The sequence below is a fragment of the uncultured Pseudomonas sp. genome (genome assembly GCF_943846705.1).
Classification (GTDB): Bacteria; Pseudomonadota; Gammaproteobacteria; order Pseudomonadales; family Pseudomonadaceae; genus Aquipseudomonas.
The window spans coordinates 1-56,611 of the sequence record NZ_OX044366.1 but is presented as its reverse complement, the minus strand read 5'-3'; the positions used below and the strand labels follow the sequence as shown (position 1 = coordinate 56,611).

The 56,611-nt window shown below is 59.2% G+C and carries 51 protein-coding genes, 6 tRNA genes and 1 pseudogene (1 of these 58 cut by a window edge); 42 read left to right on the top strand and 16 right to left on the bottom strand.

The annotated features are described in order from the left end of the window. The 16 genes from Q0V31_RS00290 to Q0V31_RS00215 all read left to right on the top strand — a co-directional run. Positions 1-598, top strand: partial view of a patatin-like phospholipase family protein gene (locus tag Q0V31_RS00290; RefSeq protein WP_298182851.1) — the final stretch only. 605 nt of this gene lie to the left of the window's left edge; only the last 598 of its 1,203 coding nucleotides appear in the window; the start codon falls outside the window, past its left edge; it ends in the stop codon at positions 596-598. 239 nt (positions 599-837) lie between these two features. Next, positions 838-2,058 carry an aspartate aminotransferase family protein gene (locus Q0V31_RS00285; protein ID WP_298182848.1) on the top strand — a complete coding sequence of 407 codons (1,221 nt, stop codon included), beginning with the start codon at positions 838-840 and terminating at the stop codon, positions 2,056-2,058. A gap of 175 nt (positions 2,059-2,233) precedes the next feature. After that, entirely contained in the window at positions 2,234-3,262 is a 1,029-nt protein-coding gene (gene aruF / locus Q0V31_RS00280) for an arginine/ornithine succinyltransferase subunit alpha (RefSeq protein WP_298182843.1), read from the top strand. Positions 3,263-3,273: 11 nt separating this feature from the next. After that, the gene (astA, locus tag Q0V31_RS00275; protein ID WP_298182840.1) at positions 3,274-4,290 is read left to right on the top strand and encodes an arginine N-succinyltransferase; all 1,017 of its coding nucleotides are present in this window, start codon (positions 3,274-3,276) and stop codon (positions 4,288-4,290) included. A gap of 78 nt (positions 4,291-4,368) precedes the next feature. Then, the gene (astD, locus tag Q0V31_RS00270) at positions 4,369-5,832 is read left to right on the top strand and encodes a succinylglutamate-semialdehyde dehydrogenase (RefSeq protein WP_298182838.1); all 1,464 of its coding nucleotides are present in this window, start codon (positions 4,369-4,371) and stop codon (positions 5,830-5,832) included. Beyond that, positions 5,829-7,193 carry an N-succinylarginine dihydrolase gene (gene astB, locus Q0V31_RS00265; protein ID WP_298182835.1) on the top strand — a complete coding sequence of 455 codons (1,365 nt, stop codon included), beginning with the start codon at positions 5,829-5,831 and terminating at the stop codon, positions 7,191-7,193. Before astD ends, astB begins: the two co-directional genes overlap by 4 nt. A gap of 16 nt (positions 7,194-7,209) precedes the next feature. After that, a complete protein-coding gene (locus tag Q0V31_RS00260; protein ID WP_298182832.1) occupies positions 7,210-7,497 on the top strand; it encodes a topoisomerase II in 288 nt (95 codons plus the stop codon). A gap of 10 nt (positions 7,498-7,507) precedes the next feature. After that, complete coding sequence (gene astE, locus Q0V31_RS00255; RefSeq protein WP_298182829.1) at positions 7,508-8,518, top strand: succinylglutamate desuccinylase; 1,011 nt, start codon at positions 7,508-7,510, stop codon at positions 8,516-8,518. A gap of 143 nt (positions 8,519-8,661) precedes the next feature. Continuing rightward, complete coding sequence (gene ltaE, locus Q0V31_RS00250; RefSeq protein ID WP_298182826.1) at positions 8,662-9,666, top strand: low-specificity L-threonine aldolase; 1,005 nt, start codon at positions 8,662-8,664, stop codon at positions 9,664-9,666. A 121-nt stretch (positions 9,667-9,787) separates the two neighbouring features. Continuing rightward, a complete protein-coding gene (gene alaS / locus Q0V31_RS00245) occupies positions 9,788-12,412 on the top strand; it encodes an alanine--tRNA ligase (RefSeq protein ID WP_298182823.1) in 2,625 nt (874 codons plus the stop codon). A gap of 111 nt (positions 12,413-12,523) precedes the next feature. Next, entirely contained in the window at positions 12,524-13,762 is a 1,239-nt protein-coding gene (locus tag Q0V31_RS00240) for an aspartate kinase (RefSeq protein WP_298182820.1), read from the top strand. A gap of 187 nt (positions 13,763-13,949) precedes the next feature. After that, the gene (csrA, locus tag Q0V31_RS00235) at positions 13,950-14,135 is read left to right on the top strand and encodes a carbon storage regulator CsrA (protein WP_025165378.1); all 186 of its coding nucleotides are present in this window, start codon (positions 13,950-13,952) and stop codon (positions 14,133-14,135) included. A gap of 62 nt (positions 14,136-14,197) precedes the next feature. Next, positions 14,198-14,288, top strand: a tRNA-Ser gene (locus Q0V31_RS00230). A 54-nt stretch (positions 14,289-14,342) separates the two neighbouring features. Then, positions 14,343-14,419 (top strand) — tRNA-Arg (locus Q0V31_RS00225). A 71-nt stretch (positions 14,420-14,490) separates the two neighbouring features. Further along, positions 14,491-14,567, top strand: a tRNA-Arg gene (locus Q0V31_RS00220). Positions 14,568-14,639: 72 nt separating this feature from the next. Beyond that, positions 14,640-14,716, top strand: a tRNA-Arg gene (locus Q0V31_RS00215). A gap of 119 nt (positions 14,717-14,835) precedes the next feature. On the opposite strand, the gene Q0V31_RS00210 is transcribed toward Q0V31_RS00215, so the two are convergent. Next, positions 14,836-15,333, bottom strand: a complete 498-nt coding sequence (locus Q0V31_RS00210) for a DUF4124 domain-containing protein (protein WP_298182812.1) — start codon at positions 15,331-15,333, stop codon at positions 14,836-14,838. A 258-nt stretch (positions 15,334-15,591) separates the two neighbouring features. On the opposite strand from Q0V31_RS00210, the gene mgtE reads away from it, so the two are divergent. The 4 genes from mgtE to Q0V31_RS00190 all read left to right on the top strand — a co-directional run bounded on the left by mgtE (position 15,592) and on the right by Q0V31_RS00190 (position 20,415). Beyond that, entirely contained in the window at positions 15,592-17,034 is a 1,443-nt protein-coding gene (mgtE, locus tag Q0V31_RS00205) for a magnesium transporter (RefSeq protein WP_298182809.1), read from the top strand. A gap of 176 nt (positions 17,035-17,210) precedes the next feature. Then, positions 17,211-17,462 (top strand): OadG family transporter subunit, encoded by a 252-nt coding sequence (locus tag Q0V31_RS00200; RefSeq protein ID WP_298182804.1) that lies wholly within the window; start codon positions 17,211-17,213, stop codon positions 17,460-17,462. A 25-nt stretch (positions 17,463-17,487) separates the two neighbouring features. After that, positions 17,488-19,266: a sodium-extruding oxaloacetate decarboxylase subunit alpha gene (oadA, locus tag Q0V31_RS00195; protein ID WP_298182800.1), complete on the top strand. Its 1,779-nt coding sequence runs from the start codon at positions 17,488-17,490 to the stop codon at positions 19,264-19,266. Between the two features lie 12 nt (positions 19,267-19,278). After that, positions 19,279-20,415 (top strand): sodium ion-translocating decarboxylase subunit beta, encoded by a 1,137-nt coding sequence (locus Q0V31_RS00190; protein ID WP_298182797.1) that lies wholly within the window; start codon positions 19,279-19,281, stop codon positions 20,413-20,415. 122 nt (positions 20,416-20,537) lie between these two features. Here Q0V31_RS00190 and Q0V31_RS00185 read toward each other — a convergent pair whose 3' ends face one another. Beyond that, positions 20,538-20,855, bottom strand: coding sequence for an Arc family DNA-binding protein (locus Q0V31_RS00185; protein WP_298182795.1), 318 nt, complete (start codon positions 20,853-20,855; stop codon positions 20,538-20,540). 390 nt (positions 20,856-21,245) lie between these two features. Here Q0V31_RS00185 and phnC point away from each other — a divergent pair. The 12 genes and pseudogenes from phnC to phnP form a co-directional block, all read left to right on the top strand. Continuing rightward, positions 21,246-22,001 (top strand): annotated as a pseudogene (gene phnC / locus Q0V31_RS00180) (phosphonate ABC transporter ATP-binding protein); the annotation flags it as partial. 138 nt (positions 22,002-22,139) lie between these two features. Continuing rightward, complete coding sequence (gene phnD, locus Q0V31_RS00175; RefSeq protein WP_298182792.1) at positions 22,140-23,144, top strand: phosphonate ABC transporter substrate-binding protein; 1,005 nt, start codon at positions 22,140-22,142, stop codon at positions 23,142-23,144. Positions 23,145-23,207: 63 nt separating this feature from the next. Next, positions 23,208-24,002: a phosphonate ABC transporter, permease protein PhnE gene (gene phnE, locus Q0V31_RS00170; protein ID WP_298182789.1), complete on the top strand. Its 795-nt coding sequence runs from the start codon at positions 23,208-23,210 to the stop codon at positions 24,000-24,002. Positions 24,003-24,203: 201 nt separating this feature from the next. After that, the gene (gene phnG, locus Q0V31_RS00165) at positions 24,204-24,650 is read left to right on the top strand and encodes a phosphonate C-P lyase system protein PhnG (protein WP_298190826.1); all 447 of its coding nucleotides are present in this window, start codon (positions 24,204-24,206) and stop codon (positions 24,648-24,650) included. Next, positions 24,650-25,261, top strand: coding sequence for a phosphonate C-P lyase system protein PhnH (gene phnH, locus Q0V31_RS00160; RefSeq protein ID WP_298182786.1), 612 nt, complete (start codon positions 24,650-24,652; stop codon positions 25,259-25,261). Before phnG ends, phnH begins: the two co-directional genes overlap by 1 nt. Further along, entirely contained in the window at positions 25,261-26,352 is a 1,092-nt protein-coding gene (locus Q0V31_RS00155; RefSeq protein ID WP_298182784.1) for a carbon-phosphorus lyase complex subunit PhnI, read from the top strand. Before phnH ends, Q0V31_RS00155 begins: the two co-directional genes overlap by 1 nt. After that, positions 26,349-27,236, top strand: coding sequence for an alpha-D-ribose 1-methylphosphonate 5-phosphate C-P-lyase PhnJ (locus Q0V31_RS00150; RefSeq protein ID WP_298182781.1), 888 nt, complete (start codon positions 26,349-26,351; stop codon positions 27,234-27,236). Before Q0V31_RS00155 ends, Q0V31_RS00150 begins: the two co-directional genes overlap by 4 nt. Further along, complete coding sequence (gene phnK / locus Q0V31_RS00145) at positions 27,233-28,042, top strand: phosphonate C-P lyase system protein PhnK (protein WP_298182779.1); 810 nt, start codon at positions 27,233-27,235, stop codon at positions 28,040-28,042. The genes Q0V31_RS00150 and phnK overlap by 4 nt, the downstream gene beginning before the upstream one ends. A gap of 83 nt (positions 28,043-28,125) precedes the next feature. Continuing rightward, positions 28,126-28,845: a phosphonate C-P lyase system protein PhnL gene (phnL, locus tag Q0V31_RS00140; RefSeq protein ID WP_298182776.1), complete on the top strand. Its 720-nt coding sequence runs from the start codon at positions 28,126-28,128 to the stop codon at positions 28,843-28,845. Next, positions 28,835-29,980 carry an alpha-D-ribose 1-methylphosphonate 5-triphosphate diphosphatase gene (locus tag Q0V31_RS00135; protein ID WP_298182773.1) on the top strand — a complete coding sequence of 382 codons (1,146 nt, stop codon included), beginning with the start codon at positions 28,835-28,837 and terminating at the stop codon, positions 29,978-29,980. The genes phnL and Q0V31_RS00135 overlap by 11 nt, the downstream gene beginning before the upstream one ends. Beyond that, a complete protein-coding gene (gene phnN, locus Q0V31_RS00130; RefSeq protein ID WP_298182770.1) occupies positions 29,980-30,543 on the top strand; it encodes a phosphonate metabolism protein/1,5-bisphosphokinase (PRPP-forming) PhnN in 564 nt (187 codons plus the stop codon). The genes Q0V31_RS00135 and phnN overlap by 1 nt, the downstream gene beginning before the upstream one ends. Then, the gene (phnP, locus tag Q0V31_RS00125; RefSeq protein ID WP_298182767.1) at positions 30,534-31,298 is read left to right on the top strand and encodes a phosphonate metabolism protein PhnP; all 765 of its coding nucleotides are present in this window, start codon (positions 30,534-30,536) and stop codon (positions 31,296-31,298) included. The genes phnN and phnP overlap by 10 nt, the downstream gene beginning before the upstream one ends. A 138-nt stretch (positions 31,299-31,436) precedes the next feature. Here phnP and Q0V31_RS00120 read toward each other — a convergent pair whose 3' ends face one another. Continuing rightward, positions 31,437-31,904, bottom strand: coding sequence for an Lrp/AsnC family transcriptional regulator (locus Q0V31_RS00120; RefSeq protein WP_069517010.1), 468 nt, complete (start codon positions 31,902-31,904; stop codon positions 31,437-31,439). A gap of 201 nt (positions 31,905-32,105) precedes the next feature. On the opposite strand from Q0V31_RS00120, the gene Q0V31_RS00115 reads away from it, so the two are divergent. The 7 genes from Q0V31_RS00115 (at position 32,106) to Q0V31_RS00085 (ending at position 40,585) form a co-directional block, all read left to right on the top strand. After that, positions 32,106-35,573: an indolepyruvate ferredoxin oxidoreductase family protein gene (locus tag Q0V31_RS00115; protein WP_298182758.1), complete on the top strand. Its 3,468-nt coding sequence runs from the start codon at positions 32,106-32,108 to the stop codon at positions 35,571-35,573. A gap of 78 nt (positions 35,574-35,651) precedes the next feature. Beyond that, positions 35,652-36,704 carry a Glu/Leu/Phe/Val dehydrogenase dimerization domain-containing protein gene (locus tag Q0V31_RS00110; protein WP_298182755.1) on the top strand — a complete coding sequence of 351 codons (1,053 nt, stop codon included), beginning with the start codon at positions 35,652-35,654 and terminating at the stop codon, positions 36,702-36,704. A gap of 155 nt (positions 36,705-36,859) precedes the next feature. Next, positions 36,860-36,934 (top strand) — tRNA-Arg (locus Q0V31_RS00105). Positions 36,935-37,278: 344 nt separating this feature from the next. Next, on the top strand, positions 37,279-38,616 hold the full coding sequence (gene gdhA / locus Q0V31_RS00100; RefSeq protein WP_298182752.1) for an NADP-specific glutamate dehydrogenase: 1,338 nt from the start codon (positions 37,279-37,281) through the stop codon (positions 38,614-38,616). Positions 38,617-38,953: 337 nt separating this feature from the next. Then, positions 38,954-39,337 (top strand): hypothetical protein, encoded by a 384-nt coding sequence (locus tag Q0V31_RS00095; RefSeq protein WP_298182749.1) that lies wholly within the window; start codon positions 38,954-38,956, stop codon positions 39,335-39,337. Between the two features lie 405 nt (positions 39,338-39,742). Beyond that, entirely contained in the window at positions 39,743-40,159 is a 417-nt protein-coding gene (locus Q0V31_RS00090; protein WP_298182747.1) for a GFA family protein, read from the top strand. A gap of 108 nt (positions 40,160-40,267) precedes the next feature. Then, positions 40,268-40,585: a chorismate mutase gene (locus tag Q0V31_RS00085; protein ID WP_298182744.1), complete on the top strand. Its 318-nt coding sequence runs from the start codon at positions 40,268-40,270 to the stop codon at positions 40,583-40,585. A 104-nt stretch (positions 40,586-40,689) separates the two neighbouring features. On the opposite strand, the gene Q0V31_RS00080 is transcribed toward Q0V31_RS00085, so the two are convergent. Both Q0V31_RS00080 and Q0V31_RS00075 read right to left on the bottom strand, forming a co-directional pair. Then, a tRNA-Gly gene (locus Q0V31_RS00080) sits at positions 40,690-40,763 on the bottom strand. Positions 40,764-40,858: 95 nt separating this feature from the next. After that, complete coding sequence (locus Q0V31_RS00075; RefSeq protein WP_298182741.1) at positions 40,859-41,743, bottom strand: alpha/beta hydrolase; 885 nt, start codon at positions 41,741-41,743, stop codon at positions 40,859-40,861. Between Q0V31_RS00075 and Q0V31_RS00070 the strand changes: the two genes are divergently transcribed. After that, a complete protein-coding gene (locus tag Q0V31_RS00070) occupies positions 41,711-41,947 on the top strand; it encodes a hypothetical protein (protein ID WP_298182738.1) in 237 nt (78 codons plus the stop codon). The two genes, Q0V31_RS00075 and Q0V31_RS00070, sit on opposite strands and share 33 nt — an antisense overlap. A gap of 171 nt (positions 41,948-42,118) precedes the next feature. Here Q0V31_RS00070 and Q0V31_RS00065 read toward each other — a convergent pair whose 3' ends face one another. From Q0V31_RS00065 to Q0V31_RS00055, 3 genes are read right to left on the bottom strand one after another with little or no spacing between them, the layout of a single operon-like run. Continuing rightward, positions 42,119-42,811 (bottom strand): 16S rRNA pseudouridine(516) synthase, encoded by a 693-nt coding sequence (locus tag Q0V31_RS00065; protein WP_298182735.1) that lies wholly within the window; start codon positions 42,809-42,811, stop codon positions 42,119-42,121. A gap of 2 nt (positions 42,812-42,813) precedes the next feature. Beyond that, positions 42,814-43,029, bottom strand: coding sequence for a cysteine-rich CWC family protein (locus tag Q0V31_RS00060; RefSeq protein ID WP_298182733.1), 216 nt, complete (start codon positions 43,027-43,029; stop codon positions 42,814-42,816). Beyond that, positions 43,026-44,498, bottom strand: coding sequence for a sensor domain-containing diguanylate cyclase (locus Q0V31_RS00055; RefSeq protein WP_298182729.1), 1,473 nt, complete (start codon positions 44,496-44,498; stop codon positions 43,026-43,028). Before Q0V31_RS00055 ends, Q0V31_RS00060 begins: the two co-directional genes overlap by 4 nt. Positions 44,499-44,843: 345 nt before the next feature. On the opposite strand from Q0V31_RS00055, the gene Q0V31_RS00050 reads away from it, so the two are divergent. Then, positions 44,844-46,175 (top strand): sigma-54 dependent transcriptional regulator, encoded by a 1,332-nt coding sequence (locus Q0V31_RS00050; protein ID WP_298182726.1) that lies wholly within the window; start codon positions 44,844-44,846, stop codon positions 46,173-46,175. Between the two features lie 107 nt (positions 46,176-46,282). On the opposite strand, the gene Q0V31_RS00045 is transcribed toward Q0V31_RS00050, so the two are convergent. From Q0V31_RS00045 to Q0V31_RS00020, 6 genes are all read right to left on the bottom strand, one after another. After that, positions 46,283-47,524, bottom strand: a complete 1,242-nt coding sequence (locus Q0V31_RS00045) for a hypothetical protein (protein WP_298182723.1) — start codon at positions 47,522-47,524, stop codon at positions 46,283-46,285. 144 nt (positions 47,525-47,668) lie between these two features. Continuing rightward, complete coding sequence (locus tag Q0V31_RS00040) at positions 47,669-48,397, bottom strand: hypothetical protein (protein WP_298182720.1); 729 nt, start codon at positions 48,395-48,397, stop codon at positions 47,669-47,671. A 39-nt stretch (positions 48,398-48,436) separates the two neighbouring features. Continuing rightward, complete coding sequence (locus Q0V31_RS00035; RefSeq protein ID WP_298190824.1) at positions 48,437-49,057, bottom strand: C39 family peptidase; 621 nt, start codon at positions 49,055-49,057, stop codon at positions 48,437-48,439. Positions 49,058-49,214: 157 nt separating this feature from the next. Next, the gene (locus tag Q0V31_RS00030) at positions 49,215-50,204 is read right to left on the bottom strand and encodes a hypothetical protein (RefSeq protein WP_298182716.1); all 990 of its coding nucleotides are present in this window, start codon (positions 50,202-50,204) and stop codon (positions 49,215-49,217) included. 42 nt (positions 50,205-50,246) lie between these two features. Next, positions 50,247-50,837: an adhesin gene (locus Q0V31_RS00025; RefSeq protein ID WP_298182713.1), complete on the bottom strand. Its 591-nt coding sequence runs from the start codon at positions 50,835-50,837 to the stop codon at positions 50,247-50,249. A gap of 1 nt (position 50,838) precedes the next feature. Beyond that, positions 50,839-51,288, bottom strand: coding sequence for a hypothetical protein (locus Q0V31_RS00020; protein ID WP_298182710.1), 450 nt, complete (start codon positions 51,286-51,288; stop codon positions 50,839-50,841). A gap of 554 nt (positions 51,289-51,842) precedes the next feature. Here Q0V31_RS00020 and Q0V31_RS00015 point away from each other — a divergent pair. Beyond that, positions 51,843-52,295, top strand: a complete 453-nt coding sequence (locus Q0V31_RS00015; protein WP_298182707.1) for a hypothetical protein — start codon at positions 51,843-51,845, stop codon at positions 52,293-52,295. 183 nt (positions 52,296-52,478) lie between these two features. On the opposite strand, the gene Q0V31_RS00010 is transcribed toward Q0V31_RS00015, so the two are convergent. Together Q0V31_RS00010 and Q0V31_RS00005 are read right to left on the bottom strand one after the other, a co-directional pair. After that, complete coding sequence (locus tag Q0V31_RS00010; RefSeq protein WP_298182704.1) at positions 52,479-52,817, bottom strand: tryptophan synthase subunit beta; 339 nt, start codon at positions 52,815-52,817, stop codon at positions 52,479-52,481. 70 nt (positions 52,818-52,887) lie between these two features. Further along, a partial coding sequence (locus Q0V31_RS00005) for a VCBS domain-containing protein (RefSeq protein WP_298182701.1) occupies positions 52,888-56,611 on the bottom strand: 3,724 nt, incomplete at its 5' end.

The following is a 56,611-nucleotide window of genomic DNA, read 5'->3' as shown; positions in this document are numbered from 1 at the left end:
ACCAGTAAGGGTCAACCGCGAGTACTTCGGCGATGGTGCGGTGCGCCAGGTCGCACCAATCAGCCCGGCGTTGCACTTGGGGGCTACTCGGGTGCTGGTGGTCGGGGTCAGTGACAACCCCATAGGCCCGCAGGCTCAGGTGCCGGTGGTGCGCCCCAGGGACGTCCGTCCGCCAAGCCTGGCGCAGATCAGCGGGCATATGCTCAGCAGCACCTTTATCGACAGCCTGGAAAGCGACATCGAGCTGCTTGAGCGCCTCAATCAGATGGGCAGCTTGATTCCCGCCGACCGCCAGCCGCGTGGTTTGGGGCTCAAGCCGGTGGATGTGCTGGTGATTTCACCCAGCCAGCCGCTGGACCTGATTGCCGCGCGCCATCGGCACGAGATGCCCAGGGCGATGCGTCTGTTCTTGCGCGGGCCGGGTGCGACCAAGGCCAGTGGGGCGGGGGTGTTGAGTTATCTGTTGTTCGAGCCGGGTTATTGCAACGAGTTGATTGAGCTGGGTTATCAGGATGCCATGGCGCAGAAAGCCCGCTTGACCGAATTTCTCAGCCTGGAAAGCCCACCGGTGCCGGCCGTGGTTCCCGCGACCGCCTGAGCATGGCCGGTCACTGAAATCCTTTTCCAGATCGCGGATAAAACTGCGCCAAGGTGCTGGGCTGCATTTAAACTGCGCCTTCCCGATGCTTTCTGTCGCATTTGCGAAAGCAGCGGTTTCCCTCGGGTTGGCGCTATAAGAAGTTGTCGCATGGCGGCAATGCTGGCCTTGGATCAGTCCCTACAATCCGTCACATCGCCTGCTAGTCAATGCAGGTGTTCCTCGTTAGGAGAGCTCAGATGTCCGTTCAGCACGACCCGGTGCAACGCGCCGATTTCGATCAGGTAATGGTGCCTAACTACGCCCCTGCGGCTTTTATTCCAGTGCGTGGCGCAGGTTCGCGCGTGTGGGACCAGAGCGGCCGCGAGCTGATCGACTTTGCCGGCGGCATCGCCGTCAACGTGCTGGGCCACGCCCATCCGGCGCTGGTTAAGGCGCTGACCGAGCAGGCCAATGCACTGTGGCATGTGTCTAACGTGTTCACCAATGAGCCGGCCCTGCGCCTGGCCAAGAAGCTGATCGACGCTACGTTCGCCGAACGTGTGTTCTTCTGTAACTCGGGCGCCGAAGCCAACGAGGCTGCCTTCAAGCTGGCCCGTCGCGTGGCGTTCGATAAGTTCGGCGAAGACAAGTGCGAAATCATCGCGGCGACCAACAGTTTCCACGGCCGTACCCTGTTTACGGTCAGCGTTGGCGGCCAGCCGAAGTACTCCGACGGTTTCGGCCCGAAGATTCAGGGCATCAGCCACATTCCCTATAACGATATCGAGGCACTGAAGGCCGCGGTATCGGACAAAACCTGCGCCGTGGTGCTGGAGCCGATTCAGGGTGAGGGCGGTGTACTGCCGGCCGACCTGGCCTACCTGCAAGCGGCCCGCGAGCTGTGCGACCAGCACAATGCACTGCTGGTATTCGATGAAGTGCAGAGCGGCATGGGTCGCAGTGGTGAGCTGTTCGCCTATATGCACTACGGCGTGACCCCGGACATCCTTTCCAGCGCCAAGAGCCTGGGCGGTGGTTTCCCGATTGGCGCGATGCTCACCACCGCTGAGCTGGCCAAGCATCTGGCAGTCGGCACCCATGGCACCACCTACGGCGGCAACCCGTTGGCCTGCGCGGTGGGTGAGGCGGTGATCGACACCATCAACACCCCTGAAGTGCTGGCTGGGGTGAAAGCCAAGCAGCAGCGCTTCAACGCCAAGCTGGAGCAGATCGGCCAGCAGTACGGCGTGTTCAGTGAAGTGCGTGGTCTTGGCTTGCTGATCGGCGCGGTGCTTTCCGATGCCTGGAAAGGCAAGGCCAAGGCGATTCTCGATGCCGCCGCGGTGGAAGGTGTGATGGTCCTCCAGGCCAGCCCGGACGTGGTGCGTTTCGCTCCGAGCCTGGTGGTTGAAGATGCCGATATCGATGAAGGTCTGGCGCGTTTCGAGCGTGCCGTGGCCAAGCTGAGTCAAGCCTGATTGCCGGTCTGATCAGCCGTGACTGCGGCTGATCAGACCGCGCGCGCTCGACCTAAGGATGGGTTGAGCTAACCGCAAGGAAGCCTGTCTCTGTGTGTGCCGCGGCCTTGGCTTGCGGTTTTCTCTAAGTGGCTCGCGAGAGCTTCTTGGAGCTTTTATCCTAAGGAGTGACACCATGCTGGTGATGCGCCCCGCGCAAATGGCCGACCTCACTGAAGTGCAGCGTCTCGCCGCGGACAGCCCGGTTGGTGTGACTTCACTGCCGGACGACAGTGGCCGTCTGCGCGAAAAGATTGCCGCCTCGGAGGCCTCGTTTGCGGCCGAAGTCAGCTTTAACGGTGAAGAAAGCTACTTCTTCGTGCTTGAAGACAGCGACAGCGGCCGTTTGGTCGGCTGCTCCGGCATCGTCGCTTCGACGGGTTACTCTGAGCCGTTCTACAGCTTCCGTAACGAAACCTTCGTGCACAACTCGCGCGAGCTGAAGATCCATAACAAGATCCACGTGCTCTCGCTGTGCCACGACCTCACAGGCAATAGCCTGCTGACCAGCTTTTACATCGAGCGGCCGTTGGTGAATACCGCCTGGTCCGACCTCAACTCGCGGGCGCGTCTGCTGTTTCTCGCCAACCATCCGGAGCGGTTTGCCGATGCGGTGGTGGTGGAGATCGTCGGTTACAGCGATGACGCCGGCGACTCGCCGTTCTGGGATGCCGTGGGGCGTAATTTCTTCGACATGAACTACACCGAGGCTGAGCGCCTGTGTGGTCTGAAGAGCCGCACCTTCCTCGCGGAATTGATGCCGCATTACCCGATTTACGTACCGCTGTTGCCGGACGAAGCCCAGGAAGCCATGGGTCAGGTGCATCCGCGGGCCCAGGTCAGCTTCGACATCCTTATGCGTGAAGGCTTCGAGACCGATCATTACATCGACATCTTCGATGGCGGCCCGACCCTGCATGCGCGCACCTCGGGCATCCGCTCGATTGCCCAGAGCCGTGTGGTGCCGGTGCGCCTGGCGGCCGGGAACGCCGAGCCTAGCAAAGGCGGGCGGCCGTACTTGGTCAGCAATGGCCAGTTGCAGGATTTCCGCGCGATTGTCGCGGAGCTGGATTGGGTGCCGGGTAAGCCGGTTACCTTGAGTGTTGCGGCCGCCGAGGCCCTGGGCGTCGGCGAAGGCGTCAGCGTACGCCTGGTCGCGGTTTAAGGAGTTAGCGCATGATCGTTCGTCCCGTTCGCAGCACCGATCTGCCGGCTCTGTTTCAACTGGCACGCAGTACCGGCGCTGGCTTGACTACGCTGCCCGCCAATGAGGAGCGCCTGGCGCACCGCGTTGGCTGGGCCGAAAAAACCTTCCGTGGCGATGCCGCACGCGGTGATGCCGACTACCTGTTTGTGCTCGAAAACGACCAGGGTGAGGTGGTGGGTATCTCGGCCGTCGCCGGTGCCGTTGGCCTGCGTGAGCCTTGGTACAACTACCGGGTCGGCCTGACTGTCAGCGCCTCCCAGGAGTTGAATATCCACCGGCAGATTCCCACGCTGTTTCTGGCCAATGATCTGACCGGTAACTCCGAGTTGTGCTCGCTGTTCCTGCGCAGCGATCAGCGCAGCGGACTCAACGGTCGCTTGCTGTCCAAGGCGCGCTTTCTGTTTATTGCCGAATTCCGTGAGCTGTTCGGCGACAAGGTGATTGCCGAGATGCGCGGCATGTCCGATGAGCAGGGCCGTTCGCCGTTCTGGGAATGCCTGGGCCGGCACTTCTTCAAGATGGAGTTCAGCCAGGCCGATTACCTCACCGGCGTTGGTAACAAAGCCTTTATCGCCGAGTTGATGCCCAAGTTTCCGCTCTACACCTGCTTCCTTTCCGAGGATGCGCGCAACACCATCGGCCGCGTCCACCCGGACACCGAGCCGGCGCTGGCGATGCTCAAGGGTGAGGGTTTCAGCTACCAGGGCTATGTCGACATCTTCGACGCCGGCCCGGCCATTGAAGCGCAAACCGCGAAGATTCGTGCGGTACAAGACAGCCAGGTGCTGCTGCTGGCCATCGGCACGCCAGGCGATGATGCCCCGCACTACCTGATTCACAACCGCAAACGCGAAGATTGCCGGATTACCGCAGCCCCCGCGCGCCTGGCTGCCGGCACCCTGGTGGTTGATGCGCAAACGGCCAAGCGCTTGCAGCTGTCGGCGGGCGATCAAGTGCGCGCGGTGGCGGTTTCCGCCCGCGGCTGAAGGCTGCTCGCGCAGCTGTCTCTAATTGCTGACCCCGCGTGGAGCCGGGTCTACACCTTGCTGGAGTGATAAAACAAGATGAGCACTCATTACATTGCCGGTGCCTGGCACGCAGGTCAGGGGGAAGCCCTGGAATCGCTCAATCCGGTAAGTCAGGAAACCATCTGGCAAGGTCAGGCGGCTAGCGCCACGCAGGTTGATGCTGCCGTGCAAGCGGCCCGCGCGGCATTCCCAGCCTGGGCCTCGCGCTCGCTGGAGCAGCGCATTGCACTGCTGGAACAGTTTGCCGCCATCCTCAAGCAGCAGGCTGACGCGCTGGGCCACTGCATTGGTGAGGAAACCGGCAAGCCATTGTGGGAAACCGCCACCGAAGTCACCAGCATGGCCAACAAGGTCGCTATCTCGGTGCAGAGTTACCGCGAGCGTACCGGCGAGAAAAGCGGCCCGCTGGCCGATGCCACCGCCGTACTGCGGCACAAGCCGCACGGCGTCGTGGCGGTGTTCGGTCCGTACAACTTCCCCGGCCATTTGCCCAACGGCCATATTGTGCCGGCGCTGTTGGCGGGTAACTGCGTGGTGTTCAAGCCCAGCGAGTTGACGCCGAAAGTCGCCGAGCTGACGGTCAAGTGCTGGATCGAAGCCGGCTTGCCGGCGGGCGTGCTCAACCTGGTGCAGGGCGCACGTGATACCGGCGTGGCCTTGGCTGCGCATGACGGCATCGACGGTTTGTTCTTCACCGGCTCCAGCCGCACCGGCAATCTGCTGCACAACCAGTTCGCCGGTCGCCCGGACAAGATCCTCGCCTTGGAAATGGGCGGCAATAACCCTCTGGTGGTCGAGCAGGTCGCGGATATTAATGCGGCGGTGTACACCATCATTCAGTCGGCGTTTATCTCTGCCGGGCAGCGCTGCACCTGTGCACGGCGTCTGCTGGTGCCGCAAGGTGCGTGGGGCGACAGCCTGCTGGCGCGTCTGGTTGAGGTTGCCGCGAGCATAAAAGTCGGCAGTTTTGATGCCCAGCCCGCGCCTTTTATGGGCTCGGTGATTTCCCTGGCCGCCGCGCAGCACCTGCTCAAGGCGCAGAAACACCTGCTCAATCAGGGTGCCAAGCCGCTGCTGGAAATGACTCAGCCATTGCCGGGTGCAGCCTTGCTCACGCCTGGCATCATCGACGTCACTGACCTCAGCGAGCGGGAGGATGAGGAGTTCTTCGGTCCGCTGTTGCAGGTGATCCGCTATGCCGATTTCGATGCGGCGATCGCCGAGGCCAACAACACGCAGTACGGCCTGGCCGCTGGTTTATTGTCCGACTCCAAGGCGCGTTATGAGCAGTTCTGGCTGCACAGCCGCGCGGGTATCGTCAACTGGAACAAGCAGCTGACCGGTGCCGCCAGCACTGCGCCATTCGGCGGTGTGGGCGCCTCCGGTAACCATCGCGCCAGCGCTTACTACGCGGCGGATTATTGCGCCTACCCGGTGGCGTCGCTGGAAGCCGATAGCCTCAGCTTGCCCGCCACCCTGACGCCAGGAGTAAGCCTGTGAGCCAAGTAGCCAACGCCTCTGCATTTGAAGTTAACTTCGACGGCCTGGTCGGGCCGACGCATAACTATGGCGGTCTGTCCTACGGCAACGTGGCCTCGCAGAGCAACAGCCAGGTCGGCTCTAACCCGAAAGAAGCCGCCAAGCAGGGCCTGACCAAGATGAAGGCCTTGATGGAAATGGGTTTCAAGCAGGGCGTATTGGCCCCGCAGGAACGCCCGAATGTTGCCGTGCTACGCAGCCTGGGATTTACCGGCACTGACGCCCAGGTGATCCAGCAGGCCGCGAAAGACGCCATGCCGCTGCTGGTTGCCAGCTGCTCGGCTTCGAGTATGTGGACGGCTAACGCCTGTACCGTCAGCCCGAGTGCCGATACGGCCGATGGTCGCGTGCACTTCACCGCCGCCAACCTCAATTGCAAATTCCACCGCTCGATCGAACATCCGACCACCAGCCGTGTGCTGGGGGCCATGTTCGCCAACGATAGGCACTTTGCCCATCACGCCGCCTTGCCGGCCGTTGGCCAGTTCGGTGACGAAGGCGCAGCGAATCACACGCGCTTCTGCAAAGGCTATGGCGATGCCGGTGTGGAGTTTTTCGTGTTCGGTCGTAGTGCTTTCGACAGCCGCTTTCCGGCACCGCAGCGCTATCCGGCGCGGCAAACTCTGGAAGCCTCGCAAGCGGTAGCCCGCCTGCATGGTTTGAGCGATGACGGCGTGGTCTACGCCCAGCAAACGCCGGCGGTGATCGATCAAGGTGTATTCCACAACGATGTGATCGCGGTGGGTAATGGTGAGGTGCTGTTCTATCACCAGGACGCCTTCCTCGACACCGACAAGGTGCTGACCGAACTGAGCGAAAAACTCGCTCGGCGTGGCGGTCATTTCCAGCCGGTGTGCGTGCCGCGTGATGCGGTGGCGGTTGAGGATGCGATCAAATCCTATCTGTTCAACAGCCAACTGCTCAATCGCGCCGATGGCGGCATGCTGCTGATCGTGCCGGAAGAGTGCCGCAACAATGCCAATGTGTGGAATTACCTGCAGCAGCTGACCAGCGGCAATGGGCCGATCCGCGAGGTGCAGGTATTCGACCTCAAGCAGAGCATGCAGAACGGCGGTGGCCCGGCCTGCCTGCGTCTGCGCGTGGCGCTTAAAGATCACGAGCTGGCGGCGGTCAACCAGGGCGTGATCATGACGCCCTCGCTGTACGACACGCTCAACGTCTGGGTCGACAAGCACTACCGCGATCGCCTGAGCGAAAACGATCTGGCTGATCCACAATTACTTAACGAGTGCCGTACGGCCTTGGATGAACTGACGCAGATCCTTAAACTGGGCGCGGTTTATCCCTTCCAATTAGCTTAATTGAGTATTTATTACCATGTCTGACGCCCTGCAACTGATCCTTGAAGACACTGACGGCACCCAGCTGGAAACCTCCTGCACACGTTTTGCCGTGATCTGGCAGGGCCAGGAAATCTGGTTCCAGCAGGTAGGCAACAACCAATTGATGATTGGTGTGGATGTCGAGGAGGGCGCTGCCGAATACGCCAACCTGTTGCTGCGTCCGCTGGCCACCAACCTGGTCAGCCTGGAGCTGGAAATGGAAGCCGCCGAAGTAGGTGCTGACGACGATCACGTGCACGGCCCGGACTGCAGCCACGACTGAGGAAACGCCCATGCTTGCTCTCGGAAAACTGCTTGAACTGACCCTGGCCGGCCATGAGCCGGCAGCGAAAATTCAGCTGACCGCCGAGGGCACGCGTTTGCGTTGGCTGGCCGAAGGTGCGCTGGAGATTACCCCGCCTGCGGCCCGCGACAACGGCCAGGACCTGTTGCTGTCAGCAGGCATTCATGGCAACGAAACCGCGCCTATCGAATTGCTCGACCGCCTGCTGCAGAGCATTGCCCGTAATCAGCTGCAGCCGTGCGCGCGGATTCTCTTTCTGTTTGGTAACCCTGGCGCAATGCGCCGGGGCGAGCGTTATATCGAGCAGGACATCAACCGCCTGTTCAACGGCCGCCACGATCAACACAGCGGTGCCGAGGCACTGCGCGCCTGTGAGCTGGAGCATCTGGCCGCGGCTTTTTTCAGTAAGCCCGAGCGCATCCGCCTGCATTACGACCTGCACACGGCGATACGCGCATCGAAGATCGAACAGTTTGCCCTCTATCCCTTTCAGGAGGGTCGCCCGCGCAGTCAGCGCGAGCTGGCCCGCCTAAATGCTGCGGGGATTGAGGCGGTGCTGCTGCACAACAAAAGCTCGGTCACCTTCAGCGCCTACACCTATACCCAGCTGGGAGCGGAAGCGTTCACCCTGGAGTTGGGCAAGGCGCGGCCGTTTGGGCAGAACGAATTGGTCAACCTGGACCGGCTTGAACTACACCTGCAGGCGCTGATTGAAGGACGTGAGCTGGCAAGCGCTGCGGATGAGCTGGGCGAGCTGAAGTTGTTTGCCGTGGCCCGCGAGGTGATCAAGCACAGTGATGCGTTTCAGCTGCATCTGCCGGCTGATGTCGAAAACTTCAGCGAGTTGCCGGTCGGCTACCTGCTGGCGGAAGACCTCAGCGATACCCGCTGGGTGGTCGACGAGCCAGGCGCGCGAATCATCTTCCCCAATCCCAAGGTCAAGAACGGCCTGCGTGCCGGCATCTTGGTTGTGCCAGCAGAGGACGTTTCGCTGGCCTAACTCGCCTGCGGTTCTTGTTTGCTGAGGTTTTTATCCACCCAAGGTGGTGCAGTTGACCTGCGCTTTCTCGCCCGATCTGTACCTTGTTCGACTGCGTAAAGCGCCTTAGCATCAGGCTTTCAGCCATGTTAAGGAAAACCTCCATGCCCGTTATCGACCTGCGCAGCGACACCGTCACCCAGCCGAGCCCTGGCATGCGCGAAGCCATGCAGGACGCGGCACTGGGTGATGACGTCTACGGCGAAGACCCTACAGTTAACCGTCTGGAGCAGCACCTGGCGGTTGAGTTGGGCTTTGCGGCCGCGTTGTTCGTGCCCACCGGCACCATGAGCAACCTGCTCGGATTGATGGCCCATTGCACGCGGGGCGATGAATACATCGTCGGTCAGCAGGCGCATACCTATAAGTACGAAGGCGGCGGCGCGGCGGTGCTCGGGTCGATCCAGCCGCAGCCCATCGAGGGCGAGGCTGATGGTTCGCTGGACCTGGCCAAGGTTGAAGCGGTGATTAAGCAGGATGACTTCCACTTTGCCCGCACCCGCTTGTTGGCGCTGGAAAACACCATGCAGGGTAAGGTGCTGCCGCTGACGTATCTGCAAGCGGCGCGGGAAATGACCACGCGACGTGGCTTGGATCTGCATCTGGACGGCGCGCGCCTGTATAACGCCGCGGTCAAGCTAGGCGTGCCAGCGCGGCAGATAACCCAGTATTTCGACTCGGTCTCGGTGTGCCTGTCCAAGGGCCTCGGTGCGCCGGTTGGCTCGGTGTTGTGCGGTTCCGTCGAGTTGATCGGTAAGGCGCGGCGTTTGCGCAAGATGGTCGGCGGTGGCATGCGTCAGGCTGGCATGCTCGCCGCTGCCGGTTTGTATGCACTTGAGCATCAGGTGGTGCGCTTAGCGGACGATCATGCCAATGCCGAGCGCTTGGCCGCTGGCTTGCGTGAGTTGGGATACGTGGTCGAGCCGGTACAGACCAATATGGTCTACGTCGCCATGGGTGGGCAGGCTGATGCGTTGCAGGCGTTCTGCGCTGCGCGTGGCATCAGGCTCTCAGCTGCGCCGCGCCTGCGCATGGTCACCCACCTGGATATCGCCGCTGCGGATATCGAGCAGGTGATTGCCGCGTTTGCCGATTTCCGTGCTGGTTGAATAACTCAGGGCTTTTAATAGCCCTTATCTATCAATAAAGTCACTAGCCCCATGGCGCAGGGCCGATATAATGCGGCCCTTTGCCGGCTTTGTTGTGGCCGCTGGTTTTTGGAAGATTCCTATGAAAAGCGCAGAAATCCGTGAAGCCTTCCTCAGCTTCTTCGAACAGAAGGGACACACCCGTGTCGCCTCCAGCTCCCTGATTCCGGGCAACGACCCGACCCTGCTGTTTACCAACGCGGGGATGAACCAGTTCAAGGATTGCTTCCTCGGCCTGGAAAAGCGCGCCTATACCCGCGCCACCAGCAGCCAGAAGTGCGTACGTGCCGGCGGCAAGCACAATGATTTGGAAAACGTCGGATACACCGCGCGTCACCACACCTTCTTCGAAATGCTGGGTAATTTCAGCTTTGGCGACTATTTCAAGCGCGATGCCATCCACTACGCCTGGGAGTTTCTTACCGGCGACAAGTGGCTGAATCTGCCGAAAGAAAAGCTCTGGGTCACCGTCTATGCCAGTGACGATGAAGCCTATGACATCTGGAACAAAGAAATCGGCGTGCCGACTGAGCGGATGATCCGCATCGGCGACAACAAAGGCGCGCCGTATGCCTCGGACAACTTCTGGGCCATGGGCGATACCGGTCCGTGCGGCCCGTGCACCGAAATCTTCTTCGACCACGGCGAGCACATCTGGGGCGGCCCGCCCGGCTCGCCAGAAGAAGACGGTGATCGCTATATCGAAATCTGGAACAACGTCTTCATGCAGTTCAACCGCACCGCTGACGGTGTGATGCATCCGCTGCCAGCACCGAGTGTGGACACCGGCATGGGTCTTGAGCGCGTCAGTGCGGTGCTGCAGCACGTCAACTCGAACTACGAGATTGACCTGTTCCAGAGCCTGCTGAATGCCGCAGCCAAGGCTATTGGCTGTGCCAACGAAGCTCAGGCTTCGCTGAAAGTGGTGGCCGACCACATCCGCTCGTGCGGCTTCCTGATTGCCGATGGCGTGACGCCATCCAATGAAGGCCGTGGCTACGTGCTGCGCCGGATCATCCGCCGCGCCTGCCGTCACGGTAACAAATTGGGTGCCAAGGGCAGCTTCTTCTACCAGATCGTTGCCGCGCTGGTCGCCGAGATGGGCGATGCCTTCCCAGAACTGAAACAACAGCAGGCGCACATCGAGCGCGTGCTGAAAACTGAAGAAGAGCAGTTCGCCAAGACCCTGGAGCAGGGCCTGAAGATTCTTGAGCAGGACTTGGCTGAGCTGCAGGGTACGGTGATTCCCGGCGATGTGATCTTCAAGCTGTATGACACCTTCGGCTTTCCGATGGACCTCACTGGCGATATCGCCCGTGAGCGCGAACTGACCCTGGATGAAGAGGGTTTTGAGCGTGAAATGCAGGCGCAGCGCGAGCGCGCCCGTTCCGCCAGCGCCTTTGGCATGGACTACAACGCGCTGGTCAAGGTTGACAGCGACACCGAGTTCCTCGGTTATCAGGGCACCAGCGGTAGCGGCAAGATCATTGCGCTGTTCCAGGCGGGCCAGGCCGTGGACAGCCTGAATGAAGGCGAGGAGGGCGTTGTGGTCCTCGACCAAACGCCGTTCTACGCTGAATCCGGTGGCCAGGTCGGCGACTGCGGCTTCCTGGAGGGGGAGGGTGTACGCTTTGATGTGCGTGATACCACCAAAGCCGGTGGCGCCTTCCTGCACCACGGCGTGGCAGTCAAAGGTGGTTTGAGCGTCGGTACTTCGCTCAAGGCCGAAGTGGATGCCAGTGTGCGTCAGGCCACTGCGCTTAACCACTCGGCTACCCATTTGCTCCACGCGGCTCTGCGTCAGGTACTCGGTGAGCACGTGACGCAGAAGGGTTCGTTGGTCGACAGTCAGCGTTTGCGCTTCGACTTCAGTCACTTCGAGGCAATCACCCCGGCGCAACTGAAAGAGCTGGAAACCATCGTCAACCGCGAAGTGCGCGGCAACAGCGACGTTGAAACCCTGGAAACCGACATCGAAACCGCCAAGGCCAAAGGTGCCATGGCGCTGTTCGGCGAGAAGTACGGTGATCAGGTGCGCGTGTTGAGCATGGGTGGTGATTTTTCCGTTGAGCTGTGTGGTGGTACTCATGCCAAGCGCACGGGCGATATCGGCCTGTTCAAGATCATCAGCGAAAGTGGTGTGGCGGCAGGCGTGCGGCGTATCGAGGCGGTGACTGGCGCTGCCGCGTTTGCCTACCTCAACGGTGCCGAAGAGCAGCTGAAAGAAGCCGCTGCACTGGTTAAAGGCAGTCGCGAAAACCTGTTGGACAAGCTGGTCGGTGTGCTGGAGCGTAATCGCCTGCTGGAAAAAGAGCTGGAGCAGCTCAAGGCCAAGGCTGCCAGCGCTGCCGGTAATGATTTGGCCGGTTCCGCCATCGACGTTAAAGGCATCAAGGTGCTGACTGCGCGTCTCGATGGCTTGGATGGCAAAGCGTTGCTGGCCATGGTCGATCAGTTGAAGAACAAGCTCGGCAGCGCAGTGATTCTGCTCGGCGGTGTGCAGGACGAAAAGGTCGTGCTCGTCGCCGGTGTGACGCAAGACCTAACGGCCAAACTGAAAGCCGGCGAGCTGATGAAGCAAGCTGCGGCGGCCGTTGGCGGCAAGGGCGGTGGTCGCCCGGACATGGCGCAAGGCGGTGGCGTCGATGCTGCTGCGCTGGATACGGCGCTGGGGCTTGCGGCTGCGTTTGTTGAACAAGGTTTGTAAGCACCTGCTAGCAGGTGTGTAGCCAAGGCCCGGCATACGCCCGGCGGGCCTTGGCAGGTTATTGAGTTGAATGTTTAATGGGCGCCCTTCACGGGCTGAGGCGGCTTTGAAATGGCTTTGATCGTACAGAAATTTGGCGGCACGTCCGTCGGCACTGTTGAGCGTATTCAGCAGGTAGCCGCGAAGGTGAAGAAATTCCGTGAAAACGGTGATGACATTGTGGTTGTGGTTTCCGCCATGAGCGGTGAAACCAATCGCCTGGTCGAGCTAGCCAAACAGGTTAGTGATGGTCAGCCGGTACCGCGTGAATTCGATGTGATGGTTTCGACTGGCGAGCAGGTGACGATTGCCCTGTTGGCCATGGCGCTGATCAAGGTTGGCGTGCCCGCGGTGTCCTACACCGGCAGTCAGGTGCGCATCCTGACGGACAGTACGCACAACAAGGCGCGTATTCTGCAGATTGACGACCAGAAGCTACGTACCGACCTTAAGGCCGGCCGCGTTGTCGTGGTTGCTGGCTTCCAGGGTGTGGATGAGCACGGCAATATCACCACCCTTGGGCGTGGCGGCTCTGACACCACGGGTGTGGCTCTGGCTGCGGCGTTAAAGGCTGATGAGTGTCAGATCTATACCGATGTCGATGGTGTTTACACCACCGATCCGCGGGTCGTGCCCAAGGCTCAGCGCCTGAGCAAGATTACTTTTGAAGAAATGCTGGAGATGGCCAGTCTGGGCTCCAAGGTGCTGCAAATTCGCGCCGTGGAGTTCGCCGGCAAATACAACGTCCCGCTGCGCGTGTTGCACAGCTTTCAAGAGGGTCCAGGCACCCTCATTACTATTGATGAAGAGGAATCCATGGAACAGCCGATCATCTCTGGCATCGCCTTTAATCGCGATGAGGCCAAGCTGACTATCCGTGGCGTACCGGATATCCCGGGCGTAGCGTTCAAGATCCTCGGGCCGATCAGTGCCGCCAATGTAGAAGTGGACATGATCGTGCAGAACGTTTCGCACGATAACACCACCGACTTTACCTTCACCGTGCATCGCAATGACTACAACAATGCCATGCTGGTGCTGGAGAAAACCGCCCAAGAATTGGGCGCGCGTGAAGTCGTGGGTAACACCGACATCGCCAAGGTCTCCATCGTCGGCGTCGGTATGCGCTCCCATGCTGGGGTTGCTAGTCGTATGTTCGAATCGCTGGCTCTGGAAAATATCAACATCCAGATGATCTCCACCTCGGAGATCAAGGTCTCCGTGGTAATCGAGGAGAAATATCTGGAGTTGGCAGTGCGCGCCCTGCACACTGCTTTTGAACTGGATGCCCCAGCCCCTAGTGGCGAATAAGGCATTATCCGGAAGGCGCGGTCTACCCCGCGCCTTTCGTCTTTTTGGTTGGCATGAGCAGGAACTTTCTTTCTGCTCACACTGGTCAATACTTGGGTGAAGGCCCTGCTTGAGTTGTTCGGGGCTGCCACCATTTTATTTTTGCAGACTGCTGTTGTCCTGAGCTGATATCCGTAAGGAGAAAGGAATGCTGATTCTGACTCGTCGGGTTGGAGAGACCCTGATGGTGGGTGACGAAGTCACTGTCACCGTGCTGGGTGTTAAAGGTAATCAGGTGCGCATTGGCGTTAACGCGCCGAAAGAAGTTGCTGTGCACCGTGAAGAAATTTACCAGCGCATCCAGAAAGAGAAGGGCGAAGAACCAAGCCACTAATTTTTATCGAAATTTTGGCTTTGCAAACGGGGAAAACATGGTTATCATGCGCCCCGTGTTGCGGAGAGGTGGCCGAGTGGCCGAAGGCGCTCCCCTGCTAAGGGAGTACATCTCAAAAGGGTGTCGGGGGTTCGAATCCCCCCTTCTCCGCCATTATTGAGTGCTGTAGATGTTGCGGTTTAAATGTCTACAGTACGAACGTTACATGCACTCATAGCTCAGCTGGATAGAGTACTCGGCTACGAACCGAGCGGTCGGAGGTTCGAATCCTCCTGAGTGCACCAAATCGGAATGGCTTGCAGCAATGCAAGCCATTTTGTTTCAGCCAGCGGTGATCTGGTTAAAAGCGCCACTTGCACTCATAGCTCAGCTGGATAGAGTACTCGGCTACGAACCGAGCGGTCGGAGGTTCGAATCCTCCTGAGTGCACCAAATCGGAATGACTTGCAGTAATGCAGGTCATTTTGTTACAGCCAGCGGTGATCTGGTTAAAAAGCGCCACTTGCACTCATAGCTCAGCTGGATAGAGTACTCGGCTACGAACCGAGCGGTCGGAGGTTCGAATCCTCCTGAGTGCACCAAACAAGAAGGGCCTGCAGCGATGCAGGCCCTTTTTTTATGGCCGCTCACCGTGGCGGCCAGCTGGCGAGGCGTTGTGGTGCGGTGTTGGCCGTGGCGCTCAGTCGCATCATCTAGCGCCTTAGCGTTTGGCCTTGCCTTTGACGCAGCCGGCCTCATCGAAGCTCACGTTGCGCTTGTTACCTTTCTTGTCCTGATAAACGTAGCGCGTCTGGCCGTTCTGTTCGGTGATCTTGTCAGGCTTGCCGAGGCTGCTCTCGACGTCGCTGCGACTCATGCCTAAGCGTATCTGTTGCTTGATGATGGCGGCGCGTCGTTCGCGGCTGTTTAGGTGGTTGCCGCAGCCGTCCTGCTTAATCCCGATTACCGTTAATTCACGATCAGCTTTCTGCGTGTTCTGGTGGCTGGCTTTGCGCGGCTTGGCCAGTGGCACGGGCTTGCCGCTGCCGGGTGTGGGGTTATAGGCCTCTTGCAGGCGCTGGCTGTGGTCATCGGGGCAGCCTTGGCGGGTAAAGGTGACGTGGCCGTTAGCGTCTTCGCAGCGAAACACGCTTGAGCCGAGTGTTGGCAGTGGGCAAAGCAAAATGACGCAGAAAGCGGCGCAGTGCAGTCCTTGCATGGTGTGTCCTCCGTGACGGTGCAGGTGCAAGCGTAGTTCATGCCTTTGCCAGTGCCAGGCGTGCCTTTGCTGGTGCCCTGTGCGTCGCAGTTAGCAATGTGCGGGCGCGGTGGTATCATTCGCCGCGTCAGCCCCGCCGGGGCTTGTGGAATACCACCATGGACTTACCCAGTAGTTACTCAAAATTTCGATTGTGCAATCACGTGTTGACTGATTGACCCTCTTTGGCGTGCGCTGCCGCTGGGGGTGGAGTGCGCCATGACTGAAGTAGAAGCAAAAAAGCCGCAAGAAAGCCTGCAGGATCGCCTGGCCCAGGTGGTTGAGCTCTTGCATCGGCACAAGCTGGTCGAAGACCTGACTCATCGTCAGGAAGGCCAGCACCACGACCGGGTGGAAAGCCTGGTGCATCGGCAGAATCTGGCCGAGTTGCAACGCAAGCTCGATGAGCTGCACTCCGCTGACGTTGCCCACATCCTCGAGGCGTTGCCGCTCAGTGAGCGCCAGACTGTCTGGCAGCTGGTCAAGGTTGAGCGCGACGGCGATATCCTCCTCGAAGTGTCCGATGCGGTGCGTGAAACCTTGCTCGCCGACATGGACGACCATGAAATTCTCGCCGCGGCCAAGGAGATGGACGCCGACGAATTGGCCGACCTGGCCTCCGAGTTGCCGCGTGATGTCGTTCATGAGCTGATGGAAACCCTCGATGCGCAGCAGCGTGAGCGCGTGCGCTCGGCGTTGTCCTATGAGGATGACCAGGTCGGCGCGCTGATGGACTTCGAGATGGTCACCATTCGCGAAGATGTCAGCCTCGAAGTGGTGCTGCGTTACCTGCGCCGCCTGAAGGAGCTCCCGGGACACACCGACAAGCTGTTTGTGGTGGATTACGACGGTGTGCTCAAGGGTGTGCTGCCAGTTAAGCGGCTACTGGTTAATGACCCGGACAAGCTGGTCAGCGAGGTTATGGCCACCGATCCGGTGAGTTTCCACCCCGATGAAGACGGCTATGACGCGGCTCAAGCGTTCGAGCGTTACGACCTGATCTCAACCCCGGTGGTGGACAAGAACGGCAAGCTGATCGGCCGCCTGACCATCGATGAAATGGTCGACCTGATTCGTGAGGAGAGCGAAAGCGAAGTCCTCAATATGGCCGGTCTGCGCGAGGAAGAAGACATCTTCGCCTCGGTGTGGAAGTCCCTGCGCAACCGCTGGGCCTGGTTGGCCATCAATCTGGTGACTGCCTTTATGGCTTCGCGGGTCATCGGGCTGTTCGAGGACTCCATTGAGAAGTTGGTCGCCCTGGCGGCACTGATGCCGATTGTCGCGGGCATCGGTGGTAACTCGGGTAATCAGACCATCACCATGATTGTGCGCGCCATGGCGCTGGACCAGGTTAGTACTGGTAATACCTCGCGCTTGATTCGCAAGGAGCTGGGGGTTGGCTTGGTCAACGGTATCGTCTGGGGTGGGGTTATTGGCGTAGTGGCCTATCTGCTTTATGACAGCTGGTCGCTGGGTGTGGTGATTACCGCCGCGATGGTGCTAAACCTGCTGCTGGCGGCACTGATGGGTGTGCTGATTCCGATGACGCTGGTGCGCATGGGGCGTGATCCGGCCTTGGGTGCGAGCGTGATGATTACTGCGGTCACGGACAGTGGCGGCTTCTTTATCTTCCTCGGTTTGGCCAGTGTATTCCTGCTCTAATTAGCCGGTTTTTTGCCGGTGCGGTCGGTTGGGCGCAAGTGTCGAAAGTAGTCCGTATGGGGTTTGCTTCAAACGCTCGTTTCACGCTAAGGTTCGCCAGCTTTGCCTGAGGCCGGTTCTCGGGCGCTCCACTCTAATAATTAATTCAGCTCGCATGAGCGGGTAATGGAGCCATGATGACCCCTAGTGAACTCCTGCTTGAGGGTGTCGAACTCATGCTATTCGGCCTGGGTTTCGTATTTCTCTTCCTGGTGTTGTTGGTGTTTTTAATCCGCGTGATGTCGTGGGTTATCGGTCAAGTTGCCGTGAAAACGCCAGCCCCCGTATCTGTGCCATTGGCAGTCAAGCCGGCCGCCAATGAGCCGAGTGCCGATGTACTCGCCGCTATCCAATCCGCTATTCACCAGCACCGCGCCCGCCGCGGGTGAGCCAGGTTCGACAGGGAGCATCTGCATGACAGCCGTAAACAAACCCCTCGGAATTACTGATGTGGTGCTGCGTGATGCGCACCAGTCGATCCTGGCCACCCGCGTGCGCCTGGAAGATATGCTGCCGATCGCAGCCAAGCTCGATCAAGTTGGCTTTTGGTCTGTAGAGACCTGGGGCGGCGCGACCTTTGACTCCTGTATCCGTTATCTGGGCGAAGACCCGTGGGAGCGTATTCGTGCGCTGAAAAAAGCCATGCCCAACACCCCGCAGCAAATGCTCCTGCGTGGGCAGAATCTGCTGGGGTACCGCCATTACGCCGATGACGTTGTCGAAAAATTCGTTGAGCGCGCCGCCTTTAATGGTGTTGATGTGTTCCGTGTGTTCGACGCGATGAATGATCCGCGTAACCTGCAGACCGCGCTCAAGGCGGTCAAGCAGCAGGGTAAGCATGCTCAGGGCACTGTCTCCTATACCACCAGCCCTGTGCATACCCTGGATATGTGGGTCGATCTGGCTAAACAGATCGAAGACATGGGCGCTGATTCGATTGCGATCAAAGATATGGCGGGCATTCTCAACCCCTATGTCGCGTTCGAACTGGTGACACGCCTGAAGGCGTCCCTGTCGATCCCGATTCATCTGCATTGCCATGCCACGGCCGGTTTGTCGACCGCCGCCATCGTTAAGGCGGTGGATGCGGGTATCGATGGCGTCGATACGGCGATCTCTTCGCTGTCGATGACTTACGGCCATTCGCCTACCGAGTCGGTTGTGGCCATTTTCCAAGGCAGCGAGCGTGATACCGGGCTGAAGCTGGAGTTGCTCGAAGAGATTGCGGCCTATTTCCGCGAGGTACGGAAGAAGTACGCCAAGTTTGAAGGCAACCTTAAGGGCGTCGACTCGCGCATTCTGGTCGCGCAGGTTCCGGGCGGCATGTTGACCAACATGGAAGGCCAGCTGAAAGAGCAGGGTGCCGAAGACAAGTTTGATCAAGTGCTGGCGGAGATCCCGCGGGTGCGTGAAGACCTCGGTTTTATCCCGTTGGTGACCCCGACCTCGCAGATCGTCGGCACTCAGGCGGTGATCAACGTGATCACCGGTGAGCGCTACAAGTCGATCACCAAGGAAACGGCTGGCGTGTTGAAGGGGGAATACGGCGCAGCGCCGGCACCGTTCAATAAAGAACTGCAAGCACGGGTGCTGGATGGGGCTGAAGCCATTACCTGTCGCCCCGCCGATCTGCTTGATGACGAGATGGACAAGCTGACTGCCGAGCTCAAGGGCATTGCCAAAGAGAAGGGCATCACCTTGGCCGCCGATGAAGTCGACGACGTGCTGACTTACGCACTGTTTCCGCAGATCGGCCTTAAGTTCTTGGAGAATCGCGGTAACCCGGCAGCCTTCGAGCCAGTGCCAACCGGCCAGGAGCAGCTCGCGCGCGAGCCTGGTACGCCTGAGGTCTACACCGTTGAAGTGGGCGGCAAGTCCTATGTGGTGCAGGTCAATGAAGGCGGTGAGATCGAAGGGCTGAAGGCGCTTGGTGGCAGTAATAATGCCGCTGCGGCAGCCGTGGCTGCGCCGGTAGCGAGTGGCGAAGCGCAGACCGCGCCGCTGGCGGGCAATATCTTCAAGGTGCTGGTGCAGCCAGGTCAGGCTGTAGAGGAGGGGCAGCTGGTGATCATCCTCGAAGCGATGAAGATGGAAACCGAGATCCGTGCATTCAAGGCCGGCACCGTAGCTGCGGTCAATGTAAAAGTGGGTGATGCGGTGGCGGTGGGCGACAGCCTGCTGGCCATCGGTTAAGGGAGCGCGGTAATGGATAAGCTCCTCAAGCTTTGGCACAGCACGGGCCTGTACCACATCGAGCTCGGTCAGTTATTTATGATCGCGGTGTGCATCGGGCTGATCTACCTGGCGATCAAAAAAGGCTTTGAGCCGTTGCTGCTGCTGCCGATTGGCTTCGGTGGCCTGCTGGCCAACATTCCGGTGGCCAATATGGCCGAGGGTGCCGGCTTTCTGCACATGATCTATGAGGTGGGCTTGCCCACCAGTATCTTCCCGTTGCTGATCTTCCTCGGGGTCGGCGCCATGACCGACTTCGGGCCGATGCTGGCTAACCCGAAAACCCTGTTGCTCGGGGCGGCGGCGCAGTTCGGGATTTTCGGTACGCTGATGGGCGCGCTGGCGCTGACGGCGCTGGGGATTCCGGGTCTGGAGTTCACCCTCAAGGAAGCGGCATCGATTGCGATTATCGGCGGTGCCGATGGCCCGACCTCGATATTTGTAACCTCCAAGCTCGCCCCGCACTTGCTAGGGCCGATTGCCGTGGCAGCCTATGCCTACATGGCGCTGGTGCCGTTGATTCAGCCGCCAATCATGCGCGCGCTGACCACCAAGGAAGAGCGCTCCATCGTCATGCAGCAGCTGCGTCCAGTCGGGCAGTCGGAGAAAATCATCTTCCCGATCGTACTGTGTCTGCTGATCGGCATGCTGTTGCCTGATGCTGCGCCGTTGATCGGTATGTTTGCCCTAGGCAACCTGTTGCGTGAAGCAGGTGTGGTTGAGCGTCTGGCCGATACCTCGCGTAATGCGCTGATCAATATCGTCACCATCTTCCTCGGCCTTACGGTTGGTTCGAAGCTCTCGGCGGAATCATTCTTGCAGCTGAAAACCTTGGGCATCCTTAGCCTTGGCATGATTGCGTTCTGTGCCGGCACCGCGTCGGGGGTGTTGATGGCCAAGCTGATGAACCTGTTCAGCAGCAACAAGATCAACCCGCTGATTGGCTCGGCCGGTGTCTCTGCGGTGCCAATGGCGGCGCGGGTATCGAATAAAGTCGGCCTGGAGGCCAATCCACAGAACTTCCTGTTGATGCACGCCATGGGGCCAAACGTGGCCGGTGTTATCGGCTCGGCAGTGGCGGCGGGTGTGCTGCTCAACTTCGTTGGCTGAGTCTTTGCTGCAATAAAAAAACCGCCTGCTCAGGCGGTTTTTTTATGGGCGAAATCTGTAAGGGCAGCTGATTTATGGGCAACAAAAAACCGGCCTAGGCCGGTTTTTAAGTCTGCGCACGTTCAGCTTTCTTCGTTGGACATCTCGGCGTCGTGAGCAATCAATGCCACCAAGGCATTCTGCTGGCGACGCGACAGCTGGCGAAAGCGCTGTAATAACTCACGCTCATGCAGCGACAGCTCGGGGCTGTCCAGGCGCATGTTGAGGTCATCACCCAAGGCGCTTTCCTGGAGCATGCTTTGCTCAAGGCGAGCAATGATCTCCGAGTTCATGCTGCGGTGATGGTTGCGTGCAACATCCGCAATGCGCTCACGCATGCCGTCTGGCAGGCGGACGACAAACTTGTCAGCGGTGCGGCTGGAATAGAGTGCTGGTTTCATAGGGCGCGTACATTAAACCGGTTAGTTCAGGAAAGCGATACTGGCCATGGGCTATAGCATAGTCGCCTGTTTGACTCCTGCCAGCGCTAAGCGTTCAGCCAGAAAGCCGCTTAAACAATCGCGTGACTCAGTAGTCGCGGTTGTCTGTAAGTTGACGTCAATTGTACGGCGTATTCTGCTTCTTATAAAGGCGTTAGGCCAGCACCAGTGATCGGAAATGCGTCTTGTTAGGCATAAAAGGAAAATTGCCCACCAGTAGCAACAGCTGCAAGTGCTCGTCATGTAAGTGTCACGGCTCGTTAACCGGCCTGACACAGGGGGTGTCTACCTTGGTCTACACCAGAAGGCGGCTGCATGCCGCGGTGTAACCGTTAATAAAGGAGGCATTCCATGAGCGCAGTGATCCGGGTTGAGAGCCTGAACAAGACGTTCGGCCGTAAACAGGCGCTGTTTGATCTGGCGCTGTCCGTTGAGCCCGGTGAGATGGTCGCGCTGATCGGCGCGTCAGGCTCGGGCAAATCAACCCTGCTGCGCCATGTCGCCGGCTTGGCCTGCTGTGACCGCGCAGCTGGCGGCAAGGTTCAGGTGCTCGGGCGCGAGGTGCAGGCAGAGGGTCGGCTGAATGGCGAAGTGCGCCGCCTGCGTGCGGATATCGGTTACATCTTTCAGCAGTTCAACCTGGTCGGTCGTATCAGCGTGCTGCAGAACGTCCTGCTCGGTTGCCTGGGGCGTATGCCGCGCTGGCGGGGCAGCGTCGGCCTATTCAGTGCCGAAGAACAGCAGCGCGCGATGCAGGCGCTGGCTCGGGTGGGTTTGGCTGACCTGGCGCAGCAGCGGGCGTCGACCCTGTCCGGCGGCCAGCAACAACGCGTGGCGATTGCCCGCGCCTTGTGCCAGCGCGCGAAGGTGATTCTGGCCGATGAACCGATCGCCTCGCTCGACCCCGAGTCGGCGCGCAAGGTTATGCAGATTCTTGCCGACATCAACCGTGAAGACGGCACCACCGTGGTGGTCACCCTGCATCAAGTGGATTACGCCATGCGCTATTGCCAGCGCGCCGTGGCGTTGAAAGCAGGGCGTATTCATTTCGACGGCGCCGCGGCCGAGCTGCATCCCAACTTCCTCAACGATCTCTATGGTGCCGAGCTTGCAGTAGAGCGGCTGCCAATCGAGAACGCGCACCGCCCCCACATTCAGAACGTACCGCTGGCTCTGGCCAAGGCCTGAGTCACGTCTGCTGTTAGGCCAATCCCTATCTGTCCATTCGCACTAGGAGTGCTTTGCATGTTCAAACGTATCAGTCGTGTATTTGTCGCGTCCACGCTGCTGGCCGGCTCGGTTCTCGGTGCTGCTCAGGCCGCTGAGCAGGAGATCAACTTCGGCATCATCTCCACCGAGTCCTCGCAGAACCTCAAGACCTTGTGGGACCCCTTCCTGGCGGACATGAGCCAGCAGACCGGCATGAAGATCAATGCCTTCTTCGCCCCTGACTACGCCGGAATCATCCAGGGCATGCGCTTCGACAAGGTCGACATGGCCTGGTATGGCAACAAATCGGCGATGGAAGCCGTGGACCGGGCTGGCGGTCAGGTGTTCGCCCAGACTGTCGCGGCCAATGGTTCGCAGGGTTATTACAGCCTGATGGTGGCGCATAAGGACAGCCCGATTAATTCAATCGAGGACATGCTGAAAAACGCCAAAGACCTGACCTTCGCCAACGGTGACCCGAACTCCACCTCGGGTTACTTGGTGCCGGGTTATTACGTGTTCGCGCAGAACAATGCCGACGCCAACAAGATCTTCAAACGCTCACTCAATGGCAGCCATGAAGTCAACGCGCTGTCGGTGGCCAACAAGCAGGTCGATGTCGGCACCTTCAACAGTGAAGGCATGGAGCGTCTTGAAGTGACCGCGCCAGACAAGGCCGCCCAGCTGAAGGTGATCTGGACCTCGCCGCTGATTCCGTCTGACCCGCTGGTCTGGCGCAAGAACCTCGATGATGCCACCAAGAACACGCTGCGCGAGTTCTTCATGAGCTACGGCGACCAGGCGGCTGAACTGAAGGTGCTGGAAGGCCTGCAGTGGGCCAAGTTCAAGGCCTCGGATGACGATCAGCTGCTGCCGATTCGCCAGCTGGAACTGTTTAAGCAGCGCACCGAAGTGGCGAACAACGACAAGCTGTCGGACAGCGACAAGCAAGCGCAGCTCAAAGAGCTGGATAGCGAGTTGACCAAGCTGGAAAAGCGTCTGGCTGAAATCGCCAAGCAGAGCCCAGCCAGCGCCGGTTGATGGCTCGGGGCGGCTCGCCTGCAGGCGGGCCGCTGACCTTTGTCGCTCATTTGAGATGTCGTTATGACCACTTTGACTACCGCACCTGCGGCTGAGCTATCGGCCAAGCGTTCCTGGCCGCAGTTGATTGGCTGGGGGCTGTTTTTTGCCGTGCTGGCCTGGTCCTGGCAGGGCGCGGAGATGAATCCGCTGGGCCTGATTCGCGACTCCAGCAACATGGCGACCTTTGCCGCGGACTTCTTTCCGCCGGATTTCAGCAACTGGGAGCTGTACCTCAAGGAGATGATCGTCACCGTGCAGATCGCCCTCTGGGGCACGGTGCTGGCGATTGTCTGCGCCATTCCGCTGGGCATTCTCAGCGCCGAAAACATCGTGCCCTGGTGGGTCTACCAGCCGACTCGACGGCTGATGGATGCCTGCCGTTCGATCAATGAAATGGTCTTCGCCATGCTCTTCGTGGTGGCGGTGGGGCTGGGGCCATTCGCCGGGGTGCTGGCGCTGTTTATCGGCACCACCGGGGTGTTGGCCAAGTTGTTTGCCGAGGCGGTAGAGGCGATTGATCCCGGCCCGGTCGAAGGGGTGCGGGCAACCGGTGCCAGTGCTTTGCAGGAAGTGATCTACGGGGTCATCCCGCAGGTGCTGCCGTTGTGGATCTCCTACTCGCTGTACCGCTTCGAGTCCAACGTGCGTTCGGCCACTGTGGTCGGCATGGTCGGCGCGGGTGGTATTGGGGTGATCCTCTGGGAGGCGATTCGCGGCTTCCAGTTTGCCCAGACCTGCGCCTTGCTGCTGGTGATCATCCTGGTGGTGAGCGTGCTCGACATCCTCTCCCAACGCCTGCGCAAGCAGTTTATCTGACGCCGCCGGCTACCCGTTCTAACCCATGCACCTGCCTGAACAAGCCGAGTCGGCGTACCGCGAACACGGCTACTGCGCGTGCAAGTGTTTTTCCGCGACCTGGCTGGCCAGCCGGTGGCGCTGGGGGTATCGGCCCGCCGCGCCGCGTGCTTGCCGTTCCTGCTCGTTCTTTGATGGAGCTCTGTGATGAACCGCAACCTGCTGCACAGCGACCCGCAAATCGCCACACGTCAGCGCTGGATGGGCGTGCTGGCTCGTGCCGGCACCCGCTTGGCGGCCTATGAATCGGCCTTGAAAGAGACCGAGTACCGCCTGATTCGCGCGCCGGAAATCGGCATGACCCTGGTGCGTGGGCGCATGGGCGGCACCGGCAGCCCGTTCAACCTCGGTGAAATGACCGTGACCCGTTGCGTGGTGCGCCTGGCCGATGGCTGTACCGGTTACAGCTATGTGGCGGGCCGCGACAAGCACCATGCCGAACTCGCCGCCTTGGCCGATGCGCACCTGCAAGGCCCTGAGCAGCCGCACTGGCTGAGCCGGCTGATTGAGCCGCTGGCTGCCGCGCAGCAAACGCAACAGGCCGCCAAGGCGGCAGAAACCGCAACTACCCAGGTGGAATTCTTCACCCTGGTCAGAGGAGAAGACTGATGAACGCGGCGAACAGTTCGCAATGGCTGCAAGCGGCCTTCAATGACCCGGTGCTGGATGCGCAGACCAGCTTTCGCAGCGCCCTCAAGGCCCTGGCCGAGCCTGGCCTGGCGCAGCCACTGAACCGTGCCTTGGCCCTGGGCAACCTGCAGCCGGCCACCTACGCCCTGTGCCTGGCCTTTCTCGATGGCGATACGCCGTTGTGGCTGGCCCCGGGTTTTGATACCCCGGCGATTCGCGCCAATTTGTCGTTCCATTGCGGCTGCCCGATTGTTACCGAGCGCGAACAGGCGCTGTTTGCCTTGCTCGATGAGGCGGGTGCCGATGATTTGTCGGCTTTTGACAACGGCAGTGAGCGCTACCCGGACCAATCCTGCACCTTGCTGATTCAGCTCGATGCCTTGCAGGGCGGTGAGCCGCTGCGTTGGCGCGGGCCAGGGATCAAGGACGTACGCGCCGTCGAATTGCCGCTGCGTCCCCGTTTCTGGCAACAGCGCCAGGCGCGCAGCGCCTTTCCGCGTGGTTTGGACGCCTTCTTCGCCGCTGGCGAGCAAGTCATTGGCCTGCCGCGCAGCACCCACGTGCTGCTCAACGCTGAGGAGGCTGCCTGATGTACGTCGCTGTCAAAGGTGGCGAACGCGCCATCGACAATGCCCACCTGCTGCTGGCGAAGAAACGCCGTGGTGATACCGCGATTCCCGAGCTCAGCGTCGATCAGGTGCGCGAGCAGATGCCCCTGGCCGTGGCGCGGGTGATGAGTGAAGGCTCGCTGTACGACCCGCAATTGGCTGCGTTGGCGATCAAGCAGGCCGCCGGCGACCTGATGGAGGCGATCTTCCTGCTGCGCGCCTACCGCACTACCTTGCCGCGGTTTACCGCCAGTGCGCCGCTGGACACCACACAGATGCAATTGAGCCGGCGTATCTCCGCGACCTTCAAGGATTTACCCGGCGGCCAGCTACTCGGCCCGACGTTTGACTACAGCCATCGCCTGCTGGACTTCGCCTTGCTGGCCGAGGGTGAGCAGCCCGGCCCGCCGATCAATCCACAGGCCGAACTGAGTGATTGCCCACGGGTGCTGGATTTTCTCGCCGAGGAAGGCCTGATGGCCCGCGAAGTTGATGACGGCGCTGCGGTACCGGACATCACCCGCGAGCCGTTGGATTTTCCCGCCAACCGTGCCCAGCGCTTGCAGGCGTTGGCCCGTGGTGATGAAGGCTTCCTCCTGGCCTTGGGTTATTCCACCCAGCGTGGTTACGGGCGTAATCACCCGTTCGCTGGCGAGATTCGCATTGGTGAACTGGAGGTTTGGCTGGAGCCGGAAGAGCTGGGCTTTGCCGTGTCGCTGGGTGCTATCGAGGTGACCGAGTGCGAGATGGTCAACCAGTTCGTCGGCGGCAAGGGCATCGACCCGCAGTTCACCCGGGGTTATGGCCTGGCCTTTGGTTATGCCGAACGCAAGGCCATGGGCATGGCCTTGGTTGATCGCTCGCTGCGCGCCGCCGAGTACGCCGAAGAGCTGGAAGGCCCGGCGCAGCAGGAAGAGTTCGTGCTGATGCACTGCGACAACGTTGAGGCGGCGGGCTTCGTCTCGCACCTGAAATTGCCGCACTACGTCGACTTCCAATCCGAGCTGGAGCTGATCCGCAAACTGCGCAAGCAGGAGCGTGAGCAGCCCGCCGCCGAGGAGCAACGCGCATGAATGCCCACAGCCAGATCACCCGCGCCCCGGAAGCCGGGTACAACTTTGCTTACCTGGATGAACAAACCAAAAGAATGATCCGTCGTGGCCTGCTCAAGGCCGTGGCCATCCCCGGTTATCAAGTGCCCTTTGGTGGCCGTGAGATGCCGTTGCCTTATGGCTGGGGCACTGGCGGTATGCAACTGACCGCCGCGATCCTCGGTGCCGAGGATGTGCTCAAGGTCATCGACCAGGGCGCGGATGACACCACCAACGCGGTGTCGATCCGGCGCTTCTTCGCCCGCACCGCTGGGGTCAGAACCACCACCCGCACAACGCAAGCGACTGTGATCCAGACCCGCCACCGCATCCCGGAAACGTCGCTGAGTAATGATCAGATCATGGTCTACCAGGTGCCGATCCCCGAGCCGCTGCGCTTTATCGAACCCTCGGAAACTGAAACCCGCACCATGCACGCGCTGGAAGATTACGGCGTGATGCACGTCAAGCTGTACGAGGACATCGCCACCTTCGGCCACATTGCTACCAGCTACGCCTACCCGGTGACGGTGGACGAGCGCTACGTGATGGACCCTTCGCCAATCCCCAAATTTGATAACCCCAAGCTGCACATGAGCCCGGCGTTGATGCTGTTCGGTGCCGGCCGCGAGAAGCGCATGTATGCCGTGCCACCCTACACCCGGGTGGTGAGCCTGGACTTTGACGATCACCCCTTTGCAATACAGCGTTGGGACGAATGCTGCGCCTTCTGTGGCAGCCACGATTCCTATCTGGATGAGCTGATTGTCGACGACGCCGGCACCACGCGCTTCGTCTGCTCCGACACCGATTACTGCATGCAACGCCGTGATGCCACTGAGATGACCGGGGAGGCTGTGCAATGAGTGCCGCCGAGAAATTACAACTGCACAGCGAGACCGCCCAGCCGCTGTTCAGTGTGCGTGACCTGACCCTTCTATATGGCCCTGAGAAGGGCTGCCAGGGCGTTTCGTTTGATCTGTATCCGGGCGAAGTGCTGGGGATTGTCGGTGAGTCGGGCTCGGGTAAGTCGACCTTGCTCAGCCTGCTCTCCGGTCGTTGCCCACTGGATCGCGGCAGTGTCAGCTACCGCAATAGCGACGGTAGCCTGGTTGATCTGTACAGCGCCAGCGAAGCGCAGCGGCGCACCTTACTGCGCACCGAGTGGGGCTTTGTCGAGCAGAACCCGCGCGACGGTCTGCGCATGGGCGTGTCGGCCGGCGCCAATATCGGTGAGCGGTTGATGGCTCAAGGCGTGCGCCATTACGGCGAGCTGCGCGCAGCCGGCATCGACTGGCTGAGCCAAGTGGAGATCGATCCGCTGCGCATCGACGACCTGCCACGGACTTTCTCCGGCGGCATGCAGCAGCGCTTGCAAATCGCCCGCAACCTGGTCTCCAGTCCGCGTCTGGTGTTTATGGATGAGCCTACTGGCGGCCTCGATGTCTCGGTGCAGGCGCGTTTGCTCGACCTGCTGCGCGGCCTGGTGCGCGAGCTGGATCTGGCCGTGGTGATCGTCACCCACGATCTGGCCGTGGCGCGTTTGCTGGCGGACCGGCTGATGGTGATGCGCCGCTCCCATGTGGTGGAGGCCGGGCTGACCGATCAGATTCTCGATGATCCGCAGCATCCCTATTCGCAGTTGCTGGTGACGTCCGTCCTGCAGCCTTAACGAGACCTTTTGCAGGAGCAGCCTTGGCCGCGATCAGCTGTTCGCGGCCAAGGCTGCTCCTGCAGGGATAACAGAGGTACGTCATGAATACGCTTATCGAGGTCTCTGACCTCAGCAAGACCTTCACCCTGCACCAACAGCATGGCGTGGTGCTGAATGTATTGAACGGGCTGAGCTTCAGCGTGCGCGCTGGCGAATGCCTGGTGCTGCACGGGCAATCCGGCGCGGGCAAATCGACCTTGCTGCGCACCCTGTACGGCAACTATCTGGCAGCGGGCGGCAGCATTCGCGTGCTGCATGACGGGGCCTGGATTGATCTGGTCGGTGCCGAGCCGCGTCAGGTGCTGGCCGTGCGTCTGCAGACCCTGGGCTATGTCAGCCAGTTTCTGCGGGTCATCCCACGGGTTGCGACCCTGGATGTGGTGATGGAACCGGCTCTGGCGCGGGGCTGGAGCAAGGTGGACGCGCAGAAACGGGCCGAGAGCCTGCTGAGTCGCCTGAATATCCCGCAAGCCTTGTGGCAACTGGCACCGGGCACCTTCTCTGGCGGCGAGCAGCAGCGGGTGAATATCGCCCGCGGTTTTATGGTGGCCTGGCCGCTGATGCTGCTCGATGAGCCAACGGCCTCGCTGGACGACGTCAACCGCCAGGTGGTGCTGGAGCTGATTAACGAAGCCAAAGCCGCAGGTAGCGCCTTGATCGGCATCTTTCACGACCGCGCCGCCCGCGAGGCGGTGGCCGATCGCTTCCTCGACATGAGCCCCGATGCGGCGACTCAGCAGGAGTATGTGTATGCCAGCTGAACAGATTTTCACCCAGGCGCGGGTGGTCACGGCCGAGCAGGAGTTTGTCGGCACTGTGGTGCTGCGTGATGGCCTGATTGCGCAGGTGGAGGAGGGCATCAGCCGTCTGCCCCAGGCGCAAAACATGAACGGCGATTACCTGCTGCCGGGGCTGGTCGAGCTGCACACCGATAATCTGGAAAAGTACATGAGCCCGCGGCCTGGCGTGGACTGGCCGTCGGTCTCGGCGGTGCAGACCCACGATGCGCAGATTGTCTCGGCGGGCATCACCACGGTGTTCGATGCCCTGTCGATTGGCGACGTCAACCCGCGCGGCAAACGCATGCAGCAGCTGCCGGCCATGCTTGAGGCAATTGCCACGGCGGCCAGCGCTGGACACTTGCGCGCCGATCACCGGCTGCACCTGCGCTGCGAACTGTGCCATCCAGACACCTTGGCGGTGTTTCGTGATCTGCTGGAGCACCCGCAGGTGGCGCTGGTGTCGGTGATGGACCACTCACCGGGGCAGCGCCAGTTCGCCCAGGAGAGCAAATACCGCGAGTACTACATGGGCAAATACCACCTGAGCGAGGCGGAAATGAACGCCTTTATCAAGGAACAGGTGGCCAACTCCATCGAGTACAGCGACCGCCATCGTCGGGCGATTGTCGAGGCTTGCCACGCCCGAGGCTTATCGGTGGCCAGCCACGATGATGCGACCCTGGCCCATGTGCAGGAGTCGGCGGGTTATGGCATGTCCATCGCCGAGTTCCCCACCACCCTGGAAGCCGCCCAGGCCAGCCACCGGCTGGGACTCAAGGTATTGATGGGCGCGCCCAATATCGTTCGCGGTGGCTCGCACTCGGGCAATATTGCGGCCGCCGAGTTGGCCCAGCATGGGGTGCTGGACATCCTCTCCAGCGATTACTACCCGGCGAGCTTGCTGCAGGCAGCTTTACTGCTGGCCGCACAGGATAACGGCTATGATTTGCCTCGGGCGATTGCCACCGTCAGCCGGGCGCCGGCTCAGGCCGCCGGGTTGACTGACCGTGGCGAGATTCGCGTCGGTCTGCGTGCCGACCTGTTACAGGCGCAGGTGCACGATGGCCATGCAGTTATTCAGCAAGTCTGGCGACAAGCCAAAAGGGTGTTCTGATGAGCGGCAGGTTGATCTATTTAATGGGGCCTTCGGGCTCGGGCAAGGACAGCCTGTTGAATGCCGCGCGCGAGCGTCTAGCCGAAAGCGGTTGTGTCATCGCGCGGCGGGTGATTACCCGCTCGGCGGAAGCCTTGGGCGAGGACGCCATTGGCGTTTCTCCCGCCGAGTTTGATGCCCAGGAGCAAGCCGGCGTATTTGCCCTGAGCTGGCGCGCCAATGGCCTGGCCTACGGCATCCCCCGGCAGATCGATGGCTGGCTGGCGGCGGGGCAGGATGTGTTGGTCAATGGCTCGCGGGGTTATCTGCCGCAGGCTCGCCTGCGTTACCCGGCGCTGATCGGCGTGTTGCTCACGGTCGAGGCGCCGGTACTGCGCGAGCGCTTGCTCAGGCGCGGCCGTGAAAGCATCGAGCAGATCGAGCAGCGCCTGGCGCGAAATGCGCAGTTCGACGCCGCTGCCGCCGAGCGTGATGGCCTGCACCTCTTGGATAACTCCGGGGCGCTTGAGTGGGCGCGGGATAATCTATTGGCCTTGCATGGGGCCAGCCGCGCATGCGCCTGACCCTGCTCGGCACGGGCGATGCGCGGCAGGTGCCAGTGTACAACTGCAGTTGTGCGGCCTGCGACAGTGCGCGGGTCTACCCGGCACGCCGCCGCGGCCCTTGCAGCGCATTGATCGAATGCGGCTCGCAGCGCTGGCTGATTGACTCGGGGCTGCCGGATCTGGCTGAGCGCTTCCCGCCCCATAGCCTCAGCGGCATTCTGCAAACCCACTACCACGCCGACCACGCCCAGGGCTTGTTGCACCTGCGGTGGGGGCAGGGGCTGAGCATTCCCGTACACGGCCCGGATGACCCGCAAGGCTTGGCCGACCTCTATAAACACCCCGGTATTCTCGATTTCAGCCAGCCGTTTGCGGCATTCGAGCGGCGGCTGTTGGGCGAGCTGAGCGTCACGGCGCTGCCGCTGAATCACTCCAAACCGACCTTTGGTTATTTATTGCAAGGCGTCGCTGAAAGCGGACTAACTCGGCGGATCGCCTACCTGACCGATACCCTCGGCGTACCGGATGCCAGTGCCGAGGTGTTGAGGCAGCAGCCGTTGGACCTGCTGGTGCTGGATTGCTCCAGCGCGCCGCAACCCTTCGCCCCGCGCAACCACAACGACCTCACCCGTGCGCTGGAAGTGATCGAGCAGCTCAAGCCACAACAGACCGTGCTCACCCATATCGGCCACAGCTTCGATAGCTGGTTGCTGGATAACCCCGACGCCTTGCCGCCCGGCGTGAGCTTGGCCGTTGACGGGCAAGTGTTGTAAAGCCCATAGGGTGGGTTAGCCGCCAACCGCGCGTGCTAGGCGTCATGCGACTTGGGGCGCGGCGTAACCCACCAGCGGCGCAACCCGTTGCATCCTTTGCTGGGTTACGCGCCCCACCTATGTTTCTCCATCCCAGCCTTAATCCAGCGGCAACTCGGTGGTGCGTTTGACCTCGCTCATGGCGATATGCGAATGCGCTTCGTGCACATGCGGGCGTTGCAGCAGGTGGTCGCGCAGGAAACGCTCGTAACTGGCGATGTCCTTGGCCACCACCTTGAGCAGGTAGTCCGAGCCGCCGGCCATGGTGAAACACTCCAGCACTTCCGGGTAGCCGACCACCGCCTGCTCGAACTCTTCCAGGTTGCTGCGGCCGTGGGCCGAGAGCTTGATATCGACAAACACGGTGATGCTAAAGCCCAGTTGCTTGTGGCTGAGCAGGGCGACTTTGCGCTCGATAATGCCGTCTTCCTGCATGCGGTGAATCCGCCGCCAGCACGGCGATTGTGACAGCTCGACCTTCTCGGCGATCTCGGCCGCAGAGAGGTCGGCGTTGTGTTGCAGCAGGCGGAGAATCTTGCGGTCGATGGGGCTGAGTTTTTCTTGCATGACTGTGTCCAATTTTTTGTTCTTGTTGGATTAATCATGCGCAGTATCGGTAAAACGGCCAGCAAATAGAAAGAAAATCTCAGTACCGCTCGGTCATATTCTTAGTTATGCGCCTGCTGCGGTGATCCCGCACTAGGCTTAACAAGGGTGGCATTAACCGTTGTTGCCCCCAGCTCGCCAAAATAATAAAAGGAGCGCCCCATGTCTCTGGCCGAGATCCGCCTGGATGACAAGTATCGTCTTGCCACAGGCCACCTGTACCTGACCGGCACCCAGGCCTTGACCCGCCTGCCGATGCTGCAGAAGCAACGCGACGCGGCCCATGGCCTGAATACCGCGTGTTTTATTTCCGGCTACCGGGGCTCGCCGCTGGGCGGCCTCGACAAGAGCCTGTGGGACGCCAAGCAGTACCTCAAAGACAACCACATCCACTTCCAGCCAGGGGTCAACGAGGAGTTGGCCGGCACCGCGGTGTGGGGCAGCCAGCAGACCAACCTGTTCCCCGGAGCGCGCTACGACGGCGTGTTCGCCATGTGGTACGGCAAGGGGCCGGGCGTGGACCGCTGTGGCGATGTATTCAAACACGGCAACTCGGCCGGCGTTTCCGAGCATGGCGGCGTGTTGCTGCTGGCTGGTGACGACCATGGCTGCAAGTCGTCGACGTTGGCCAACCAGAGTGAGCATGCGTTTATTGCCGCTTCGATCCCGGTGCTCAACCCCGCCGACGTTCAGGAACTGCTCGACTACGGCATCATCGGTTGGGAATTGTCGCGCTACAGCGGCTGCTGGGTGGCGCTGAAAACCATCGCCGAGAACGTCGATTCCTCGGCCGTGGTCGATGTCGACCCACTGCGTATTCAGGTGAAAACCCCGGACGACTTCCAGCTGCCGGAAGACGGCGTGCACATTCGTTGGCCTGATCCGCCCTTGGTTCAGGAGGCGCGCCTCAATACCTACAAGATCTATGCGGCGCGGGCTTTTGCCTTGGCCAATAACCTCAACCAGATCAAGCTGGATTCGCCCAATCCGCGCCTCGGTATTATCACCGCCGGCAAGTCCTACCTAGACGTGCGCCAGGCCCTCGAAGACCTCGGCCTGGATGAAGCACTGTGCGCCCAGGTGGGCTTGCGCGTGCTCAAGGTCGGCATGAGTTGGCCGCTGGAGCCGGTCTCGGTGCATGAGTTCGCCGAGGGGCTGGACGAGATTCTGGTGGTCGAGGAAAAGCGCAGCATCATCGAAGATCAGCTCACCGGCCAGCTCTACAACTGGCCAGTGGGCAAGCGCCCGGTGGTGGTTGGCGAGTTCGACGAAGCCGGTCATTCGCTGCTGCCGAACCTCTCCGAACTGACCCCAGCGATGATCGCTCGCGCCATCGCCAAGCGCCTTGCACCGATCTACAGCAGTGCCAGTATTGATGAACGCTTGGACTTTCTCGCCGCTAAAGAGGCCTCGCTGGCTGCGCCCAAGCACCATACCGTGCGCACCCCGCACTTCTGCTCGGGTTGCCCGCATAACACCTCGACCAAGCTGCCGGAAGGTAGCCGCGCCCAGGGCGGTATCGGTTGCCACTACATGACCCAGTGGATGGACCGCAACACCGACACCTTTACCCAGATGGGCGGCGAGGGCGCGACCTGGATTGGCCAGGCGCCGTTCACCGACACCCCGCACATCTTCCAGAACCTCGGCGACGGCACCTACTTTCACTCAGGTCAGTTAGCCATCCGCGCGGCCGTGGCCGCCGGGGTGAATATCACCTACAAAATTCTCTACAACGATGCGGTGGCCATGACCGGCGGCCAGCCGATTGACGGCGAGCTGCGCGTCGATCAGCTCAGCCAGCAGGTCTATGCCGAGGGCGTTAAGCGCATTGCCGTGGTCACCGACGAGCCGGAGAAGTACCCGACCCGCGCCACCTTTGCGCCGAATGTGACCTTCCACCATCGCCGCGAACTGGATGCCGTGCAGCGCGAGCTGCGTGAGTTTCAGGGCTGTTCAGTGATCATCTATGACCAGACCTGCGCCACCGAGAAGCGCCGTCGGCGCAAGCGCGGCAAGCTGGTTGATCCGCAGAAGCGTGCCTTTATCAACGCGGCCGTCTGCGAAGGCTGCGGTGATTGCAGCGTGAAATCCAACTGCCTGTCGGTGCTGCCGCTGGAGACTGAGCTGGGGCGCAAGCGCGAGATCGACCAGAACTCCTGCAACAAGGATTTCAGCTGCGTCGAGGGCTTCTGCCCAAGCTTTGTCACCGTGCATGGCGGTGCGCTGCGTAAACCCAGCGCCGTGGGCCATGGCGCGTTGTTTGTCGCCCTGCCAGAGCCTAAGCAACCCAGCCTGCAGCGGCCCTGGAATATCCTGCTGCCGGGTGTCGGCGGCAGCGGTGTGACCACAGTCGGTGCGCTGCTGGGCATGGCGGCGCATATCGAAGGCAAGGGTTGCAGCGTGCTCGATCAGGCTGGCCTGGCGCAGAAATTCGGCCCGGTGGTGACCCATATCCGCATCGCCGCCAAGCAGGCCGACATCTTCGCCGTGCGCATTGCCGCCGGCGAAACTGACCTGCTGCTGGGGTGCGACTTGGTGGTGGCCGCCAGCGAAGATGCGCTGGCCAAACTGAATGACAAAATCGCCCATGCGGTGGTCAACAGCCACGAAACCGCCACCGCCGAGTTCACCCGCAACGCTGATGCACAAGTGCCGGGAGCGGCCATGCGCGAGGCAATCAGCGAGGCGGTGGGGGCGGGCAAAACCCACTTCGTCGATGCCAGCCACCTGGCCACACGGCTGCTCGGCGACAGCATTGCCACCAACCTGTTTATGCTCGGTTTTGCCTACCAGAAAGGCCTGGTGCCGGTATCGGCTGAGGCGATTGAAAAGGCCATTGAGCTGAATGCCGTGGCGGTACAGCTCAATCAGCAGGCGTTCCTCTGGGGCCGCCGCGCCGCGCACGATATTGCTGCGGTCGAGCGCCTGGCTAAGCCAGACGTGTTTGAGGCGCCGCGCTGTCAAACCCTGGACGAAATCATTGCCGACCGTGTCCGCCGTTTGACCGCCTACCAGAACGCCGCCTATGCCGAGCGTTATCGCCAGCAGGTGGCGCGGGTGCAGGCCGTGGACAAGAGCGCCGACCAGGCACTGAGCAAGGCCGTGGCGCGGTACTACTTCAAGCTGCTGGCCTACAAGGACGAGTACGAAGTGGCGCGGCTGTACAGCGACGACAGCTTTACCCAGCAGCTGGAGGCGCAATTCAGTGGCGACTATCGCCTGCAGTTCCACCTGGCACCGTCCTGGCTATGCAAGCCAGACGCCAGCACCGGCGAGCCGCGCAAGCGTCAATTCGGCCCCTGGATGCTCACAGCCTTCGGCGTACTGGCCAAGTTCAAGTTTCTCCGTGGCACGCCGCTGGACCTGTTCGGCTACAGCGCCGAGCGCAAGCTGGAACTGGCGTTGATCGAGGAGTACGAGCAAAGCCTGGAGTACCTGCTTAAACAGCTCAATGCCGACAACTACCGCACAGCGGTGGCGCTGGCCGAACTGCCCGAGCAGATTCGTGGCTATGGCCACGTCAAAGCCCACAGCCTGGTCAAGGCTCGCGAGCAGAGCAGCCAGCTCAAGGCCCGTATGTTGGTGAGCGAAATTCAGGCCGTTCGGCTGTTCGAACCGGCCGCTTAACGGCCCTGATACTCATCGCGTTCGCCCCCTCCCATAACCGGGAGAGGGCGACCTCCAGAACAACAAGTGAGGCTCCCCGTGTCCGTGTTTTCTCATATTGATTTCGACCACCACGAGCAGGTGGTGTATGGCCATGACAAAACCAGCGGCTTGAAGGCGATTATCGCCATTCACAACAGCAACCTCGGCCCGGCGCTTGGTGGCTGCCGCATGTGGCCCTACGCCAATGACGATGAGGCGCTGCGCGATGTACTGCGCTTGTCGCGCGGCATGACCTACAAGTCGGCGTTGGCCAACCTGCCGCTGGGTGGCGGTAAGGCGGTGATCATCGGTGATTCACACACCGGTAAAAGCACGGCGCTGTTCCAGGCCATGGGCGATTTTGTCGACAGCCTGGGCGGGCGCTACATCACCGCCGCCGACTCCGGCACCGGCGTGGCGGAAATGCAGATCATGGCCGAGCGCACCCGGCATGTGTCCGGTGCCGAGCAGCGCGAAGCGTTCTCCGGCGGCACGCGTAATGGCGATCCCTCGCCAGCCACTGCCTACGGGGTGTTTATCGGTATTCAGGCGGCGGTCAAACATCGCCTCGGTCGTGATGACCTGTGTGGCCTAAAAGTGGCGATTCAGGGCGTCGGGCAGGTGGGGTTTGATCTGGCTCGGCAGTTGAAGGAAGCCGGTGCCGAATTGTGGGTAACCGACATCGTCGAGGCCAATGTGCGTCGCGCAGTCGAGCAGTTAGGGGCTACGGCGGTAACCCAGCAGGCAATTTTCGCGCTGGATGTGGATGTATTTGCGCCGTGCGCCATGGGCGGCATTATCAACCAGAAAACCCTGGAAACCCTGCGTGCACCGATCATCGCCGGCGCGGCCAACAACCAGCTGGCCGATGCCAGCCTGGCGGAAACCCTGCGCCGCAACGAGTGCCTGTATGCGCCGGATTACGCGATCAATGCCGGCGGCATCATAGATGTGTACTACGGCCGCAGCGGCGGCAGTGCCGCGCAGTTGCTGGCGCATATCGAAGGCATTGGCGCGACGCTGGAGCAGATATTCCAGCGAGCAGAGGCGGCGGGTAAAACCACGGTGGCAATTGCCGATCAGCTCGCCGAGGAGCGATTCGCACGCTAATCCGCGACCGCGCCACGTTGCAGCATCCCAGCGCCGGCTTTGCCTCTGTTTGCCAGGCAAATGCCGGTATGGCGTTCTGCTCGTGGCCGTGGCATGACAAACCGTCTCATCCTCGCTAAGATGCCAGCCCGCTGGTGGCCCGTCTTCCAGCATCTGTTCCCATAGTTCAATGGATAGAACAAGCCCCTCCTAAGGGCTAGATACTGGTTCGAATCCAGTTGGGAACGCCATCTTTACCCCCTCCGGCTCTAACCGCCTGCTTTGCCCCCTTGCTTGCGCCTATCCTGCAAACCCGCTGGATCGCTTCTGCATGTGCCCAGATCGGCAATTTTCGGGCGAATTTATGGTTAGTCCGGCTCGGGCGTGTGCCTTAAAGTTGTGCGCTAACGCGCTCTATAAGTGCAATTTACAGTCGGCGAAAATACGCTGGATAGGAGTGTTCTTTTATATCAATGCACTTAAAAGATGCATTAAGGCGACATTTCGCGCTGTCGAAGTGCATTGCTGGCTGCTAAAGTGCCGGCCACTTTTAAGTTGATCTGCCCTCTCTTACGGGCATTTTTGGGGTATGCACATGAGCGAATCCGTCGAGCTTTTCCTCTCCCGCCTAAAGCAGCGCGACCCTGATCAGCCTGAGTTTCATCAGGCCGTGGAAGAGGTATTGCGCTCGCTTTGGCCGTTCCTGGAAGCCAACCCGCGTTACCTGCAGGCCGGCATCGTTGAACGCATGGTTGAGCCGGAGCGGGTAGTCATGTTTCGGGTGTCCTGGGTTGATGATGCCGGGCGTGTGCAGGTCAACCGCGGCTATCGGGTGCAGATGAACAGCGCCATTGGCCCGTACAAGGGCGGCCTGCGCTTTCACCCGTCGGTCAACCTCGGCGTGCTCAAGTTCCTGGCCTTCGAGCAAGTGTTCAAGAACTCGCTGACCTCGCTGCCCATGGGCGGCGGTAAGGGCGGTTCGGACTTCAACCCGAAGGGCAAAAGCGACAACGAAGTGATGCGCTTCTGTCAGGCCTTTATGAGCGAGCTGTACCGCCACATCGGTGCTGATCTGGACGTGCCGGCGGGCGACATTGGCGTCGGCGGCCGCGAGATCGGCTACATGTTTGGCCAGTACAAGCGCTTGGCCAACCAGTTCACCTCCGTGCTGACCGGCAAAGGCATCAGCTACGGCGGCAGCCTGATTCGTCCGGAAGCCACCGGTTATGGCTGCGTGTACTTCGCCCAGGAAATGCTCAAGCGCATTGACCGTGGCGTTGAAGGGCAGCGCGTGGCAATTTCCGGTTCGGGCAACGTGGCGCAATTTGCCGCGCAGAAAGTCATGGAGCTGGGCGGGCTGGTGGTGTCGATGTCGGACTCCGAAGGCACCTTGCACACCCCAGACGGCCTGACCGAAGAACAGTGGCTGCACCTGATGGAGCTGAAGAACGTACGCCGTGGTCGCCTTAGCGAGATGGCTGCGCACTTCAACCTGAACTTCCTTGGCGGTCAGCGTCCTTGGCACCTGCCATGCGATATCGCCCTGCCATGCGCCACGCAGAACGAACTGGATGCCGAAGACGCCCGTACCCTGTTGAAAAACGGCTGCTTCTGCGTGGCCGAAGGGGCCAACATGCCCTCGACCCTGGACGCGGTGGACCTGTTTATCGACGCCGGCATCTGCTTCGCCCCCGGCAAAGCCTCGAACGCCGGCGGCGTGGCCACCAGCGGTTTGGAGATGAGCCAGAACGCCATGCGCCTGAACTGGACCGCAGGCGAGGTGGACGAGCGCCTGCACAGCATCATGCAAAGCATCCACAGCGCCTGTGTGCGCTACGGCGAAGAGAACGGCCGCATCAACTACGTTAAAGGTGCCAACATCGCCGGCTTCGTTAAAGTTGCCGATGCCATGCTGGCGCAGGGCGTGGTCTAAGCCGTACGGCCATAAACTGCTTTATGCTGCAAATAAAAATGCCCGCGCAACGCGGGCATTTTTTTGCGTGGCGACTTTCACCAGTTCTCGACGCGCTGCTGGACAGCTCTGCCGCCGGCCAGTAGCTTCTCGTAGCAGAGGTGCAACCACCCTGCACCCGAATCAGTCTTATGCCGTTTTACGTCCTGCCCGTGTCGCGCCTTCTGCGCGAGGCTGCATAGAATTCAAATGCTTCGCGAGTGACAAGGAACGTTATCAGACACCAAGAAGGGTGTTATGCGACAGCGATGTCGTCTAATAATAGTTAGCTCTTGGCCTACAACCCAGCAGTAAGCATATGGAAATTGAAATGGAATCAATAATAAACACCATAGTTATAACCATTTCATCAATAATTAGTTTTTTCGGGCAGAAAGAAATAATTGGCCTCTGTATCGGCGCAGTTGGTAGTGCAGTCTGGTATCGCGTCACGGGCTCAGTTGAGCAGGCTCAAAGAAATAAGCAGGTTGCCGCTCTCATTGAGGGCAACGTGTTAGAAAACTCTCAAATAGCAATCGAGAATCTTGGCATAGTCGAAAACGAAATAAAGGGTCTCTCAAATGAAAAGTTTACACTAGACCCACTGAAAGACTTCATTCCAACCTCTGCCGATCTATTGCTTCTGGACTCTGACTTCAACCATCAAAAAATAATGGCGCTTTGGTCTTCACTAAAAAAATAGACACATTAGGAATTCAAGCCAAAACATTAACGACTGAAACAACTTTGTTAAGGCGTGCAGTTAAGGCGGAATCAAGAACAGAAATTTATCTTTTCGAACTACTTCCTTATCTGAAGCAGCACGATGAGCTTTTGGCCAACACTATTCGGCAGCTATTGGCTGAATGTCAAAGCGCATCCACCCTTATAAAAGAGGTTAGGAGCTAACAATGCGTATATGGACTCTCCCCACAAGTAGTGAGCAAAGCTTTTCCTAACCCTGTCGTCAGCGCGGTTGCATTCGTATATTCGGCCTGTTTTGGGCTTTTTCGCCCTGGCCATTCTGTAGTTCGCTTCGCTCACTGGGTCGGGCTAAAGTCCGACCTTTAATTAAATGTTATATTTTTATCAGTTAGGTGTCGTCAGAATGTCTCATTCAAAAGCAAGCTGTCTTTGTGGTGCGGTGAAAATTACCGCCGAAGAAGTGAATCCTAAATTTACCGTCTGCCATTGCCAGTCCTGCAGGACGTGGGGTGGTGCGCCATTTTTTGCTGTTAAGTGCGGTGCTAAAGTTAAAATCGAAGGGGCTGATAAAGTTAAGATGTATGAGTCGTCGTCTTGGGCGTCTCGTGGGTTTTGCATAGAATGCGGGACGCATTTGTTTTTTAAATTTAAAGAAAGCGGTGAATATAATATGCCTGTTGGTTTGTTTTCAGGCTTGAATGGCCTGGAGATGGATATGCAGTATTTTAGTGATATGAGACCAAGTTACTATTGCTTTTCAAATAAAACACAGGAGATGACAACGGCTGAGATAATGGCTTATTTTGCACAGGAAGTGTAAGTGCGTGTATGGTCATGCGCTAAAGTCGTTCGCCTCGCTCACGGAAGTAGACTCAAGCCGGTCGCTTAACTTAATTGGCAGGGCAGGGCGTAAAGGAGTTTGTTTTATATGGAAGTTAAATGCAGTTCGCTAAGTGAGGTCCGCGAAAGTATCGACAATGTTGATCGTGCAATCGTAGCGTTACTCGCAGAACGCGGAAATCTTGTCACTCAAGCAGCGTCATTCAAGAAAACAACAGACGATGTAAAAGCACCCAGCCGGGTAGAGCACGTCATTTCAAAAGTCACGGCGCTCGCACAAGCGCAAGGCGCTAATCCTGAGGTAGTGGAGCGCGTCTATCGCGCCATGATCTCGGCCTTTATTGAGGCAGAGCTTAGAGAGCATTGTTTTCTTAGCGAAAATCGCGGGAAACCCGAGCACGCGTAAAGGCTGCGCCTTAAGCAAACGTTAGCCGGTAGTCGTTTGGTGATCTAAGCCAGAAAGCAAAAAGCCCCGAAACCGGTGGGTTTCAGGGCTCTTGGACTGCGATTTGGAGCGGGCGATGGGAATCGAACCCACAGCTCTAGCTTGGGAAGCTAGGGTATTACCACTATACGACGCCCGCAGCGGGTGCCTTTATACCGGAAGTCTTGGCCGAAATGAAGCCTGCCGCGCAGTTATCTGTGGTTTAGCGCGGCAGGCTCGGGTTACGGCGCGGTTTCATACGGCAATCGCGTGCTGTTGGTTGGACGCTGGACGGTAGCTGGAACTGTTGCGCGCCGGGGCTTGCAGGAAACTCAGCAGGGCGGCCTGGCTTTGCAGCCATGCGCCTTTGTGTTCCATATCAAGAAAGTGCCCGGCGTTGTTGATGGTGGCGAACTGACAGTCACTCAGGTACTCGGCAAATACGCGTACATCTTGCGCTGCGGTGTATTCGTCGTGCTCGCCGTTGATAAACAGCAGCGGGATGTCGATGGCCGCCAGGCATTCCATATTGCAGTGGTTGTCCATGTGCACCACTTGGTTGATGTGCGCGTGCATCTGCAGGTATTCGTGGCGGTCGAGGCGGCTGATATGCCGGTGGTTGTAGCGTTTGAACAGTGAGGGCAGGTATTTACCGATGGTGCTGTTGACCAGCTCACCGACTTGTTCGCCGTCTGTGGCCTGCAGGCAGACCATGCCTTTTTCCAAGTAGTCGAGCATCGGCTCATTAAGCAGCGGTGAGAAGGAGGTGATCACCGCCTTTTCAATTCGTGCGGGGCGTTGCGCCAGGGCAAGCATGGCGGCGACGCCACCCCAGGAGAACGACAGCAGGTAGTCGACCTGAAACTGTTCGATCAGCTCCAGCAAGATGCTCGCTTCATCTTCCTTACTGATTGGCTGGGTGTGGCTGTTGTGCGGCTTGGACTGGCCGGCGTAGGGCTGGTCATACAGCACTACGTTAAATTGTGGGCGCAGGTACTTGAGGGTTTGTGCGAAAGCGGCGGTGGTGGCCAGCGAGCCGTTGACCAGGATGATGGTCTTGCGCGCGCTGGGGTTGGCGTAGAACTCCGTGTGAACCTTGAACGTCCTGTGAATATCGACGACAGCAATGGCTGGCTTCATGTCGTTTCCTCCTGGCGCATAAAAGTAACCACGGCCAACGGCAGCACCGTTAAACCGAGCTATATAGGACAGATAGGAAAGCGCCTGGACGTGACAGCAAGATGTCAGGCTGAAGGATTTTATAAGTTATTTATTTTCAATCAGTTAGGGCTGAAACAGAGCATCGTCCACGGCCTTTTTACAGGTGTGGAGCGGCGTCTTTGACCAGGCAGGAACCCATTTCGCGCAGTGCGCAAGTAACCGATGGAACGTTTAGATGGTCTTCGTGACTGTTAAGTCACCTACAGACCTTATGGTTCGATTTAAGCAGCCGCCGGGTGCGCTGACAAGCGTTGATTTGCTTTTTATTTAATCTGCCGCACGACGGCAGATTGCTTAACAGCTGGCGATCTCGGCCGCGCTGAGTGCGCGGTACTGACCAGGTGCGAGCTGCGGGTCGAGTTCGATGGCGCCCATGCTCAAACGGTGCAGGCCGATGACCTTGTTCTGGAAGTGGCCAAACATGCGCTTGACCTGATGGTAGCGGCCTTCATGCAGGGTCAGCAGGGCGCTGTGGCTGCTGAGGATGACCAGCTCGGCGGGCAGGGTGGTGAGGTCTTCATAGGTGAAGTGCAGGCCACGGGCGAACACTTCGATGTAGGCCGGGCTAATTGGTTGTTCGGTTGTGACGCGGTAAACCTTGCCCAAGCGGCTGCGCGGTTCGGTGAGGCGGCGCGACCATTGGCCGTCGTTGGTGATCAGCAGCAGGCCGCTGGTGTTGAGGTCCAGCCTGCCAGCCAGGTGCAACTCGGCTTTGTCCGGCTCATCGAGTAGATCAAGTACCGTACGGTGTTCATCGTGCTCGGTGGCGCTGACCACCCCTGACGGTTTGTGCAACATGAAATAGCGCGCCGTTTTGCCGGCTTGCAGCAGCTCGCTTGCGAGCTCGATGCGGCTGAACTGGCTGACTTCGCGCAGGCCATCGCACACCTCTGCGCCGTCTACCCGTACTTGGCCGCTGGCTAACAGTTGGCGTGCGGCTTGGCGGTTGAGGTGGGGTTGGTTGCTGAGAAAACGGTCGAGGCGCATGGCTAGTCAGCTGCGGGGGATGATTCTGGCGGCAAGCCTTGTGCGCAGCGCGGGCACAGGCAACTGCGGTTGCGCTGCTCAGGTGGCACGTTGGCCAGTTGCTGGGCATCAACGGTTACCGCAAAACACCAGCACTGGGTCACGGGTGATGCGCTGCTGGCCTGGGCGCATTGGTTGAGCTGCCCACAGCAGGGGCAGCGGTTGGGTGCATCACTCATGCGCTTTCTTCACACAGGCGGTTACGCCCGCTCTGTTTGGCCCGGTACAGCGCGCGGTCGGCGCGGGCAATAAGTTGTTCCAGCGATTCATCCGCATGCAGTTGCGTCAGGCCAATACTGGTGGTGACGTGCAACTGCACGCCGTTGAAGTTGATGCTGCTTTGCTCGGTTCTCTGGCGGATTTTCTCGCCCAGTTCGCGGGCTTGCTCGGGCGTGGTGTCTTTGAGCAGCAGGATAAATTCCTCCCCGCCCCAGCGGCAGATGATGTCGGCCAGGCGCACGCTATTGCGCAGCTGCCCGGCAAAATGGCGCAGCATTTCATCGCCGGCCATGTGGCCGTGGCTGTCGTTGAGTTGTTTGAAGTTATCCAGGTCGAGCATCAGGGCGCAGAGCGTGCCCTGGTTGCGCCGCGCTTCCTGCACCGCCTGGCTGGCCAGCATGTCGAAGCCACGGCGGTTGGGCAGTTCGGTTAGCAGGTCGGTGGTGGCCAGGGCACTGATACGACGCTGGTAGCGGCGAAGCGCCAGGCTGACCAGGGTGATGATGATTGTGGAAACCACCAGGCAGATCAGCAAATTGAGGTACAGCGATTTACGAATGCCGGCGATGGCACCGTCTTCGCGTGTATCAACAAACAGATACCAGTTCAGTTCAGGGATAAAGCGCACGTTAAGAAAGTGCTCGCGGCCTTGTTCGCGGTATTCGAAGTTGCCGCTTTGCGGTTGCGGCAGCTTAACCATCAATGCTTCTAGGCCGGGGATTGCGTTGAGCGCCTGGCCAACGCGCGCGCCCATTGGCCCACCGCTGGCACCGGTGAGGACCAAACGCCCCTCGGTGTCGACAAAGTACACGCTGCGGTTATAGCGCTGCTGGTAGGTGTCGATCAGTTTGACCACCGAATCCACGGTCAGGCCTACGCCAGTGGCCCCAATAAAGCGCTGCTCGTAATCAAACACCTTGTAGTTGATAAACACGGTCATGCGGTCGTCGTTGGCCAAGTCGACGTCGACATTAATCTCGTAAGGCGTTTGCATGTCGCGTACGCGGAAATACCAGTCGTCGCGCGGCTCGGCTTCTTTAACCTGTTTAAGAACGCCTTTGGCCTGGTAGTAGGTGTGGGTTTTTTCGGAGACAAAGAAGCTGGTGACGGTGGCGTAATGCTCCTGCACTTCGCGCAGGTAGCGGGTGATTTGTTTGGCATCTTGCTCGCCGCCGAGTACCCAGTCGCGCATGTAGGTGTCGCGGGACATCATCGATGAAATCAGGATGGGCCTGACCAGATCCTTCTGGATTTCCGAGTAGACGTTATCCGAGGTCAGTGGCAGTTCGGTGTTGATGATCCCCGCCCGAATTGAATCGAGGGCCGCGTAGTAGCTGACTAAGGAGGTGGCGAGAAAGCCACTGCCAAGCAGAACCAGCAGCAGCACGATCAAGGACCATTGGCGGCTCAGAGGGGATGAACTAGGCATGCAAGACTCTGCTAGTTAAATAATCACCACAGTGTACCGCCCGTTCTCGGTCATTGTTGCGGCAACATCGGTTTTGGCTGATCTAGGCGCAGGTATGGCGTTTGCTGCGCTTGCTCGTGACTGCCTGGGAGGCGCTAGACAGAGCGCTTCCTCGCTTAGTCGGCTGTTTTCAGTACGCTGAAATGCTTCGAGTAAGTGAGATTATTTGCCATTTGAAAAAATGGCCAGCGCAATAAGCTCTTGAGTCGCTAATGCCAATCGTTCCGTCATGGGTGTCAATTTATTGCTACTTTCAATGTGTTGCTCTAGGTGCCGGCTTTTTTTTGACTATCAAGTGAGGATGTCATGCACCCAGTTGAAATTGAACCTCGCCGACTGTTAGTGATTGAGCCGTGTGAGGAGTGTCGAGGTCTGTTCCCGCGTTTGCGTGCGTCAGGCTGGCTGGTCGAGGCGCGCTCATTAAGCGATGCCGGTTCGCATCCATGCCAGGTGGGCATGCTTTGTTTTCACTCAGGATTACTTTCACGCCTGGACGAGATCAAGGCAGTGATTGCGGGCAATGTGGCCGAGTGGGTGGCGTTGGTCAGTGCCAAAGATATGTCCAAAAACAAGTTATGCGACTTTATCAGTGAGTGGTTTTTTGATTTTCATACGATGCCGGTTGATCTGGAGCGGATGCTCGTCACCCTTGGGCGTGCCTGTGGCATGGCTCATCTTCGCGAGAAAAGTGACAAGTTCCTCGCTGACGAGAATCATGAGTTACTCGGCAAAAGTGTATCGATGCGTAGCTTGCGCAAGCTGATGGAAAAGCTCGGGCCGACTGATTCACCGGTGCTGATCCGGGGGGAAAGCGGCACTGGCAAAGAGTTGGTGGCCCGCACTCTGCACCAGATGTCTGCACGCGCCAAGATGCCCTCAGTGGCGATCAACTGTGGTGCAATCCCGGAAAACCTTATTCAGTCGGAGCTCTTCGGTCACGAAAAGGGCGCATTTACCGGTGCCCACCAGCGCAAGATTGGGCGCATCGAATCTGCCGATGGTGGCACGCTATTCCTTGATGAGGTCGGTGATCTACCAATGGAGATGCAAGCCAATTTGCTGCGTTTTCTGCAAGAAATGACCATTGAACGGGTGGGCGGGTCACGTTCGATTTCGGTCAATGTGCGGGTGATCGCAGCGACCCACATCAATCTGGAAGAGGCAGTTACCAACGGCAGGTTCCGCGAAGACCTCTATTACCGTTTGAACGTGTTGCAGGTGCAAGTGCCACCCTTACGCGAGCGCATGCTTGATGTGCCACTCCTAGCCAGTCATTTTACCAACCTGTTCAGTGTCGAGACCGGCCGCCGTCCACGGCGCTTCAGTCATGCTGCATTGCTGGCCATGGCTTCGCACCACTGGCCGGGCAATGTGCGCGAGCTGGCCAACAGGGTGAGGCGTGGGTTGGTCATCGCCGAGGGGAAACAGATCGAAGCCGAAGATATCGGCCTTGATCGAGCCATCAAGCAGCCACCGTTACTCGGTACCCTTGAAGACTACAAGCTGCGAGCCGAGCGTCAGGCCGTTGGTGATGCGCTCATGCAGTACTCGCAGAACCTCAGTCAGGCGGCACGTGCACTGGGTATCTCCAGACCTACCCTGTACCGCCTGTTGCATAAGCATCAATTAAAGGAATAAGAAGCACTGGCCCTTATACGTCATGCCAGCCAAGATTTTTAGATAGGTAAAGCCCCCGCTGTGCGGGGGCTAAGATTTGATGGATACAGAAATACCTAAGGCGTTCGCTAGAAGTAGTAGGGGAATTTGATACTGAAGCTGAAGTCCGGGGCATCGGGGGTCAGGCCAATCGACAGGTTTGGCACGATGCTCATATTGGCTGTGGGTGCGAAGGTCATGCCGACGTTGAAGTAGGCCGCGTTGTAGTTGCTGTTATCCACTGATTGCCAGTCGCCACCGTCAGGTTTGATCCGGCTTTTCTGCGAGATCAGCTCGGAAAACGACATAGCCAGACTCATCTTCTCGTTTAGCGCGAAGGCCACGCCCAAGCCGAAACTTAAGGTATTCCCCAGGTTCACTTTGCCTGGCACTTTGACACCCTGCTGGGCGCTGATGTCGTCGAAGCTGCCTTCAAAGTTGTAGGTGTAGCCGATATTGCCGAAGACGATGGCCGGGTCGTAGGTTTTTACCAGCGAGATGCCCGTGGTTACGCCCCACACACCGTTGCCGGTCGGCAGGTCTTCAGGAACGAACAAGTTGTCGTTACCTGATGTCTCCACCAGCTTGATGCCATAGGGGTCTTTGCCGGTTGGGGCGCGCACATCCACGCTGAACACGCCGTCGGGTATGCCATCCGCCTCGTCGAGGAACTTGTAGGCCACACCAAAGGTGAGGTCACCAATGCGTGGGTCGCCGGTAACGGTTTCTTCGCTAAAGGTGGCCGTCGAACCGCCAGCACCCGCCGATGAGTAGGTCGACTCGCGGTAGTTGATCGGCATATTCATGCTGTACTGCCAGCGCCCCCTGTTGTAACGCCCGGTCACATCCAGGGTGTAGCTGTCTGAGTTGATCTCATCGATATTGATATTGCCGAGAAAGATCGAGTCCAGCGCCAGAAAGCCGTTGAGGGCCAACTGATTAGAGTTGTAGTGGGTGTAGGTGAGGCCAGTTTCTAAACTGAAGGCCCCGGCACCATAGAAGCCGCTGGCTTGCTGGTAAACGTCTTCAACGCTTTCTGCGGGCTTGGAGTCTTCTTTGAGTGAGGAGCCGTAAGAAGACGGCGACCCTCCTACAGTCCGACCGGACTGGACAAGGCTGCGTTGTGGCGCTGCTGCTTGTTGGCCGCGTGCTTCCACCGCACGAAACCGTTGCTCGAGTACCATCAGCGCGTTCTGCTGCGCCTCATAGCGCTTTTGCAGAGCCTGAATTTCTTGACGTAGGGCTTGGACTTCGGCGGTGTCCACGGCTGCGTTGGCGATGTCAATGGCAGCAACTAAGGGCAATATCAACAGGTAAGCGGGTAGGCGCATAAGAGTATCTCCCTATCATTTCTGATTGTTATTTGACCAGCCTAGACGCACTTCCCAGGCTGCGCCTAAAACATCGGTTTAACGATGGGGCTTGCAGGCGTAAGCATGCGCGCGCCTGCAAGCATACTGCGGTCACATCAGCCTTTAATATCCCGCGCGTGGGGTGACGCCTAACTGGGTCAGGTTGCAGTAGACCCGCTGCTGCGCCGTTGGATTTTCTTGCATGGCTACGGTCAGTGAGGTGAGGTTGCGCACCTGATTAAAGGTGCCGCCGATATTGGCCTGCTGGTTTAGCCCGCCACGACCGATTGAGTTGCTGGCTCCACCTTGGCCCTGACTGGCTTGCAACTGCATCTGCAGGCCACCATTGGCGGAAGAGACCTGTACCGTCCCGGCTTCGTTGCTGTATTGCTGGTTGCCACCCCAGCTTTGCCCCGTAGTCGAGATCGGCTGCCCTGGGCTGCGGGTGATATTGACGTCCACATAGTTCTCGCCATTGTTGTAGTCGCCGGCCGTACGCACGCTCTGGGATATGCCCTGCACGTTGTTAAGGCCTTGGCCTCCGATGACTTGGCCCTGGCCTTGGCCGGGCAGGTTGCCATTGCCTGCTGTATCGAGCGGGGTGACGCTCAGATTGGCCGACAGGTTATTCACTGTCAGATTGACCTGGGCGCCAATGGTTGCGCCGCTGCTGTTGCGCCATGAGGTCGACATGGTCACGCCAAAGTGCACGATGCCTTCGGGCAATATGTAGCGACCGCGCAGGGTAGACATCTCTGCGTCAGTGATTTCGATAGGTTGAAACAGGCTCGATGCGCCAACCGGCATCGCCGGTAGCAGCAGGCTGGCAAGCATCCATGTTTTGAGTTTCATTGCAGTCTCCCGGGGCATCCTGCCCACGCGCACTGTGTGCTAGAAAAAATCACTCTGAATGAATCCGAACTCCATCAGCTCGGCATCGTTGACCAGTTTGTAGCCGGGTAAACGGTTCCTGGCGGTCAATGGCTCAGGTGGGTCAAGCAGTGTGTTGTTGCGGTCATAGCCGGGGCCGATCAGGGCAAATGCAATGCCGTTCCAGCCCTTGGCGAATTCTTCCAGGCTCATTTTCTTGTGGCCGAGCACTGGGTCGCCGACGTACACCGAGTCATCGGATGTACGCTGCATCACCACGAAATGTTTGTAGCCTCGTACTTCGATCAGCACGATCACCGGGATGCTGATGCTTTTGAGTTGACTGCTGTCGATACGGTAACCGCGGGCGCGCATGCCCAAGCTGGTCGCGTAGTTCTTCATGTCGAGCATGGAGAAGCCCTTGCTGCGTACCTGCTCTTCGTCGGCCACTGCTAGCATGCCGTGGATCACATCTTCCTCACTCAAATCCCAGCCATAGGCTTGGTTAAGAATGGTCGCTACGGAGGCTGCGCCGCAGCTGAAATCGGTTTTTTGCTCCACCAGATCACTGAAGCGTCGCTCACGTATGCTTTGCACCGGCTTGAACACCACCCCACCGCCTGGCAATACCGCGAGCGGCATGTTTTGCGCGGCTGTTGCCGGCTGCAGATAAAATCCGCAGAGGGCAGAGCAGAGCATTAGGGTCGGTACAAAACGGAACATGGGGTTCAGTACTCCGGTTTTGAAGCACCAGTGAAAAAGCGCGGAGCCCTTGTTGGCACCCCGCGCTACCCGTTACTTACTCGCCACTAGCCGCGCAAGCAGTACAGCCAACGGCCACGGCCAGCGAATTGCTCTGCTGGTTGCCGCCACCGGCTGACACGTTAACGCCAACGTTACCGCTGGCACCGTTCAGCGAGCCGCTGATGCTGGCAGTGTTGGTCACAGGGCTAAGAAAGCCGGCAACGACCGGGATAGAGCCGGTAACCGAGCCCGCCAGGCCGAGAGTTCCTGCCTCGTTGAAGGCCAGGGCGCCACCATCACCATTCAGATCGGAGCCGCCCTGGGTGGCAGTATCCAAGTCAAAGTGTCCGTCTGCGCGGCCATTTGGGTGAGAAGAACCAGTCCAGATATCCGGATAAACATTGCCGATCTGGTCAGACTGCCCGGAGTAGCTGCCTTGAGCATTCATGCTGAGGCTAACAGCCACTGAGCCGTAGTCCAGGGTGGCATTGTTCTTGGTGACGTTGTTTTTGGACACTTGGCTGACATTCACGCCAGCATTCGCCGCATAAGCAGTTTCCGACACGCCAATGGCCATGTCATTTTTCTGCTGGTTGTAGTTGCCCGCTGCGATGTTGATACCCACGTTACCGCTGGCGTTGTTGGCCGAATCGGTCAGCGACGCAGTGTTAGGCACGCTGAAATTGCGCAGCGTGTTGTTGCGCGCAGTTTGATCCACATCGATATTGGCGCTGGCTGCAGCACCGAATACCCAGTGAGCATCTGCAACGGCAATTGCACCGGCGTTGGCTTGCTGGTTGTTGTCACCGGCTGCCACGTTGACGCCGACGTTACCCGAAGCGCCGCCGAGTGAGCCGGACACACTTGCGTCGTTCACGGTGCCTTCGTTGCGCACCAAGTTGTCATGGTTATTTTGGCTGTCGACAATGCTGGCGTTACCGCCTTTTTCAGGGCCATAGTTATTATTACGGTCAGCATAAACGCCTGCGGACAGGACGGCAGCCAGTGCAAATACCAGCGGCTTGAGCATGAATTGAGTTTTCATTGTTGTTTCTCCCTTCGCGGTTATGTTGGCGGATACGCGGAGTCATTCCGTGATCCGTATGCCGAGGCTATTGATACTGCGATTGCCTATACCGGCACTCTGGTTCAACTGCACCACACCACGGCTGTTACCAAATGCGCTGTCGTCTACCGAGACAATGCGCTCTCCGCTTTGCGGTTCTGCTGCACCCGAGATACTTGACGGCCTGACGCTTTGTTGCGCCAGAGCACTGTCATCCAGACCCTGCGGGAGGCCACTGACGATCCGCATGGCATTGATTTGTTGGTTGCCGCTGCCGGCCCCCTGGTTAATACCCACAACCCCCCGGCTGTTGGAGAAGGAGCTGCCGTCGATGCTGGCGCGGGCTTTAACTCCGGCTGGGTTGACGGGGTGATTGTCGGCACCCTGCTGAACGGTGATGGTTGCCGACGCTTGCGCACTGGCACCGCTGCCTATGGCTATTGCGCGGGCATTGACCTGCTGCTGGCCGTCGCCGCTGGCCTGGTTAAGCATCAATACACCTTGGTGGCTCTGGCCGCTTTGATTGATGCTGGTGGTGGCCTGCATGACTGTGTCGGCCAGCACTATCTGGCTGCACAGGACGCTTGCGAGAAGTAGGCTTAGCTGGCGCATGTCATTGTCCCAGGCCCATTTTTTGTAACGGGCGTAATCCGGTTTGTATGGCGCCGTTGACCCGACCGCTGACACCGCCGGTTGCGCTACCAGCGCTTTCGCCGCCTATGGCAGCACCGAGCCCTGACATGCCATTGCCGCCTGACTGAGCCATACTGTTGGTGGCGGAGAGGCTGTTGGTCTGTCTCGTCAATGCACTATTGGATATCGACAGGCCTGTGTTGACATGGGCAAAGTCGCTGTCATCAAGCTCACTGCCGGCGTTGCGTGGCAGGCCCGCTTGGACAGTCAGGGGGCGGGGGTCAGGGGCCAGTTCTTGGCGAGTGGCTGCACGCGGTTGAACCTCGCGAGTGAGAACGATCAAACCGTTATCTGCGTGTACTGGGTTGCTCAGCAACACCGCCAGTGTGGTGCCGAGTAGCCAAGTGATTTTTCCAGAGTGCTTGTTCATTCTTATGTCCCTCTGCGAAGTGCTTTACTCATCGCAGGGAACATGCCATTAATTTAATTTCCATTAATATCAATTAGATAGTTGCTTCTTTAACTTGCTTAATAGCGCATGTGTAAAGCGGGTGACATTTCGGTTTTAGGTCGGAGTCCTTTTAAAACATAGGGTTATCGGCGAATGCCGTTGTTACATGTAATATTCAGCTTGCAATGTGTTTCACGCCTGAAACAGGTGCTGGCTAAAATATCGGCTGGGCTGTTGGATGAAGTGCTGTTCGCTGTGATGTCTGGGCATCAGATAACGCTGACTTGGCGTGGCCTTCAGGAGTACTCGAGTTATTTGAGTGTGTTGTTTGTCACGGTGTAACGGCGGACTGGCTTCAGGGGTATTACCGAACCGTTCAGGGCTATAGACACAAAATGAGTGCAGAGCGCAATTGGTCGGATACTCGCGACCCATCAGCGCACTAAAGCGCCTGTGCCGCTGTCAGATTGATTGGGAGCAATCCTTGGTAGCGACAACGGTCGCTGTCGTACCTGCGGTCGAAGGAGGCTGCTATGTCTTATAGAGCCATGCTCGTGGCGTTGTTGTTGGCATCTTTAAGCGGTTGTGCGGTCTACGGTGGCGGCAGTGATTACGGCCATCGCGGTTATGAGCGCGGGCATTCAAACACCTATTACCAAGTGCAACGCTACCCGGTTTACGTGGTGCCGCAGCCGCAGCGTTACAGGGACTACCGCCATGACGGGAGGCATTACGAGGATCATCGTCATCCGCCGCGGCACTATGCTCCGCCCCAGCAGCGGCGCCATCACCAGGCGCATCGGTACCAGAAACAGCATGATTACCGCGTAACGCAACCGCACGCTGGCTGGGATGGCAGTCATGGTCGCGACTATTCGCGCAGCCATAAACAGTCACGCCAACAGCGCCACGATGCGCAGCGTGATGAAGACCATCGCAGGGATGATCGGCGCGATGAAAAGCGCGGCTGGGAGCAGCACCGCTGATCGCCGAACGGCTGGAGAGGAAAGGGAAGTGCAGGCACTGCACGCCAAGAGCATCAACGGCGTGTGGGGCCACTGTTTAGCGAGCCAAGACCGTGCTGCTAACCGTCACTATCTCTGTAAGAGCGGGCTTACCGCGAATTTTTGTTGCGGTGAACAGTAAAGGCTTTGCGCTGCTGGCCTGGGTCAGATCAATTCTGACTCATCGTCATTAATCAACCGATGCAAGCCGCCCAGTGCGTCCCGCGCTTTGCTACGGCCGACCAGCTTGCTTTGCGCCGCTTCTGGCAGGTCGGTGATGCGCACCACACCCTTGCGGATTAGCACGGTAATCAAATCTTCCAGTACCCGGATCATGTCCAGGTCACTCTGCTCCAGTTTAAGCAGACTGCTTTCGGCTATTTGGTTGGCATACCACGCCTGAGCTTCCTGGCTGTCCGCCAGTAACTCGCCATCCATGCCTTCGAAAGGCGCTGCCTCCACCTGCTGCAAATTGCCCCAAGTATCCCGCTTCACATACAACATCAACCGCTCCTTGCCTCACGCCGTACTCAATAAATAACCCCGCTGCCTTATGGTAGCGGGGTTATGGCCATCAGCTGTGATCGACTTTGATAATCGGATCTGCGCCGGCGATCAGTGAGTTAACGATATCCGACGAGGTCGAGCCGTAGCTCGACAGGTCGACCCGGTTGCCGTTGTCTTCCAGCTTGATGGTGACGTCGGCGTTGCTGCCGCTTGCATTGAGGTTGCCGGTGCTGCTGATCTGTAGAGTCGAGGTCAGAGTGTCTACTCGCAGGTAGTTGAGAATGTTGCCATCGTTCTCGCCTTGCAGCAGGTCATGCAGGTCAATACGGTCACCTTCACTAACCTTGAAGTCGGTAATCCTGTCACTACCAGTATCACCGCTCTTCCAGACGAACTTGTCGGCACCGATACCGCCGGTAAGCGTGTCGTTACCAGGGCCACCGAAAATAATATCGTTGCCAGCACCACCGATGAGGGTGTCGTTCCCTGCTTTACCGATTAGCACATCGTTGCCTGCGCCGCCGTTCAGGTTGTCATCGGCTGAGCTGCCTTCCAGCCAATCATCGCCGCCTGTGCCTACAGCCTTATCCACTTTGACGCTAGTGACCGCAGTGGCACTGCTTCCCCCAACAGACTCAGTGGCGGTTACACGCGCCATGATTGTGTTTATCTGAGCATCGCTCAGGGCCGATTGGGAAGTCATCGTGATGGTATGGCCGGAAATGACTGTTGCTGCGCCACCGACAACGCTAATCGCGGTATTGGCGGTGGTGTCGGTCAAGGTCACGCCGCTTGGAATCCCCGTCAGGTTGATGTTGGATAAGGTTTCGCTGCCATCCCTATCACTCAAGTACGCCTCGGTATTCAGGGTGTAGCGGTATTCGCCGCCGGTGACCGACAAGTTATCGAAGCGAACAGCTGAATCGTTATCGAAGGTATAAAATCCGAATTCTTTCAATGCTGGTGCTGTTGCAGTTCCGGCATAGTTGTAATTGAGAGTGGTGGTCGTATTGTCTGTCAGGTCTCTTGCAGTCACTTTGATGCCAGTGCTGCTCACATCTATATTCAGATTAAACCAGTCGTCACCATTAAAGCTGGCTGTGGCTAGGTCAATTGCAGTTCCGTTGACGATTTGCACCAAGGATAACTGCTGGTACTGACCGGGATAGGATTTGTATAGACCCCCGTTAGGAGCGTATTGGGGGCTCGGATTTTCCCAGCGTGCAATAAAGTAGTTGTTGTCGTCAGCGTAGCCAAAGACGACGCCGATACCGTTAGCCTGGGAAGAGTCAGCATCTGCGTACAAGTCACTGGATATGACATAGCGCGTTTGTGCTTTTTCCGCAGCGGTTAGATCGGCACCGGTGTATTGCAAAAAACCCTGTGCGTCATCGGATCCTGCGCTTCCAGTCCGATTATATACTGCATAACTTCCGCTGCTAGTGTTTACACCACCTGTGGCATTGGGTGAAACCTCCCAACGACTGGCAAAGGCGGCGTCTTGTTGGGCTTCTGAAGAGTTTGATCCTCCTGTTTGTCCTCTCCAGGCAACACTGTTGAAAAGTGCCTGCTCGCTAGATCCTTTACTTGGACCCCCTGAGACCTCGGCAAAGGTGTTACCCCTTAGTGCATTGGCGGTCCAATTAGCTAAGTTTCCGCTATTGAAGTTAGCCTGCACGCTTTCTATATGACTCCAACCTACGCTAGCGACATGAGCGAGAACAGTCGGCATATCCGCTACTGGCGTGACATTGATAGTGACTGTGTCGATGTCATTGGCAACACCGTCGCTGGTGCGCATCGTCAGTTGAGCTGCGCCGCTGTAATCGCCAGTTGGCTTGTAGGTCAAACCGTTCAGAGCACCGTTGATAGCCGCAGCTGTACCGCTGATGGTGACACTGGCACTGCCATTATTACTGATGCTAGCGCCGGCAAATGCAACCGCAGACAGCACCCCGTTAGTTACCGCAACAGTAGTGGTGAGGGTGCTGCTGTCGACATCACTGACCGAAAGAGCATTGCCTGTAGCGCTGCTGAAAACACGGATGGTGTCTTCGCTGGTGTGCTGTACACCCGGGGTTACGTTAACCGGAGCATCGTTGGTGCCATTGATGGTGACGGTCAGGGTCGCGGTGCTGGTGTCGCCATCACCGTCGGTGAGGGTGTAGGTGAAGCTGTCAGTCAGCGACTGGCCGGTCTTCAGCGCATTGACCGCGGCGTTGCCGTTGTTCAGGGCGTAGCTGTAGCTGCCGTCACTGTTGAGGGTCAGGGTGCCGTAGGCCGTCACGTTGGTGAACACGCCGGCGGTGACTGGGGTGGCGTTGGCATCGGCGCCGACGCTGTCGTTGCTCAGCACGTTACCGGTCACGGTGTTAGGCGTGGCGTCTTCGGTGATCGACGCGGTGTCGGCGTTGGCCTTAGGCGTGTCGTCGACGATACGAATACCCAGCGTGCCACTGTTGGTACCACCGCCCAGGTCGGTGACGGTCAGCGCAACGGCGTCCAGGCTTTCTGCCAGGCCGGTCTGAGTCAGGGCGGCCTTGAGGGTGTAGCTGTAGCTCAGCGCGCCGGTAGCGGCATTGAAACCGTTGAGCAGCAGAGTGCCTTCGCCGGTGTCGATGCTGGTGGTGTTGGTTGTGCTCAGTGCCGCCAACTGTGCGGCGCTCAGGATGGTGCCACCGATGTTCACCGAAGCCAGACCATCTGGCGCGGTGACGGTGATGGTGCCGGTGGTGGTTTCGCTGGTGTCAGTGGTGCTGGTCAGGCCCGCCTCATTCACGGTGGCCTGGCCGGCGGCAGCGCCATTGCCATCCTCAGGGGTGATGGTCGGTGGGCCGTCGGTGCGGCCATTGATGGTGACGGTCAGGGTCGCGGTGCTGGTGTCGCCGTCACCATCGGTAAGGGTGTAGGTGAAGCTGTCAGTCAGCGACTGGCCGGTCTTCAACGCGTTGACCGCAGTGTTGCCGTTGTTCAGGGCGTAGCTGTAGCTGCCGTCACTGTTGAGGGTCAGGGTGCCGTAGGCCGTCACGTTGGTGAACACGCCGGCGGTGACTGGGGTGGCGTTGGCATCGGCGCCGACGCTGTCGTTGCTCAGCACGTTACCGGTCACGGTGTTAGGCGTGGCGTCTTCGGTGATCGACGCGGTGTCGGCGTTGGCCTTAGGCGTGTCGTCGACGATACGAATACCCAGCGTGCCACTGTTGGTACCACCGCCCAGGTCGGTGACGGTCAGCGCAACGGCGTCCAGGCTTTCTGCCAGGCCGGTCTGAGTCAGGGCGGCCTTGAGGGTGTAGCTGTAGCTCAGCGCGCCGGTAGCGGCATTGAAACCGTTGAGCAGCAGAGTGCCTTCGCCGGTGTCGATGCTGGTGGTGTTGGTTGTGCTCAGTGCCGCCAACTGTGCGGCGCTCAGGATGGTGCCACCGATGTTCACCGAAGCCAGACCATCTGGCGCGGTGACGGTGATGGTGCCGGTGGTGGTTTCGCTGGTGTCAGTGGTGCTGGTCAGGCCCGCCTCATTCACGGTGGCCTGGCCGGCGGCAGCGCCATTGCCATCCTCAGGGGTGATGGTCGGTGGGCCGTCGGTGCGGCCATTGATGGTGACGGTCAGGGTCGCGGTGCTGGTGTCGCCGTCACCATCGGTAAGGGTGTAGGTGAAGCTGTCAGTCAGCGACTGGCCGGTCTTCAACGCGTTGACCGCAGTGTTGCCGTTGTTCAGGGCGTAGCTGTAGCTGCCGTTGCTGTTGAGGGTCAGGGTGCCGTAGCTGAGGGCCACGTTGGCGGCGGTGACCGGT

Excerpts from the sequence above, each read along its gene's own strand:
- Q0V31_RS00285 (WP_298182848.1), top strand. The coding sequence starts at position 838 with ATGTCCGTTCAGCACGACCCGGTGCAACGCGCCGATTTCGATCAGGTA.
- aruF (WP_298182843.1), top strand. The coding sequence starts at position 2,234 with ATGCTGGTGATGCGCCCCGCGCAAATGGCCGACCTCACTGAAGTGCAG.
- astA (WP_298182840.1), top strand. The coding sequence starts at position 3,274 with ATGATCGTTCGTCCCGTTCGCAGCACCGATCTGCCGGCTCTGTTTCAA.
- astD (WP_298182838.1), top strand. The coding sequence starts at position 4,369 with ATGAGCACTCATTACATTGCCGGTGCCTGGCACGCAGGTCAGGGGGAA.
- Q0V31_RS00260 (WP_298182832.1), top strand. The coding sequence starts at position 7,210 with ATGTCTGACGCCCTGCAACTGATCCTTGAAGACACTGACGGCACCCAG.
- astE (WP_298182829.1), top strand. The coding sequence starts at position 7,508 with ATGCTTGCTCTCGGAAAACTGCTTGAACTGACCCTGGCCGGCCATGAG.
- ltaE (WP_298182826.1), top strand. The coding sequence starts at position 8,662 with ATGCCCGTTATCGACCTGCGCAGCGACACCGTCACCCAGCCGAGCCCT.
- alaS (WP_298182823.1), top strand. The coding sequence starts at position 9,788 with ATGAAAAGCGCAGAAATCCGTGAAGCCTTCCTCAGCTTCTTCGAACAG.
- Q0V31_RS00240 (WP_298182820.1), top strand. The coding sequence starts at position 12,524 with ATGGCTTTGATCGTACAGAAATTTGGCGGCACGTCCGTCGGCACTGTT.
- csrA (WP_025165378.1), top strand. The coding sequence starts at position 13,950 with ATGCTGATTCTGACTCGTCGGGTTGGAGAGACCCTGATGGTGGGTGAC.
- Q0V31_RS00210 (WP_298182812.1), bottom strand. The coding sequence starts at position 15,333 with ATGCAAGGACTGCACTGCGCCGCTTTCTGCGTCATTTTGCTTTGCCCA.
- mgtE (WP_298182809.1), top strand. The coding sequence starts at position 15,592 with ATGACTGAAGTAGAAGCAAAAAAGCCGCAAGAAAGCCTGCAGGATCGC.
- Q0V31_RS00200 (WP_298182804.1), top strand. The coding sequence starts at position 17,211 with ATGACCCCTAGTGAACTCCTGCTTGAGGGTGTCGAACTCATGCTATTC.
- oadA (WP_298182800.1), top strand. The coding sequence starts at position 17,488 with ATGACAGCCGTAAACAAACCCCTCGGAATTACTGATGTGGTGCTGCGT.
- Q0V31_RS00190 (WP_298182797.1), top strand. The coding sequence starts at position 19,279 with ATGGATAAGCTCCTCAAGCTTTGGCACAGCACGGGCCTGTACCACATC.
- Q0V31_RS00185 (WP_298182795.1), bottom strand. The coding sequence starts at position 20,855 with ATGAAACCAGCACTCTATTCCAGCCGCACCGCTGACAAGTTTGTCGTC.
- phnD (WP_298182792.1), top strand. The coding sequence starts at position 22,140 with ATGTTCAAACGTATCAGTCGTGTATTTGTCGCGTCCACGCTGCTGGCC.
- phnE (WP_298182789.1), top strand. The coding sequence starts at position 23,208 with ATGACCACTTTGACTACCGCACCTGCGGCTGAGCTATCGGCCAAGCGT.
- phnH (WP_298182786.1), top strand. The coding sequence starts at position 24,650 with ATGAACGCGGCGAACAGTTCGCAATGGCTGCAAGCGGCCTTCAATGAC.
- Q0V31_RS00155 (WP_298182784.1), top strand. The coding sequence starts at position 25,261 with ATGTACGTCGCTGTCAAAGGTGGCGAACGCGCCATCGACAATGCCCAC.
- Q0V31_RS00150 (WP_298182781.1), top strand. The coding sequence starts at position 26,349 with ATGAATGCCCACAGCCAGATCACCCGCGCCCCGGAAGCCGGGTACAAC.
- phnK (WP_298182779.1), top strand. The coding sequence starts at position 27,233 with ATGAGTGCCGCCGAGAAATTACAACTGCACAGCGAGACCGCCCAGCCG.
- phnL (WP_298182776.1), top strand. The coding sequence starts at position 28,126 with ATGAATACGCTTATCGAGGTCTCTGACCTCAGCAAGACCTTCACCCTG.
- Q0V31_RS00135 (WP_298182773.1), top strand. The coding sequence starts at position 28,835 with ATGCCAGCTGAACAGATTTTCACCCAGGCGCGGGTGGTCACGGCCGAG.
- phnN (WP_298182770.1), top strand. The coding sequence starts at position 29,980 with ATGAGCGGCAGGTTGATCTATTTAATGGGGCCTTCGGGCTCGGGCAAG.
- phnP (WP_298182767.1), top strand. The coding sequence starts at position 30,534 with ATGCGCCTGACCCTGCTCGGCACGGGCGATGCGCGGCAGGTGCCAGTG.
- Q0V31_RS00120 (WP_069517010.1), bottom strand. The coding sequence starts at position 31,904 with ATGCAAGAAAAACTCAGCCCCATCGACCGCAAGATTCTCCGCCTGCTG.
- Q0V31_RS00115 (WP_298182758.1), top strand. The coding sequence starts at position 32,106 with ATGTCTCTGGCCGAGATCCGCCTGGATGACAAGTATCGTCTTGCCACA.
- gdhA (WP_298182752.1), top strand. The coding sequence starts at position 37,279 with ATGAGCGAATCCGTCGAGCTTTTCCTCTCCCGCCTAAAGCAGCGCGAC.
- Q0V31_RS00095 (WP_298182749.1), top strand. The coding sequence starts at position 38,954 with ATGGAAATTGAAATGGAATCAATAATAAACACCATAGTTATAACCATT.
- Q0V31_RS00090 (WP_298182747.1), top strand. The coding sequence starts at position 39,743 with ATGTCTCATTCAAAAGCAAGCTGTCTTTGTGGTGCGGTGAAAATTACC.
- Q0V31_RS00085 (WP_298182744.1), top strand. The coding sequence starts at position 40,268 with ATGGAAGTTAAATGCAGTTCGCTAAGTGAGGTCCGCGAAAGTATCGAC.
- Q0V31_RS00075 (WP_298182741.1), bottom strand. The coding sequence starts at position 41,743 with ATGAAGCCAGCCATTGCTGTCGTCGATATTCACAGGACGTTCAAGGTT.
- Q0V31_RS00065 (WP_298182735.1), bottom strand. The coding sequence starts at position 42,811 with ATGCGCCTCGACCGTTTTCTCAGCAACCAACCCCACCTCAACCGCCAA.
- Q0V31_RS00060 (WP_298182733.1), bottom strand. The coding sequence starts at position 43,029 with ATGAGTGATGCACCCAACCGCTGCCCCTGCTGTGGGCAGCTCAACCAA.
- Q0V31_RS00055 (WP_298182729.1), bottom strand. The coding sequence starts at position 44,498 with ATGCCTAGTTCATCCCCTCTGAGCCGCCAATGGTCCTTGATCGTGCTG.
- Q0V31_RS00050 (WP_298182726.1), top strand. The coding sequence starts at position 44,844 with ATGCACCCAGTTGAAATTGAACCTCGCCGACTGTTAGTGATTGAGCCG.
- Q0V31_RS00045 (WP_298182723.1), bottom strand. The coding sequence starts at position 47,524 with ATGCGCCTACCCGCTTACCTGTTGATATTGCCCTTAGTTGCTGCCATT.
- Q0V31_RS00040 (WP_298182720.1), bottom strand. The coding sequence starts at position 48,397 with ATGAAACTCAAAACATGGATGCTTGCCAGCCTGCTGCTACCGGCGATG.
- Q0V31_RS00035 (WP_298190824.1), bottom strand. The coding sequence starts at position 49,057 with ATGCCGCTCGCGGTATTGCCAGGCGGTGGGGTGGTGTTCAAGCCGGTG.
- Q0V31_RS00030 (WP_298182716.1), bottom strand. The coding sequence starts at position 50,204 with ATGAAAACTCAATTCATGCTCAAGCCGCTGGTATTTGCACTGGCTGCC.
- Q0V31_RS00025 (WP_298182713.1), bottom strand. The coding sequence starts at position 50,837 with ATGCGCCAGCTAAGCCTACTTCTCGCAAGCGTCCTGTGCAGCCAGATA.
- Q0V31_RS00020 (WP_298182710.1), bottom strand. The coding sequence starts at position 51,288 with ATGAACAAGCACTCTGGAAAAATCACTTGGCTACTCGGCACCACACTG.
- Q0V31_RS00015 (WP_298182707.1), top strand. The coding sequence starts at position 51,843 with ATGTCTTATAGAGCCATGCTCGTGGCGTTGTTGTTGGCATCTTTAAGC.
- Q0V31_RS00010 (WP_298182704.1), bottom strand. The coding sequence starts at position 52,817 with ATGTTGTATGTGAAGCGGGATACTTGGGGCAATTTGCAGCAGGTGGAG.